Source organism: Dehalococcoidia bacterium (assembly GCA_028711995.1).
Taxonomy (GTDB): domain Bacteria; phylum Chloroflexota; class Dehalococcoidia; order SZUA-161; family SpSt-899; genus JAQTRE01.
This window is the reverse complement of sequence record JAQTRE010000013.1, coordinates 1-43,399: the sequence shown is the minus strand read 5'-3', so window position 1 is coordinate 43,399 and position 43,399 is coordinate 1. Positions and strand designations below refer to the sequence as shown.

Sequence of the window (43,399 nt, the reverse complement as noted above, 5' to 3'; positions counted from 1 at the left end):
GCTGTTCTCATGGAGGATTCTCCCCCTCAATCTGAATCTGAGTTGATTCTACCAGATACGTGGGGGTGAAGGCATTACAAAATCAGTCAAAGTCGAGGCTGAAATCAAAACTAAACAGCCTCAATTATAATAAGAGGGAGTATATCCCCGGATTTCATTCACCGGGTCTTCTACAGGGTCGATTCAAAAGCAAGGACCCCTGAGATGGGCATAACCATCGTCTCGGGTGCTGTCATTAAATTGCTGAAGCTGGAAAAGGTCTGCGAAAAATACGTTGACGATTGGGACAAACTACGTAGGCTTACGTATTTTGTATCCGCTTGATTGCGGGTATGATGATTATAGTCCTCCCAGGAAACCAAGGCAGTCTGAGCCAAGGCTGGATGCAGAGGCGGTGCTAACCGAGGCAGAACCCAAGTCTGGAATTTGAGGTAGTGGCAACCGAGGTGGGAATCAGAGTGCGGATGCCGCGGTAGCGCAAGTCAGAGCAGGAGTCCTAGGTAGAGCCAAAGCTACCTGGGGGGATTCGTTTTTCCTCCATCCCTACCGTTATCTTCTCTCACACCTGAGCATCATTATCCTTGGTCTCTGTCTTCTCGGCAACTTCGTCTTGAGGCAACACATTGTCTTGGTAGAATAGTTATGAGCAAAAGATAGAGGTGAAGCGTCATGGCAACAAAAGCATATGTTTTGGTGAAATGCGACGGAAGCATACTTCCTCAAGCGGTCAAAGCCATTCGCCAAACGCCAGCGGTGTTGGTTGCAGATGCGGTCATGGGCTCATACGATATAATTGTTATCTTGCAGGCTGCCGATACCGAAGACATAGCCAATATAGTCCTCTCTGACATTGATACTGTCCCTGGCGTGATGGACACTACCACCTATTTGGCTGTGTCGCTTGACTAGGGCATATGCCCAGCCTTGGCCCGGTCAAAAATCCCTACACATTCTGCCAGCAAAAACCCTCAAGGGCAGGGATTGTCTTGGGGACTAGAGAAGTTGGTCAAGTATCCCGGGACAACGGTGCCTTGTACAGCTTTAAGATAGCACAGAACGTCACTGACCTGGTGTAGCTCTGCACCATCTCCAGAGACTCTCATCTGCCAAGGTCTCTGATGGTCATGCTATCCACGCCTGACTTTCTCAGCAAGCTGGCGAAGGTTCGCCTAAAGACGTGTGGATTGCACTTGATACGTGTTACAGGCTGCACACGTTTGAGCATACTGGAGATGCCCCAACGATTCAAACCCCAGATATTCCCATCAACCATTAGCGAACACTGCCACCGACTACTTGGTGATTGACAAGAAGCGGCTTGGCATGTAAAATTCTAGCATTGAGTGCTGTTTGTGCAGGCTTTCCGCACAAACAGTCGTTTTAATGTGTAAAGCGGCTGGAGAGTTCTCCTTCGAGCCGGTTGGGCAGATGGCGAATTCCGGCAGTGCTCCGTTGAACGCCGGGACTTAAAGAGGCATCAACCATGAAAGGAGGCCCGCGCAAGAGAAATATCCCTTTCCATCTTTTCAGAGAGGTTTGGCTGGAAATCCAGCATGAGATGAATCTCAATATTTAGCAAAACATCAAAAGGAGGGATCTATGGGTTTCAAAGTTGCTCAATGTATAGACATGCCGGGAGTTAATTTTAAGGGAGAGCTGCTGGCGCCGCTGGGTCATACCCTGGTCAAAGGCACGTGGATGACGGAAGACCAGATCATCGAAAACGCGAAGGATTGCGATGCGGTAATGGGCGGGACTACAATTCAGCCGTTCAGCCGTCGTGTGCTTACAGCGTTGCCCAAGTGTCGTATCGTCGCCAGCGCTGGCGTCGGTTATGAAAAGGTTGATGTGGACGCGGCCACAGAGCTTGGCATAGTGGTCTGCAATGTTCCCGATTACGGTGTCGATGAAGTCTCCGGAATGGCAGTGACCATGATAATGGCTCTGGGTCGCAAGCTGATTCAGATGAACCAGGCGGCAAAGGAAAAGCAACTCAATACGCTTCGGGACCAAAAGGGCTTGATGGAGGTCCTTTATCCCGTGTTTCGGACGAACGCTGAGACCGTGGGCGTCATCGGTTGCGGTCGAATCGGTATGACTGCCGCTCTCAAGTGCCGTGGATTGGGCATGCGGGTTATCGGCTATGATCCCTACGTCTTCCCATCGGTCCTGAAGAGCCGCTATATCGAGCCAGTGAGCTTGGATACCCTCTTGAAAGAGTCGGACTATGTCACTGTGCATTGTCCTCACAACAGCGAGACCGAGGGCATGCTGGGCTACAATGAGTTCAAGAAGATGAAGAAGACCGCCTATTTCATCAATACTGCTCGCGGTCGTGTTGTGGATGAGCCCGCCCTTGTTAAGGCGCTCCAGGAAAAACTCATTGCCGGAGCTGGCCTTGATGTAACATGGGATGAGCCTATCAAGCCGGATTGCCCATTCATTAAGATGCCTAACGTTTATCTCACCGGCCACAGCGCGTGGTATTCCACTACTGCTCAGGAAGAGATGTACGGCAAGCCGGTTACCCAGGTCATTCAGGCCTTCGAAGGCAAGTTCCCTCTCTACGCGGTAAATCCCAAGGTAGAAGACAAGTGGATGGCCAAGTGGGGCAAGAAGAAGTAGTAGTCTCCATCTGACTACAAACCTAGAGGAACAAGGGGGCTGCCCAGGCCAAATGGGGCAGCCCTCTTCGTGAAACCGATAATTGCCTATGCTATACTGAAATCAGGATGGGTTACGCCGCTAAAGTGACCCGTCTCAGGAACAAACGCCTGAAGGAGATCGAAGCAGGTGAACATCATAGATGAGCTTATCAAAATCGTGGGCAAAGGAAGAGCATCGAATGACAAAACGATCCTCTATACCTACTCCAAAGACGTCTCCATCGTCGAGGGTATGCCGGATTATGTTGTCCGGCCGAAGACGACGGAAGAGGTTTCCGCAATCGTCAAACTGGCGGCCAAGAACAATATTCCCATTGTACCGAGGGGAGTCGGCAGCGGGATGGAAGGCGGAGTGGTTCCGGTCAAGGGCGGGATCGTCCTTGACATGCGCAACATGGATAATATCCTGGAGTTCGATACGGATAATCTCTATGTTGTGGTAGAGCCTGGCATCCTTCACGTCACGTTGGATTCCAAATTAGCGGAGCGCGGCTTTTTCTGGCCTCCGGCCCCGGCTTCCACCGACTTTGCTACTATCGGCGGAATGATCGGTACCAACGCCAGTGGCATGACCTGCCTCAAGTACGGCAACACCAGAAATTCAGTCCTCGGCCTGGAAGTGGTTCTGCCAGATGGTTCGGTTATTAAGACCGGTTCAAAAACGGTGAAGAGCGTCTCCGGCTATGACCTGACGGCTTTGATTGTGGGTGCAGAGGGCACCTTGGGAGTGGTGACCAAAGCTATCCTGAAGATACTTCCCAAACCCAAGTACAAGGCCACGGTTGTCGCTTATTTTGATGATCTGGACAAAGTCGGCGCGGCTGTGGTTGGCACCTTTGCCGCCGGCATCGTTCCAGCAGCCTGCGATGTGCTGGATAGATCGGGTATTCAAGCCGTCAATCAATACAAGCCTGAAATCGGTCTTCCCGATGTCGAAGCCATGCTCTTCTTCAATGTTGAAGGAAGTGCGGCCGCTGTAAAGGAAGAGACTGAGGTGGTAATCAATGTCTGCGAGAAGGCGGGCGCCGTCGAAGTGAAAACTGCGGCTAGCAAGGAAGAGGCGGATGCGCTCTGGGCAGGCAGGAAGTCAGTTGCCTCCGCCATATCCAGGCTCGATCCTAAGAAGGCTGGCCCGAACCTCGCCGATGACTATGGCGTTCCCCTGACAAAAATACCTGAGATGCTCAGAGAGCTGAGAAGGATCAGCGCGGAGACCAACATTCAGATTGCCACTTATGGCCATATCGGGGACGGTAATCTGCATTCCGGCATGGCTGTTAATATGTTGGACGAAGAGGAACTGGCGCGGGGGAAGAAGGCCGGCGACATGGTCCACGAGGCTGCGCTGAGGCTGGGAGGAACGGCAACGCCGGAACACGGAATCGGAGCATTCAAGATCAGATGGCTCATAGAAGAGCATCCCACTTCGTACCCGTGGATGCAGGCCATCAAGAAGGTCTTCGATCCACAGAATATTATGAACCCAGGAAAACTGTTCGAGGTCACATGAATAACGAGCAATTACTAATCGATATAACCAAGTGTTCCCGGTGCGGAAAGTGTGGAGCGATCTGTCCCATGTACAAAGAGACCGAGGGCTGGGATACCGACGTAGCCAGGGGGAGGGTGTTGCTGACGTGGGGTTTAGCCAGAGGGGACCTGGATGTCAATCAGGAACTTGTCGAGGCCATCTATCGATGCCCCACCTGCATGATGTGCGAGCAGCAATGTACCTCTGGCGTCAAGGTAACGGAGATCATCAGGAAAGCAAGGGAACTCCTCGTCGAAAAGGGTGCCGATATCCCGTTTTCCCACAAAGCAGCCTTCGATCTCATCTCCCGGATAACGCTGAGAGACGATTTGAAGCGGGATTGGACGGACCTGATCGAGGGCGATTTCGTGGACAAAGGCGAAATCGTCTATTTCGTCGGATCTCTCCCTTATATAGAGCCGGTGATGAATTTCGATATCGGGGCCAGGCGGATCATGTCCGGCGCGGTGAAGATACTCAACCATGCCGGGATTAAACCCGCCATAATACCGCAGCTGGCAGACAGCGGCCACGATGCGTTCTGGTCCGGCCAGACCGACCTTTTCAACGCTTTGCGAGAGAAGAACACCAAGCTCCTCAAAGGGGCTAAGGTGATCGTTACCACCTGCGCCGAGGATTACAGGACTCTATCGAAAGAATATTCCCTGCCTGCCAAGGTTTATCACATATCTCAGTATGTGAGAGACCTGATGAAGCAGGGCAAGCTGAGCTTTGAAAAAGGCACCGAAAAAGTAACTTACCATGATCCGTGCCGACTGGGCAGACACATGGGCGAGTTCGAGGCCCCGCGGGAAGTGCTCAAGCAGATTGCCGATTTCAAGGATATGCCGAGGCATGGCAAAGACGGCCCCTGTTGCGGCGTCGGCGCGTGGATGAACTGCAATGAGTTCTCGAAAGAGATTCGGCAGGATAGATTGATGGAAGCATCGCAGACGGCGGAGATCATGATCACCGCTTGCAGCAAGTGTGTTTCTCATTTCCGATGCTTCCTGGAAGAGCCCAATGAGAAAGAGAACCCGCCGACGGTCAAGGTGATGGATTTCACCGATTTCGTGGCGAGCAAGCTGAAGTAACTCCGGTAGGTATTAAATATGACAACATTAACTCCGTTTGAGGAAGCAGTACAAGTTATAGTGGAGGCCGGTGGCGAGCCGCTCCGGCTTTGTTATCAGTGCGGGCTCTGCACAGGAACTTGTCCCTGGAACATGGTCAGGAGTTTTCCCGTCCGCAAGATCATGGGCCAGTCGCAACTGGGCCTCATCGATTTCGAGTCCGAGGATAACTGGATGTGCACCAGTTGTCATGCTTGCGTCGACCGGTGTCCTCGCGGTGTGGAGATCATCGATGTGATGAGGGCTCTCCGCAGGGCGATGGTGGGAATGGGATTCGGACATGTTCCCAAATCGCTTGAAGTCACGCTGAAGAACATCGCCGCGATAGGCAACCCTTACGGTGAGTCGAAGGAAAAGCGGATGGCATGGACTAAAGGGCGGGATGTGAAGACCTTCTCCAAAGAGATGGATTTCCTCTTTTTTGCCTGTTGTTTCACTGCTTATGATGCCAAGATTCAGAGGGCGGCCCAGGCCGGAGCCGATGTCCTGAATGCGCTCAAGGCAAGCTATGGCGTGCTTGGCGCAGAGTTGAGCTGTTGCGGCGAAAGCGTGCGTAAGGCAGGAGATGAGTCTCTGATGCAGTCGCTCGCCAGGGACAATACCCAGGTCTTCACCGAGAAGGGCGTTAAAAAGATCGTCGTCAATTCTCCCCATTGCTATTACACCTTCAAGAACGAATACCCGGAGGTGGGCGGTAACTTCGAAGCGATACACATGACTCAGTATCTCGCCCAGATGATCGAGCAGGGCAAGCTCAAGTTTACTAAGAGCCTGAACAAGCGGGTCACCTATCACGATCCGTGCTATCTGGGTCGGCACAGTGGAATCTATGATGAGCCCAGAAAGGTTCTGAAGAGCATACCCGGGTTGGAACTGGTTGAGATGAAGGATAATCGCGAGCTGGCGCTGTGCTGTGGCGGCGGCGGTGGCAGGATATGGATGGAGACCAAGAAGGGAGAAAGGTTCTCCGATATTCGGCTCAATCAAGCTATCGAAACGGGCGCTGAGATTCTGGCGGTCGCCTGCCCGTATTGCATGAGCAATTTCGAGGATAGCCTTCTGTCTTCGGAGAAAGGCAGCGGCATAGAGATCAAGGACATTGCAGAATTAGCAAGAGAGGCCATTTAGGTCCAAGGGGTAAGTATGGCAGAGAAAACGGGTGTATATATTTGCCACTGCGGCGAGAATATCGCCGGCACAGTGGAGGTTGAAGAAGTAGCTAAATATGCTGCCGGGTTGGACTCGGTAGCCTCGGCGCAACACTACATGTATATGTGTTCCGAGCCTGGACAGGAGCTCATCCAGAAAGATATCAGGGAAAACGGAATCGATCGAGTGGTGGTGGCTTCCTGCTCGCCGCGGATGCACGAGCTGACTTTCCGCAATGCGTGCGCCAAGGCCGGGCTTAACCCTTATCTGTACGAGCAGGTAAACGTTCGGGAGCACTGCAGCTGGGTTCATACGGATAAGGAAGCGGCCACCCAAAAGGCCAAGGATTTGATCCGGGCCGGGGTAAGCAGGGTTCGTCTCCATGAACCTCTGGTGGTCAGAGAGGCCCCAGTGAACCCCAATACCCTTGTGGTAGGTGGCGGCATTGCGGGTATGACGGCAGCGCTCAAGATCGCGGCCTCCGGGAACAAAGTTTATCTGGTGGAGAAAGAGGCTTCCATCGGCGGCCACATGGCGCAGTTGGATGTCACCTTCCCGACCCTCGATTGCTCTGAGTGTACCATGACTCCAAGGATGACCGATGTGGGTTCCAGCCCGAACATCGAGCTCTTCAGCTGCAGCCAGGTGGAAGAAGTATCGGGCTACGTTGGGAATTTCAAGGCCAAGATCAAGAAAAAGGCTCGTTACGTCGATCTGAAGAAATGTACCTCCTGCGGGGATTGCACCAAGGGTTGCCCCGTGGATATTCCGAACGCTTTTAATGAGGGGATGAACACACGCAAGGCTATTTACAGGCCTTTTGCGCAGGCCATTCCCAACAAATTCCTTATCGATAAGAGAGAGACTCCGCCCTGCAAGCTTACTTGCCCGATTAACATGGATGTCCAGGGCTATCTGGCGCTGATCGCCGTGGGGAAATTCCAGGAAGCCTACCAGGTAATGAGGAGAACCAATCCTCTCCCGGCTATTTGCGGTCGCGTTTGCTATCATCCTTGCGAGACTGCGTGCAAGCGCGGATATGTGGATGATCCGCTGGCTATCGCTTCACTGAAGCGGTTCCTCTGCGATCAGGTGGATATCGATAAGATCGAAGTCCCCCAGATTCCCAAGAACGGCAAGAAGGTGGCCATCATCGGCAGCGGGCCGGGAGGACTGGCAGCCGCCAACGATCTGGCATTACTAGGATATGAACCAACGATATTTGAAGCCCTGCCTGAAGCGGGCGGAATGCTGCGCGTGGGAATTCCGGAGTATCGTCTGCCCAAGGATATCCTGGCCAAGGATATCGCTTACATTCAGAAGCTGGGAGTTGACATAAAAACAGGCGTTAAAGTCGGTGAGCAGGTCAAGATCGAAGATCTGAAACGCGATTACAAGGCGATACTGGTTGCCACCGGAGCCCACGGCAGCGTCAAGATGGGGGTTCCGGGCGAAGACTCCAAGGCCGTTATTACGGGCGTAGATTTCCTGCGGGAGATAAACCTGGGCAAGAAGGTCAAGGTGGGAGCCAAGGTGGCCGTGATCGGCGGAGGCAATACTGCTATCGACGCCGCTCGCGTGGCGCGCAGACTCGGGGCTTCAGTGACTCTGATCTACCGGCGCACCCGGGTGGAGATGCCCGCTAATGCAGGAGAGGTCAAGGGCGCAGAGGACGAGGGGATCGAGTTGATGTTCCTGGCCAATCCCGTCAAGATAGATGCTCAGCAGGGCAAGGCAGCCAAGATCGAATGCATTCGCATGAAGCTGGGCGAGCCCGATGCAAGCGGCAGGCCGCGGCCTGTTCCCATTAAGGGATCGGAGTTTACTATTGATGTGGACACGGTGATCACTGCGCTTGGGCAGACGTCCCATGTCAACTTTGCTGAGGCTCTGGGATTGAAGACAGCCAAGGGGAATGTTGTAGCCAATGATAATCTGGCGACTAACATTGAGGGCGTTTTCGCCGCCGGAGATGTAGTCACCGGACCGGCGATGGTTGTAGATGCAATAGCCGGCGGACAGAAAGCAGCCAAATCTATCGATGCCTACTTAAAGGGAGAAACCCCGGCTGTCGAAGAGAAAAAGGCCCCGCAGAAACTGGATGAGAAAGAGATCGCGGAACTCAAAAAAGAATTCCCCGTGCATGAGCGCGTTGAGATGCCGGAGCAGGCTTCGGCGGAGCGCATCAAGAGCTTCGGGGAAGTGGAACTGGGTTACTCCATTGAACAAGCCCAGGAAGAGGCCAAGCGGTGTCTTGCCTGCGGCGGCTGTTGCGATTGCCGCGAGTGTGCCAAGCTCTGCCAGGCCGGGGCGATCGACTATGACATGCCGGATGAGACCATCGAGGTGGAGGTTGGTTCTATCATCCTCTCTACCGGATTCGATGCCTTTGATCCTGCTCCAATTAAACAGTACGGCTACGGTCAGTATGAGAACGTTCTCACCGCGCTGGAGTTCGAAAGAATGTGCAGCGCAGGCGGGCCGACCGGTGGTGAGATACGGATGAAAGACGGCAGCACGCCGGAGAGTGTGGCTATCGTACACTGCGTCGGCAGCCGCGACAAGAACTATCACGAGTATTGCTCCCGTGTCTGCTGCATGTATGGCCTCAAAGATGCTCATCTGGTGAGACACAAGACGGACGCACAAGTATACGAGTTTTACATTGATATGCGCTGCTTTGGCGAGGGCTATGAAGAGTTCTACAAGCGCCTTTCCGAAGAGGGCGTCAAGTTTGTCCGCGGCAAAGTGGCCAAGGTCACGGACGAGGCTATCACAGATGAAGAGAAAGGGAAGCTGGTCGTTGTCGGCGATAACACGCTTCTGGGAGGCGTGATGAGAACGCCGGTGGATATGGTCATCCTTTGCCAGGCGCTCGAGCCGCGTTCGGATTCGGAGGACATCGTGAGGATGTTCAACATTTCCCGCCGGCCGGATGGCTTCTTCCAGGAAAAGCATCTCAAGCTCGATCCGATAGCCACCCCGACAGCCGGTGTCTTTGTGATAGGCTGCGCCGGAGGGCCAAAGGATATCACCGATACTGTCGGCCAAGCACTCGGCGGAGCCGGAGAGGCGCTGGCGATGATCAGTCGGGGATCGGTGACACTTGAGGCGGTGGTTTCGCATGCCGACGAGTCCATCTGTATCGGCTGCGGACGATGTGAAGATGTGTGCGAATATCACGCCCCGGAGATCGTTCTGAAAGACGGCAGAAAGATGCCGGTGTGCGTTGTCAACGAAGCGCTCTGTAAGGGATGCGGCAGTTGTGCTGTTGTCTGCCCTACAGGAGCTATGACTACCAGGCATTTCACCAGGGATGAGATCGGAGCCATGGTTGATGCCTTAGTGGAGGTATAGACTGGTGAAAGAAGGTTTTGAACCACGGATAATTGTGTTTGCTTGCAACTGGTGCTCTTACAGCGCTTCCGATGTGGCCGGAACCAGCCGCATGCGCTATCCGGCTAACGTGCGCGTGATTCGGGTGATGTGCAGCGGAATGGTGGATTTCACCTATGTGCTCAAGGCTTTGGAAGATGGCGCCGACGGCGTTTTGGTCGCCGGATGCCACATTGGGGATTGCCACTATACTTCCGGGAACGTCAGAGCGGAAAAGATGATAGCAAGGCTGAAAACCCTGCTGCACCGGCTGGGACTGGAAGACGACCGCTTGAGGCTGGAGTGGATCGGCGCCGGAGAGGGCCAGAAGTTCGCCAAGACCATGGAAGAGATGGTCAACCGCATCAAAGAGCTGGGGCCTTCTCCTCTGAGGGAGGGGAAGATCGAGCACGCCAAGAAAGCCCCGGTTAACGCTTAATCACTGCCGCGCAGCATAAGGAGCCCTTTCGGCCTCCCCTCTAAAAAGGGGGGCCGAAAGGGCTTAATTCTTCGTCACTCCGGTGAAGACCGGAGTCCATACTCGCAGTCTCCTCCAGCCTTAGATTCCGGCCTGCGCCGGAATGGCAAACCCGGTCTCACAGTAGTCAGTATCCTTTTCGCGCTTGGTGTATGGCAGCAGCGCCCAGCATGAAGCGCTTGAAACTGACTTCAGAGAAGCCAGCCTCCCGGATATTCTCCGCAAGCTCTTCGGCGCTATAGAATCGGCGCATGCTGTCTGAGAGATAGACGTAGGGGGCATCGGAGCCGGAGATGAGACGTCCCACCGGCCTCACGACCAGCTTCAGATAAAGATGAAAAAACCATCGGATGATGTTTGATTTCGGCTGGCTTGTCTCCAGCATAACCAGCCTTCCTCCCGGCTTCAGAACCCGGTTGAACTCGGCAAAACAGCTGAGCAGATTCTCTCTGCTGGTATTCAGATTCCGGGTGGCAAAGGCGATGGTCAGCACATCAAAAGAATTATCCTGAAAAGGCAAATGGCTGACATCTGCGAGGGTGAAATCGATCCGCTTTGACTCGGGCTTTTCTAATGCCTTGCTCATCATCGGGAGAGAGAAATCGGCCACCACTATCCGGGTGTTTTCCGGAGCAAGGTCAGAAAGGCGGGCCACCATCTCTCCGGTGCCGCCACAGGCATCAAGCCATGCCGATCCACCCCCTGAGGCGGCAGCCTTCGCTACCCTTCTGCGCCAGCGGATGTCCTGCCCGAAGGTCAGGAGGTGGTTGATGATCTCATAGTTGGCGGGGACGTCAATAAACAGGTCTTGAATGCTTTCGCTCATTGATATTCAATCGCGGGTTATGCAGAATTTAGAATGATTTCCTTCAGCGTCCGCTTTGGCACATGATGCACGTCCTGACTGTCACGCCAATAAGTTGTGTCTCCATCCGGCTTGGCGGATTCAATTACCACAGTTTCGGCAGGCTTGCCGAGAGCCAGCACCAGCAGGATTTCATGTTGCTCTGGAATGTTCAGCTCGGATCGGAGCTTTTGCCGATTCACTGAGGCCAGCATGCATCCCCCCAACCCCCGCTCTCTGGCCCCCAGCATGATGCTCTGGCTGGCGATGCCATGATCGCAACCAAAGTTGGTAGCCACCTTTGTATCGCCGAGCACGACGATATACGCCGATGGCCTTTCACCCTCAGCCGGACCTGCCCACTTCAGTGCCGCCGCCCAGGTGAGGGTATCGAAGATCAAGGCGTTGGTTTGAGGATCGCAGGAGAGAAAATACTTCAACGGCTGCAAATTTCGGGCTGAGGCTGAATGGCGAGCCAGATCAACCAGCTCCTCCAGCGTCTTGCGGCTTACAGTATAACTCTGGTCAAACCGGCGAAAGCTGCGGTTCCCCTTAATGAGATCATCGATCATGGCGGCCTCCTGAGGATAACCTCTCTTGATTCATTCTGCGATTGCCTGCCCGATTTGTCAATCGGAAGAGAGTGGTCATTGACAAGCAGCTTCGCTCCCATTATCCTCAACCATACCAGCAGATAACAAATCTTGGTTATGACAATCCACCTATGACCCCAGTCACAGATGAAAACAGACCCGGCGGTTAGATTCAAAGTGGGAATGCCATAAATAGCCTGTCAACAAAGAGATGCAGGATTCCTCCTGCCAGGGGTTTGGGGGTGTCCCCCAAAATACTCTAATTCCCCCAACGAGTGGGGGACAGGGGGTTGAGTCAGACGATTTCAGCCTAATCATAAGGGGTAATCTGAAGATGAAAGTTCTTGGAATAGCAGGAAGCCCCAGGCGGGGCGGAAACACCGACCTCTTGCTGGAACAGGTGCTGGCCGGAGCCAAGAGTGCCGACGCGGAAGTTGAAACCTTATCGATCTGCGAACTGAAGATTGCTCCTTGCCTTCATTGCGATGGCTGTCTGAAAGAGGGAAAGTGCATCATCGATGATGACATGCAGAAGGTGTATCCCAAACTGCGTGAGTGCGATCGGCTGGTGATTGCCTCCCCTATGTTTTTCATGGGGCTCACCGCGCAGACCAAAGCGATGATCGACCGTTGCCAGGCATTGTGGGCATTAAAGCAAGTCTTGAAGCAACCGGTGGCCCTCAACTCCGGGGGAGAACGGTGGGGTCTCTTTGTCTCCGCGGGAGGAACTGGATTTTCCACCCTCTTTCAATCAGCAATGCCCACGCTCAAGGCCTGGTTTGCTGTGCTCGATATCAAATCGGCCGGAGAACTGACCTTTGCTCGCGTAGATGAAAAGGGCGCTATCAGGAACCATCCCACTGCACTGAAAGATGCCTTTGAAGCCGGAAGGAAGCTGGTAACAGGGTAGTCAGGTCCTAGTGTTAACCCTGTTTACGCTACCACAGCGTCTTTCCATCCGTTTGGTGACAAACCATGAATCAAGATGAACGCATCGCAGACAAGCCGAACGAAAAGAGGATCGAAATCCCGATCCGGGGGATGACCTGTGCCACCTGCGCCCTCAACATCGAGAAGGGGCTCTCCAGGCTGGAAGGCGTCAAGAAGGCGGCCGTCAACTTTGCCAACGAAAAAGCGGCCGTCAGCTACGATCCAGAGAAGACCGATCCCCACCGGATGATCGATGCCATCAAAGACCTGGGATACGAGGCTCGGCTGGAAAAGGTGACCATCCCGGTGCAGGGAATGACCTGTGCTGCCTGCGTGCGCAGGGTGGAGAACGCCCTTCGCAGTCTCGACGGCGTGGTTTCGGCCAATGTCAATTTCGCCACAGAGAGAGCTACAGCGGAATTCATCCCCTCCCGGGTCACCGTGGGTGACCTCAAGCGGGCGATCACCGATGCCGGATACACTCCCCTGGATTTACCTTCAGAGGAACAAGCCCGCGATACCGAGAAGGAAGCCCGCGACGCCGAATATGGCGCATTGAAGCTTCGGTTTATTGTCAGTGCTGTCCTTGCCACCCTTATAATGATCGGGAGTATGCATGAGCACATTCCTCTGCTTGCGGACATCTCGATGCGCACCATGTTCTACTCTCTGTTTGTTCTGACGCTTCCGGTGCAGTTCTGGTGCGGCCTGCGCTTCTATCGCGGATTCTGGTCGGCTCTGAAACACAAAACATCCGATATGAACACCCTGATCGCGGTAGGCACATCGGCCGCCTTTTCCTATAGCTTCATCGTGACCTTCTTCCCCGGCCTTGTCGTGACGCCGGGTGAAAACCCAATGGTCTACTATGACACTGCCGCGATGATCATCACTCTGATCCTGTTCGGCAGACTGCTGGAGGCCAAGGCAAAAAGCCAGACCTCGGATTCGATCAAGAAGCTGATGGGGCTCAAACCGAAGACGGCGCGAGTGATTCGCGATGGCCAGGAGATCGACATACCAGTGGAAGAAGTTCGTAAAGGCGATCTGATACTGGTGCGTCCGGGGGAAAAGATACCGGTCGATGGCGTCATCCGGGAAGGCAGTTCGGCGGTCGATGAATCGATGATCACCGGCGAGAGCCTTCCGGTGGAAAAGAATGCGGGAGATGAGGTCATCGGCGCTACGATCAACAAGATGGGTAGCTTCAAATTCGAGGCCACCAAGGTAGGCCGGGAAACCACGCTGGCCCAGATCATCCGGCTGATCGAGGAGGCCCAGGGGTCGAAGGCTCCCATCCAGCGGCTGGCCGATAAAGTGGCCAGCGTCTTCGTTCCGACAGTCATTTCCATCGCCATTCTGACGTTTCTGATATGGTTCCTGATCGGCGGAGAGACATTCGTCTTTGCTCTGCTGACATTTGTGGCCGTGCTCATCATCGCCTGTCCGTGCGCGTTGGGACTGGCAACGCCGACGGCCATTATGGTTGGGACGGGAAAAGGAGCCGAGCTGGGCATTTTGATCAAGGGCGGAGAAAGTCTGGAAACCGCTCACCGGATCGATACCATCGTCTTTGACAAGACCGGAACTTTGACCAAAGGCGAGCCGATGGTGACGGATATCCTTTCGGTCAATGGGCTGAGCGACAAAGAGATTCTGGTCCTGGCAGCCTCGGTGGAGCGCAATTCGGAGCACCCGCTGGGCGCAGCGATGGTGACCCGGGCCCGATCGGAAGGATTGGAATTGAAAGAGCCACAGGACTTCGAAGCCATCGCTGGAAAAGGAGTTCGGGCTCGCGTGGAAGGAAAATCCGTTCTGCTGGGCAATCCGCAAATGATGCAAGAGGAAGGAATCGATATCGGCAATGCTACCCAACAGGTGGAGTCGCTATCCATGGATGGCAAAACGCCTATGCTGCTGGCCTCTGATGGGAGTCTGGCCGGGATTATTGCCGTGGCCGATACGCTCAAAGATCACTCGGTGGAGGCAGTTCGGAAGCTTCACGATTTGGGGCTCGAAGTGATCATGCTCAGCGGGGATAACCTGCGCACGGCTCAGGCGATTGCCGCCAGAGCGGGAATCGAGAGCGTTCTGGCGGAAGTTATGCCGGGTGAAAAGGCTGCGGAAATCAAAAGACTCCAGGAAGAAGGCAAGGTGGTGGCGATGGTCGGGGATGGGATCAACGATGCCCCTGCCCTGGCTCAGGCGGATATCGGCATCGCTATCGGCACCGGCACCGATGTGGCCATAGAAGCCTCCGATATCACCCTGATCACCGGCGACCTGCGAGGCGTGGTCACTGCCATCGATCTGAGCCAGCGGACCATGCGAACCATCAAACAGAACCTCTTCTGGGCGTTCTTCTATAACTCGGTGGGCATCCCGATTGCCGCCGGTATTCTCTATCCTTTCTGGGGCATTCTTCTCAGCCCGATCTTTGCCTCGGCAGCCATGGCCGCCAGTTCGGTTTCAGTGGTGACCAATTCGCTTCGGCTGAGACGCTTCTCCTAAACCGGACAGGTCAACGATTTGCTATTTACAATATGTTGTCCGCGCAGGGGCGGCAGCCCAAAAGCGCGCTTGTAGCTCTTCAGATTCATCAACGCCTCATGCCCGATCACTCCCGGGATCTGGCCCAATTGGTTCTCCATGAAGTCATACACCTCAGTCCGATCTTTGAACACCGCTGCGATGCCCAGTTCATACATTCCCGTGAGCATGATGACCTGCGTCACATTCGGATAGCCGCAGAGGGTTTGGGCAACTTCATGAATCTGAGAAGGATCGACTTTCAGTTTTACCGTTATCCATATCTTGTAGCCCAGAGCAGAAAGGTCCGGCACACTGACAATTCGAATAATCCCTTTTTCCAGGAGCGCTTGCAGTCTCTTGCTCACTGTTAACCGGTTTGTTCTCAGCTTCTGGGCCAGTTCGGAAATGGTTTCCCGGGGATGCAATTCCAATTCCCCGATCAAGGCTTTCTCAAACTCGTCCAGATGGTTTTTGCCGGGATGGCGCTGGATGATATGGCCATTGGCCACCAGACAGGACCAATCGTTTTTGAAGATTTCGAGGATGATCATAGAATCGATATTGGTGATCTCTTTAATGGCACCCAGGTCTGTGGAGACAAATCCGCCCAGATCTTCAAGGCCTTCGATGGACATCGATACCAGCAAATCATAATGGCCCAGGGTGGCGGAAACCATTTTGGAGTAATCCAGGGAGGCGATCCGGGTGGCTACCGCATCCACTTTTCCCGGGCGGATATTTATCCCCAGCAATACCAGGGTCAGGTATCCCAGGGTTTTGTGATCAGCGATGGTGACGAATGAAATGATCCCTTCATCGAGGAGGTATCGTAATCGCCGCTGTACTGTGGTATGGCTGGTGCCCAGCTTGGCCGCGAGTTCCTTGGCACTTCTTCTGGCATCGACTTCCAGTTCACTAATGATCATCCGATCCAGTTCATCCAGGGGCTTTTTTGCGGTTTTCTCACTCATTTCTTATTCCTGTGAAATTATTTGCGCTCTTCAGTATCACTCCAATCCCGATGGAGCTTGGACCTGCAAAGTCATCAACCATCAGTCTGTAAAGCGTATTCGGTGACGCTCTACTCACACACAGGGAACTGCCTCCTCCATATCGAGGCAGTTCCCTGTGCGAAAAAAGGGGTGCGGATTCAAACACTCAGCCGTGCAGGATTCATCCCATATCTCAATATTGTTCAGATCCTCAAGCCTGGGCTGTTTCTTTGACGTTCTCTGTTCCTTCACGCCATAGATCGAAGGTGACCACAATGGCCGGCAGCACCACCAGCGTGCTGATGATGCACATAGCCATATCGATGACGGTGAGCGTGCCGAAATCGGCAATGATGGGGAAGTCAAAGGCAAATATCATCGAGCCGAATCCAATGATCACCATCAACCCGGAGATAACGATGGCGCGTCCGATCTTGGTCTGGGCAATGCTCATAGATTTAATGGGGCTCGTGCCCTTGTCCCGCTCTTCATAATAGCGCATCAGCAGCAGAATGGTGAATTCGGTGCCGATACCCAGGATCAGAGCGGTCATGGTCGCCATGACAGGATTGACCTTTATATCCATCAACCACGTCAGGCCGTTCGACCATCCAAGGATCAATCCGATAGGAAGGGCAGCAGTGATAACCCTTTTCCAGTTAAGCCGGAACATGACCAGCAGGGCGATCAGACAGAGGCCGATTCCCCAAAACGTCATCTTTTCGCGGCTGTCGGCCAGGTCATCGGCGACTGTGGTGGACATGGAGATCGTGCCTGTCCAGGCAATATACTGGGTCGCGCCGGGAGGTGGTGTGTTTGGGCCGAAAATATCCGTCAACTCATCCCTCCCGACATAGTAGGACTCCTGATCGTAGGTTTGCAGACCGGTCGCAATGTTGGCCTTTGTGAAGTCCGGAGAGATGAAGTTTTTCTTCAGCGGCTCAGGGATCATATTCACGATGGCCTTGGCCTGTTCAGCAGTAGCCGGTAACTTTCCGCCGCTGAAATTCATGATCAGGTCAGCGATTGAGGTTTGCCCGTTGACAGTGCCTTTCCCTTCCGCTCTCCCGTACGTGGACAATGCGTATTGCTTGCGCTCAACCATCCACTGAAGCACCTTGGGATCGGTTGCGTCCGGAACTTCAATAAATGACATCGAAGCGGACGCCCCATTAGCCAGATCGACCATGTGTTTGAAATCTTTGGTAACTTGCACGTTACCGCCCACGAAATCCGTGGCTACGGCCGTAGTCTTGATCTTCCCTTCTACGGCCCATCCCAGTCCTGTCAGTATGACGCCGATGATAATAATGGGGATGGCATATTTGACCACCCTGGGCGCAAGATGTCCCAGCCATCTTTCCAGAACAGGGGGGACAACGTCTTTATCTGCTTTGGCCGGCTTATTCCGATCTCGACGATACAAGCTGGCCATGAGAATAGTAGGCGCAACAATCAGAAGAATGAGCGCACCGATGATCAGCATCCAGCCGAAATCCTGAACCATCGGAGTCTTGGAGAGGAGAGCCGTGGCGAAGCCCACACAACCGACGACCACAGCCATGATAATGGGCGGCCCGATATGGGTGAAGGCTGCCAATCCCGCTTCGTCGGCGGTCTTCCCGTTTCTCTGTTCCTCATCGTAGCGGTTATGGAATTGGACCACATAGTCCACTCCCAAACCCAGTAAGATGGGGAAAGCGCCCACGGAAGCCAGGGCGATATTGAGATCGACGATGCCCATGATTCCGAACGTATAGACGAGGCCGATGCCTACCACGCCGAGAGCCAGAAACCGCCATGCGAAGAAGCCGCGCATCTTGAAGAAGAAGAGCAGTATCAGGAACATCAATACAAAGGCGATTATCATGATGACGGTCAAGGCGCCGGCAATCTCAGTATTGGCATAGTCGATGACAGAGGACACCCCGGTAACGGTGATCTTCACGTCCGGTGAGAAACCCGCTTCGGCGGCAGCCTTTTTCATGCCCGCATCGAGATCAGCCTTATCCTCAAGCTTGAGGTCTCCTTTGAGGTTTACGATCAGACGCATGGCATCCGGATTGAAGAAGAAGCTGCTGAACGTGGTCCGCATCTTGCCGGTGGCAGGATCGTAAATCAGATCATCCGGGGCAGCATTCGGCGTGCCCATCATTTGCTTCATGAACTCGACCATGAATGCAGGGCTGGACACGTTGAACGCGTTAGGGAGCGCTCTTATCTCGCCCTCCATTTTCTTGAGGGCAGCGAAGTTCTGCTCATTAACCAAGACGTCATGGGGAGCCTCCATGATCACCAGCTCATTTTCGCTGGCAAAGTACTTGTCGAATTCCACCATCTCCTTGTACCCCTGAGAGTCTTTCCTCATTATGGTGGTATAGTCGGAACCAAACGACACTTTTGTGGCCAATATCCCCGCCGGAATCAATAATACTAGAGCCACTATAATCCATATAATCGGCTTGCTCCGGATCAGTCCAAACCAGGCTCCGCTTATTTTCTCTAACACTTTCTCCTCCTTTCGCAGTGTTCAGTTGCCGGTATTTGCCAAGAGAGACACTTGTTAGTGACGCCGGCTTAGGATTAGAACGATTACGTCATAGTTCCTCCTTTCTTTTGGCACTATATGTACGCCATAGATTATCGTATACGATACATGTGAGACTAAAAACACACGCTCTTTCTTGCATTAAGAACAGCAACTCGAGTTTCGGCATGCTAGCCGAACTCCTTACCATGGCAATCTGACTGAGAGGTCGGGAGCCGACTCAAACGCACGGGCTTCATGTGCAATTGGAGTCGGCTTCGCAAATCTTTTCGTCTATTGGGTCATTGTATCTTGGTCTCGTCTCTTGTTGGTGTCAAATATTTTCATCCCCTTCAGAGGGACCAACTTAGATGACGTGTTGCTCTCTTAGTTGGGCTATCTTCTCCCAGCTATAGCCCAGGACCCCTTCAAGGACTTCCTCGGTGTGCTGCCCGAACTCGGGGATCGGGCTTTGCACCCGTGCCGGTGTCTTGCTTAGTTTGACCGGGAACCCGATCATTTTGATCTTGCCCCTACCGGGGTCGTCATATTCGATAATGTAGTCATTCTCCAGCACCTGCCGGTCGCGAACCAGATCTTTCATGTCGTTTATGGGACCATAGACGAAATCCTTCCCATCGAGGATTTTCAGCCACTCATGGCGCGGTTTTGTGGCAAAAAGCTTGTCCAGAATGGCGATGATTGTCTCGGCGTTAGCGGTTCTGGCTGGTATGGTGTTTGACCGGGGATCGTCAATCAAGTTCTCCAGTCCTACGGCCTGGCAGAACTCAGGCCAGTGCCTGTCCGATTGCTGCATCGCCAGCACAAGCCACTTGTCATCGCCGCATCTATAGTGATTGTAGATCGGGTTGCCCATCCCGGCTCGAGGCATTCGAGGCAAAGGCTGTCCCATATTCAAGGTTGCCGATACGTTGAACGTTTGCAGGGCTACCATGCTTCCCAAAAGGGAGATATCCACCTTCTGACCGATCCCGAACCTCTCCCGGGCAAGCAATGCGGTAACTATCCCGCTCACGGTCATAAGGGCCCCCATCTGATCGGCCGGAGTTCCCATGGCATAAACCGGCGGCATCTGCGGCTCACCCACCGTGGTCATGAATGCCGATCTGGATTGCCCCACGTAGTCAACTGCCGGACGCCCTGCATCCGGCCCTTTGGGTCCGAATGCAGAGGCATGGGCATAGATCAGCTTAGGATTGCGCTTGGCCAAAGTGGCATAATCAATTCCCTGGCGTTCGGCAACGCCAACCCGCATGTTATGGAGGAAGACATCCGATTTCTCTATCAGCTGGTAGAAAATCTCTCTTCCTTGCTCGGTCTGAATATCCAGGGTGATGCTCTGTTTGCTGCGATTGAAAGCGTCGAAAAAGATATTGCGGGTTTCGGTTTTCACCACCGCCTTGCAGATACTTCCCACTCCCCTGGCCGGGTCGCCGCCGATCCGGTCCTCGATCTTGATAACCTGGGCACCCAGATCTCCCAGCATGCTGGCCGCAGATGGGCCCATCTGCCACATCGCCCACTCTATGACTCGTATTCCTTCCAATGGCATCTTGGTCATCCTACCGTGAATCTCCTTTAAATATTAACTCGGGGACCTCTTCATTAGAGGTCCCCGAGTTGTCCCTACTGGCTGATTGGCTGTTTAGCTGGTTCGGCAACCTTCTTGCGTTTGTCATTCCAGTTGTCAAAGGTGATCACCATACCGGGCAGCACAATCAATGTGCTGACCACCACCAGAATCATGTCGATCACCGTGACGAATCCGAAATTGCTCATCCCTGGGAAGGCTTTGGCAAAATACAATGCCCCGAAGCCAACGGCCACCATCAGGCCTGAAACCACAATGGCGCGCCCGATCCGGCTCATGGCCGTGATCATGCAATCCATGGGCACTCCACCCCTGTCTCTCTCCTCGTAATAGCGCATTAGCAGCAGGACGGTGAACTCTACGCCGATTCCCATCACCTGGGCCGGCATTAACGCCAGCATGGTGTCCACGCCCAGGTCCTTGGTGACCATGATGACCGCAGACCAGCCAAGGATAATTACAATGGGCACGGCAGCCGTGATCACTCTGGCGATTTTGAACTTGAAGCAGATCAGCAACATGGCGAAGATAAATCCCAGCCCGATATAGGTCAACCGGGTGCGGCTATCATCCAAATCCTTGGCCAGCTCTATGAGAAGCAGCCCGTCACCGCTCACTGTTACCTTGGATCCCTCGGGGTTGTTGACGAAATACGCTCTCACGTCCTGGTAGAAAGTCTTAATAACTTCAGTTTCCGGAGACTGGCTCATCAACACAATATGAGACTGGGTGAAATCCTTGTTGACGAAGTTGATCCACATTCTCTCTGGTATCATCCCCAGCATGGATTGTGCCGTTTTGGCATCTTTGGGGAGTGACCCGAAGATTGACATATAGAGATCCGATATACTCTGGGCAGAACCCGAATAATGGCCCGGATTCTGGATGCCGGTATCCGCCATGAATCGTTTCTCGGTGTCCAGCTGCCATTGCAGAATAGCCGGGTCAAGGACATTGGGGGCATCCACGATCACATCCCCGGGAATGACCCCTCCGGATAAGTCTGTAGCTTTCTGAAGGGCATTCATTACTGCAGAGCCTTCTCTTATACTGTGCTTATATCCGACTTCGCCCTTCAGAGTGTGTTCTTGACTCCAGCCATAGGCTGAAAGTCCTATGGCGACCACCAGGATAACGGCGATATACTTAACTGATTTGTGAGCCACGAATGCCGCCATCTTATCAATCGACGAGTCTCTTATTTCATCGGGCTTGTTGGTGGCGTCGTTCTTTCGATCGCGCAGGTAGAGGATAGGGAGCAAGAGCATCGTACAGGTGACCAGACATGCCGCAACGCCCATGATCAGCATCTTACCGAAGCCCTGCACCATCGGGGTTCTGGCAAAGAACACTGAGGCGAAAGCGGCACAAGCCACCAGCATGGCGATGACCAGGGGAGGGCCGATATGTTCCAGAGAGTTTTTCACGCTCTGCGCGGCCGTTAACCCTTTCCGGTTTTCCTCATCATAGCGATTGTAGAACTGGATGGCGTAGTCCATGCCCAGCCCCAGCAATATGGGGTATACCGCCATAGAGACACCGGTGATATGCAAGTCTATAAATCCCATGATGCCCATGGTATAGATGACAGCGAGCCCAATGACGCTCAGCGTTAACCATCGCCAGAGGAAGGAACCGCGAGATCTGAACATCACTGCCAGAATGATGACCATGGCAATTGCGGCACCAACCATAATCTTGCTAACCGTTTTGGGGATGTTCGTTACCATGTAGTCAACTACCAAGAGTTGACCGGTGACTGTTGTTTGCACATTCTCAAAACCGCCTTCCGCGACGACTTTCTTCGTCTCTTCTATAAAGTCGTGCTTTTGTGAATCGCTAAGATTGCCTTTGAGGTTCAGTACCATCCTGGCGGCCGTAGGATTGAAGAAGACGCCCGCGGCCACCTGGTTGGGTTGCCCGGTTTGAGGATCGATCAGCCATTGTTCGGTAGGCCTCCCATCATCGACACCGCCGGCTCGCATCTTTGCCAGCTGAACCATGTACTCCGGTGTGATAACGAACTTCACGTTTTCCATCGGCGTGAAGTGCTCATCAAAGTACTTCATTGCCGCCAGATTCTTGTCGCTGACGATCTGAGCAGTGCTGTCGCCTTCAATGATGACAAGGATCGTACTGCTGCTGAAATTCTCATTCAGCTTATCGATGTCCTTGTAGACTTGTCCATTCGGATCGAGATAATCTGTGTAATCATTGGTCACTTTCACCTGGGTGGCTCCGATGATGGCCACCACCAGCAAAATGCCTGCAATGAGCAATATCCACTTGGCCTTGCCTTGAGTAAAATTCCATACCCCCAATAGAATCTTCGCTATCAACGTGTTCTCCTTCCTTTTCCAGCGCTTTGGTTACTAACGGTTGCTATAGAGAGACATTTTTAGTGGTGGTGGCTCATAGTTAGGACCATTCGGTGCAGATTCTCCTTTCTTCCAGCTAAGGAACAGTCGATCTCATTTGTCGGTTTCATGTTCGGCATTTACCGTCAGAGAACTGTCAAAGAATTTGTTTTAAATTGTGCTCCTTCAATGGGTTTCACGGAGAGCAATTCGCGCTTATCGAATGCACTAGATTATCGTCTATTATGACTATCACAGAATATCGTCCACGATGACCAAAGATTAAAGCTCAACACACTAACCCCACATTGAGCACACTACTTAGAACCGATGAAAGGCTATTTCCGTTGCATCAACTCGCCTGCCTCAGCGCGATTCTCTAATTACCCCCGGCCCTTTCAGCCTGGAATTATTATCCCGACTGTAACCCGGCATCTCTTAAAGGCTTTGGGGCATATTTCTTCTGTAGGCTCACCCAAAACGAGCCGGAGCGAGAGTTCTTTCTTCTCCTGCTCCGGCTCTTCGTGACGCCATATTTCGTTTTCAACAATTTCTCTGCCGGAGTCCAAGGATATACCCCCTAAACTCCGCTACAGGTCAAAACACTTCTCTTTCCCGAGACAGCCTGCTTGCCAAACCAGGTTAGAAACACTGTGTCGAACGATGAATGATCTCGTCCTGAAGCCCCTTGCTCAGGTCCACAAAGTGAGCGCTATACCCCGCTACCCTGACGATCAAGTTGCCGTAGTTCTCCGGATGTTTCTGGGCATCCAGCAGAACCTCGGGTTTGACCACGTTGAACTGGATATGCCAGCATCCCAGATCAGCCCATGTTTTGATATAGGACATAAACAGCGCCTTGTTGTTTCCCTCAAGGAACATCGGCAGGAATTTCTGGTTCAGCAGCATGGAGTATTTCGGATTCACCCTGGCTGCCGATTTCAGTACTGCCGTTGGCCCGCTGGTATCTCTCCCGTGCATCGGGGAGATGCTGCCATCGGCAAATGACTCATCGGCTCTTCTCCCATCGGGAGTTGCCAGCTGCCTCAAGCTCCACGGGAAGTACGCCGTGGCCGTGCTCCCTTCGATGGTATACATGCAGCCGGATTCTGTGTGGAAGCTCTCAACCACCGCTTGCTGGCGATTGCAGACTTCCCGCGCGATCAGGTCAACATATTCGTCGTCATTCCCGAACTTCGGAGCCTTCCTCAGTTTCTTGAACAGCTCCTCTTTGCCCTTGAAACTGTTTTTCCAGGCGTCGAGCAGCTCAGCCATGCTCACGGTCTTTTCATCAAACACCAGCTTCTTGATGGCCGCCATCGAGTCGATGACGTTCATCTGACCGGCGATGTGGATGGTGGACAGGTCATGGTAGAATTCGTCCATGCAATCCTGGCCTCGCTCGATGCAATCGTCCGTCAGAGCCGACATGAGCGGCCGCTGATGATACCGCCTGTAGAGACTGCAGGTCAGCTCGTCTACCTTCACCACGTGCGCGATTTGATGTCTCCACTGGGTTTCGTAAGCGTCCATCATGTCGTCGAGCGATTTGAACGTGGTGGGATCAGGAGTAACCAGGCCCAGCTGTATCCCGGTCTGCATGCTCTTGCCCTGGTTCATAGCGATTTCGAAGACCTTGGGCAGGAGGATCGCCGCCGCCGCGCCGTGAGTTTTCTGCATCGCTTTGCCGGGAATGATCGGCTGGAGACATCCGCCGGATGCCCAGTTCCGCGCATCTCTCAGCGGAATCCCTCGGTTCACCAGATAGGGGATGCACACGGCGTCGTTGATGAACGCCGGATGACCGATGCCTGTTCGAAGCATATCTACTGCCCGGCTGATCAGCTCCGGATTTATGTTGGTGTGATATCTCAGCACGATGCTGGGCTGGATACACTGGATCGATTGACAGGCATCGAGGATCAGGAACGACATATCATTGGTGGCATCGTCACCGTCCTCGGTGATGCCGCCGATATTGATGATCTGATACAGGCTGCCGCCTTCCTCGTTACGATGAACCGCCGAGGTCTCAATCTCTCCCAGTTCCTCCATCTTCATCCAGGTACATTCAAGAAGCTCCTGGGCCTGTTCCTGGGTGATCCTCCCCGCCTCGAGATCCCTCTGATAGAAGGGGTTCATCAATACATCCAGCCGGCTCCCCTCGCCGGAGCCATGATACTCAATGTACCGCGTGACCATGTGATTTAAAAACCATGCCTGCACAGCCTCGCGGAGAGTCCGCGCGGGATTGCCGGGTATCCAATCGCATACCTCAGCGATCTCCAGAAGCTCTTGGCGACGCTCGTCACTCTGCTCTGCAGATGCCTTCTCTCTGGCCAGTGCTGCATATCTGCCGGCGAACTTGATCGATGCCTTGCTGGCGATGATCATGGCCTGGACATTGTTGCGTTTATCGATGTATTCATCGCCGGAGATATTCCCGCTATTGAATTCGTCTTCAAGCTGGAGCAGCCTGTCTTCGGCCTTCTTGATGATTCCGTTGAAACCCAGATCGAAGAGCGTTTGATAATTGGGAGACCCCAATCCCTTCTGAGATCCCCACTGAGCCGCCCAGGTCATCTCTGTCCTGCCCGTCGGCCCCAGAACTTTCTTTACCTCAGCCGGCAGAATGGCGAGCATTCTGTCATCAACCGTCTTTCCCTCCCAGTAGTTGCGAATCTCTTCCCAATCTGCCTTGCCGCGTTCATCCACCATGTGCTTCAGATCGCCCTTAATGACGGCGTCCATATCCCTCCACTGAAGTTCCGGGTGAATGGGCAGCCCATAAGGATCGCTGGCAAAATTCCCTACAATCAGTTCGTCATCGCTGATATAGATTGTCATGTTGCTCAGGATATGATCCAGAGCCATGGCTCTCCGGATGACCTCAGGTTGCCCCTCAGTGGACTTATAGGATTCGGTCAGCAGTCTGGCCGTCTCCAGGCAAATCCTGACCCCCGGCAGATACGTGTACACATTCTTCGGGCCCCTCGGGCCCTCTACCACGGAGACTATCATGCTTTTGCGAACCCTTTTGCTCTTCAGCTTTTGAGCCCTCTCGCCGCTGGCGAATCGGGATGACTTTTGCTCTTGGCGTGATTTCATTTGCACCATGATACTCCCTCCCTTCTGAAAGATTTGTGAACGCTTGAGGATTCGTTTTACCCTTGAATTTCAGATCGCCAGTCTATACAATGCCTACTATACCTGCATGCTGCATAATCTGCATAATGCAAATACTGCATGTTGCAGTTAGTATATCCCAGTCTCCTGCCCATGTCAAGAGCGCGCATGGCTTTATGATTCCGGTTACCGATCATCCCGGAGAGGAAGTGTACCGTCGGTCTTGACAAAAGCGTGTTGATAATATAAGAAAGAACTGTATCGACGGTATGAAGTAATCACAAATGAAACCTAATTTCAGGGGCAATTAATAAAATGGCTGATGAACATGAGAGTACCTTGAGCGAGAAACTGGCCAATCTGCCGGATGACTTTATCAAGCTGTATGACGAAATGGGATCCCCCACCCCCGAGGACGTGGCAGAGATTCGGCAGCGATTTCACATGCTGGTAGGCAATGATGGACCGGGGAAAATCGCAGGCGAAATGGTTTTTTTCAAGATGTACCGCTTGCTGCGCCAGGAAGAAATGCTCACCATGGGCGAGTTGAGCGAGAAGCTCAAGATAGAAACCTACACGGCTACCCGGCTGGTCTCCTGGTGGGTGGAGAAGGGGTTTGCCGAACGTTCCGGCGATCCAAACGACCGGCGCATCGTCAGAATAGCACTGACCGAAAACGGACGTCAGTTTCACGAAATAATGGAGAGCGTAATCATGCGCAGGGTTCTGCGTATCATGGGACGGCTAACGACTGATGAACAGATTACCTTCTTGAGCCTGGTCCAGAAGATTGCCGATCGGGGTGGAAACCTCAAATAAGTTCAACAGACAGAATTTGATTTGACCGGTCAGACCTGATGGCCACCGGCAGGTTGGATAATTGGAGCCTTTCCAGTATCCTTCAATCTGCCAGGTGCAGCGCATTCCCACTTTATACTTTATATCATGCTTCTCAATCCAAAGAGACCAGCTGAGTCTCTGTTTCAGTTGGACTTCGATCCTTCTCGGCTCCACCACAAGGAGAAGATTTCAGGGACGGGCTGTGAGTTTCTGGCATACACTTCTGCGTCACGAAATCTCGACCGATAAGCTCTCATGCAAGGCTTATCATGAGCGGGATCGGATTTCTGGTTCTGTAAGCAGCGCCACGCAAGATTTTATGCTACCTCTCCGGCATATGATAGAATACGAACAAAGTGCTTCCCTTTAATTAGTCATGGATCAATCCAGCCAAGCCATCAATTTTGCCATCCTGTTGACCGCCGCCCTGGTTGGCGGAATGGTCGCTCACCGGCTGAAACAGCCGATCATCCTTGGCTATCTCGGAGTCGGGGTGGGCATCGGCCCTTATGCCCTTGGCCTGGTGAACGATGTATCGCTCGTTGAGGCTGTGGCGACGGTTGGCGTGGCGCTCTTGATGTTCACGCTGGGACTGGAAATCTCGCCCCTGCAGTTGAAAGAGGCAGGGAAGGTGGGTTATCTGGGTGGCCCGGCTCAGATCATGATCACCAGTGGTCTGGGGTTTGTGGCGGCTGTGCTGGTGTTCGATTGGTCGGCATCAGAAGCGGTTGTTTTTGGATTAGTCATCTCCTTGAGCAGCACCATGGTCTGTCTCAAGATATTAATGGACCGGGGCGAGATGGATTCCGTACACGGCCGGATCATGGTGGCCATCCTTATCCTTCAAGACATCGCTGCTGTATTTATGGTGTTGGTAATACCGGCTCTCAACGGCGAGACGGAAAGCCTCTCTTCGGATTTGCTTCTGGCAACCGGCAAAGCGATACTCTTTATTGGGGTAGTGATCATCCTGGGATTATGGATACTTCCCTGGCTGCTCGGCAGTGTTGGCGGAGTTCGCTCTCGCGAGTTGTTTCTGCTGACCATTATCGTGCTGTGCCTGGGAACGGCTCTGGGCACCTATATCCTGGGGCTATCAGTATCCTTTGGCGCTTTTGTCATCGGGCTGGCGCTCCATGAATCGAAGTTCGGGCATCGGGCTCTGGCTGAAATTATCCCTCTGCGGGATATTTTTGCCGCCCTGTTTTTTGTCTCCCTCGGCATGCTGCTCGATCCCGGATTCGTGGTCGACAACTGGTGGCTGACCATCCAGGCCGTGATGCTGATCATCTTCATTAAGTTCGTGGCGGTCTTCGGCATTGTGTGGCAATTCGGCTTCAATAAAAGGATTGCTCTTTTGGCCGGCGCCGGTCTTTTCCAGATCGGGGAGTTCGGCTTTATCCTGGCACAAATCGGCGTCAATATGGATATCATCTCCGCCGACTCTTATTCTCTGATCCTGGCTAGCGCCCTGATCACCATGATGCTCACTCCCTTTGGTATCAGTTCGGTTTCATGGCTGTATTCCAGGTTCTACCCGATTGCGACGACCGGAGAGCCGCCGGCCGGGAAGCCTGCCGGGTTTTCAAACGAGGGCCAGGTGATTATCGCCGGATATGGCAGGGTGGGCAGGCATCTGGCAAGAGGCCTCAGGGATGCAGCCATCCCCTTCACCGTGGTCGAGATCAACCCCGGGATCATCTCTGATCTGCGTAGCAATCAAGTGTCCTGTATCTATGGGGATGCCAGCAATATCCATGTTCTGGATCGGCTGAACCTGGCGAAGGCCAGGGCGTTGGTGGTAACGTATCCTGATCCCGTGGCGGTGGTGACCACAGTCAGAACCGCGCTGGCCCTCAGCCCCAATATTCAAGTTCTAGCGCGGGTCCATCGCACCGGCGAAGCTAATGTGCTTCAAAGGATCGGGGTTTCAGAGATGGTAAGCCCTGAATATGAGGCCAGCTTCCGATTATTGAAAAGACTGTTGAACATCTCCGGCCTGAAAGCGGATGAGCGAAAGCAGATTCTATCCAGGATGAGAGAAAAGGAATCCATTGCCAAGTTCAGCAGTACTGACGAAGAGGACTAACGGGGTAGCAAAATCATGTTTCCGGAGAATGAGACAGGCTTGATTAAAATCTTTAAAGCTTATCTTGCAGTTATCCCGATTCTCTCGTATACTAGAGCCAAGCAGCATGACAGAGGTTACCAAATCTCCCCGAAACCCCTTAGAGCTCCCCGGAAAAGGTCTCTTCAGGGCAAGATTCCTCAAGATATTGGATGACCGAAGTTCAGCTCAGCATTCTTAGGATAGGAGGTCATCCAATGAGTTTCACCGATAGGGAGTTGCAGTGTGCTGACTGCGGGGCCAAGTTCACTTTCACTGCGAGTGAACAGGAGTTCTTCGCCAACAAAGGGTTCACCAATGATCCCAAGCGGTGCCCGGACTGCCGCGCTACAAGGAAGCAGGAGCGCGGAGGTGGATCTGGTGGTTTTGGTGGTGCCCGCAGGCAGATGTATCCGGCGGTGTGTGCCGCATGCGGTACTGAAACTGAAGTGCCCTTCGAGCCTCGCCAGGACCGGCCGGTGTATTGCAGCCAGTGCTACAGCAGCCAGGGTGGCGGATCCAAAAGCAGACGATAGATTTTATCATCACACCAGGTCAAAGGGGCCGGGACTAGCTCCCGGCCCCTTTTTTGCGGCGGATTTTACAGCGCCAGGGTAAAATAAGAGTATAATACGATTCAAAGGGAGGCATATGTATGGGACTGTTTGATAAAGCGTTTGGCAAGGACAGTGGTACGGTATCCTTGAGCAAGTCAGAGGCCTTTGCTGCCATAGGTGTGGCGGCGGTGGCAGCAGACGGCGAGATCAGTCAGGAAGAAGTGCAGCGAACTGTTATCGATCTGGCCACATTGAAGTCGTTCCGAAAACACGACATGAAGGACATGGCCAACACGCTGAACAAGGTTGCCGGCCTGATCAAGAAGCGAGGAAGCGCCCCGGTGATCCAGGCGGCAAAAGCTGCTCTCTCCAAAGAAGAATTGCAGGCTGCTTTCTTTGTGGCTGCCGACCTGGTTCTGGCCGACGGCGTTGTTGAGCCGGAGGAGAAAAAGTTCCTGGAGGATCTTCAGAACGCCTTGCAGATCGATGAAGCTATAGCTCTCAAAGTTGTAGAAGCCGTAGTGATCAAGAATCAGGCCTAAGATACAAATAGGGTGCTGGCCGAAGCGAGATAGCGCTTCGGCCAGCATAGGCTCTCATATTAAGGAAGCCCTGATCGACTGCGAGTGAAAGCCCCTATCCCCTGCTCTTTTTGCTGACCGTTGTCGACAGTTTCCGTTTCTCAGAATTGTACCTGAAGACTATTCATATCATGGGAACAATATCATGAGGCACATATCTCAGGTCTGTGTTTCTTTCCCCGATAATCCTAGCCGGCACGCCTCCGACTACTTTGAAGGCTGGAATATCTTGTGTGACCACCGCTCCTGCACAAACTACGGCTCCCCTCCCAATTTTACTGCCGGCTAACACCGTGGCGCGAGAAGAAATCCAGGCGTAATCTTCGATCATCACAGGCTTCCCGTTCCCTCTGAAATAGGGGTCGTTTACATCGTGCTGGCCAGTCCATATCCAAGCTGCCGAACTCAATGTCACATTATTGCCAATTTCCAGACGTCTTCTGCCATCAAGGAGAGACCCGTGACCAATAACAGTATCATGTCCAATACTTATTCGCTTGGGGCATCTTACTTCCACACCGCCGAAGATAACTGTTCTCTGGCCTGTTTTCATGCCCATTAAACGGTAAGCCATGATACGTACGGTCTGTGATGGAAATACTCCCACAAACTTGAGAATATACCATTCCAAAGCCTGGCCGAGCTTGTAGACTTTTTTTGCCAGGCTGTAAATGAACAGATATTTAACCAAGCGATCTTGTAAGGCGTTAATGTATCCGCCATGATTTTGAGGTTGATAGTAATCATCGTTCATTTTACTAACTCCGTATTGGCTGATGGGATCGGGGCTCTGCGAACATGTGCCGGCATCAGATCATGGGAGTGAAGTCTTCCAAACGATAACGCAGATCGCGGTTTCTCTCCCCGATGACTTGAGCGGGAACACCAGCTACTATCTTGAAAGGCGGAACATCTTTGGTTACTACGGCACCTGCAGCCACAACTGCGCCTCTAGCGATGCTGGTGTCGGGCAAAACGGTGGTTCGACAGGAAAGCCACGCGTAATCTTCTATAACAATCCTGCCTGTGCTCATGCTGAAGTACGGGTCATTTACGTCATGCTGGGCAGTCCACAACCACACTCCGGTACTGAAGTTTACATTGTTGCCGATCTCGATACCGCCTCGTCCGTCAAGGATTGCTCCGTGTCCTATGGCAACATTGTTTCCAATAACGATATTCCCGGGCATTCTCACTTCTGCCTTCCCGAAAATAACGGTTCCTTTGCCGATCTTCATTCCCATCATCCGATAGATGCCCTTCCTTATTGTCTGGCAGGGGATGTAACCGGCGAACGTGAGGATAAACCATTCAATTGCGGAGAGGTATCGATGGCATGTACAGCTGAAACGATATAGCCGCTCATGATTGGAGAGCCTCGTTTTTACTGTTTCCATCTTGCGATCATAGATCATGTCAACCCCCTTCTTGCGTGGCTGTTGATTCGGTATTACTCTTCCGACATGCATTCTTCGATAGTCTGTTCCTTCGTTGCACCAAATACCACAAAAGCAAACCAGTCACGGCAATCCCGGAGACGCCATAGGCCGGCAGATAGACACTATAGAATCGCTGATACACAATGTTTCCACCATCTTCATCGGATATGAAGGCGGGCATAAACCCCAGATTCTGGAGCGAATCACTTCCGTTGTACTGCCAATGGCGGGGATTCACGTTCTGGGGAACGACAAACACGGTGTAAGGCTGAGCGGTCCCGTCAACTACGAATTTGGCATCCGTCTTTTTGCTCACGGCCCTTTTCTCGGCCCCTTGCTGACTGCTCACAGGGGCTTCACCTCCAAAAAGATAGAGGTGCTCCATAATATCCTGGGATTGGCTCAGCCGAAACACATCTTCCCATCCGTTAACGCACACCAAGTCGCTGACGGAATAGCTCCTGGCCGTGAAGTGCCGGTTTTTGAACAGGATCAATCGTTCGTTTTCAAGAGCTGTTTCGAGGTCCTTTTGACCCCGCAGAAAGCCATATGCCTCGAAGTCGGCCTCTTTCATCAGGAGCACATACTTGGCGTTAAGGGGCGCGACAAGCTCTCCAAAGTTATTGATGACGTCCTTCTTCCCCAGCAGAAACTCGATATAGGCGCTCACAGGGTTGGTGCTCTGGGTATAAACCCCCGGTATTTCGATGTTATCCCCCTGAACTACCGGCTTGTCAAAGAAACTGCGGGCGGGATTGTTCAATCGCTTATCTTCGTTTGGCAGCCAGTCAAAGTCCATGTACCGATGCCAGGGCAAGACCAGCACACTGAAATCCTCTTCATCGTCATTGAGATACGCATTCACCTCGCTCCATTGTGGCGGATAGTCGGTTGTGCCCAGGTTACCGGAAAACCCGAACATCGGGAAGGTATAGATCAGCGGTACACACACCATGCCGACACCCACCAGCGGAGTTATCTCCTTTTGAAATTGATGCTTTCGCATTCTTATTTCCTTTGCCAGAGCGCTTACCCCCAGTCCGGCAAGATAAGCATAGGCCAGACAGAGTATGCCGATGAATTTGTGGGAATCCCTGAATGCGCGCAAAGGCATGACGTGGTCCCAGAGCCAGGTGAACAGGCCATTACCGAAACTGCTCGATGCGCCAAGGCCTAAAATAAAACTCACTACACCGGCCACACTAATCGCCACCGCTATCCATTTTTTCTGTTGGTCAGCGGGGCCCTTGCTAAAACCGTAGATGGCCAGAAACAGGATGCCCCCGTAAATAAGCCACCAGACCGGAATACTATCCCGGGCATAGGTATACCCCTCTCTCCAGAAGCCATGCAGCGAGGCAACATCGAAGGCGGTGCCGAGACCGGATTCCGTTTTTGGGGCGAAGAACGCCATATCCGCCGTATCAACATGGTTGAGCAACGTGTCATCGGCGCTCCATGCCGGGATAATCCAGTATGCATTGATCGCCGTGAACGCCATGCCTGCCATCAATACCAGTTTGCAGACCCGCAAGGCTTGCTCTCGATCCCGGCGCAACTGATAGAGTTTGACCACCGTCAATACCAGATAAACCAGCAGAAGCAGAAACAATCCGTGGATCTGCAACAGCCCAACCAGCGTCGTGAGGATGACCAGCTTGGGGATCGAGCGGCCTTCCCTGGTCTCCAGAAATTCGATGAAGGCCATGACGGCAAACGGGGTAAGCGCATATGCCCACAGCACACCCCATTGCCCGGCCATGAACCGGGTGTAGGTGAACGGATTTACGGCATAGAAGATGCCGGCAAAATAGCTGCCGATGCCGTTGCCGGGGATCATCCGGTGCCCGCCCCAGCCGCTTAAGAAGAGAATCAGACAGAGGATGATCTTCTGGAAAACCCATCCCGGAAGAAGATGGGTGAATCCCTGCTGAAGCCACAGAAATGGGGCGGCTGCGGTGACCCACCCCTCGCTCATTCCATAAATATAATCGCTGAAGTCTTCATCCGGAGCGAAGACCATATCGAGGGTGAGGACATATCCCGGCCGAAGTAACGGGGATAATACGGCTACCGCCAGCAGGGCGTAGACCATTGGCGGCAGCAGGGTGGATGACTTGCAGATTTTCATGATATCTCTTATAGCCGGGGCGGTCGCGAGTTCAGGGTCAAACGTAATGGGTTACCGTAAGGGAAACGATGCCTCTGCCGGATTTTGAGCGGTGACGCTGATTCCTCGGCGAAACGCCGGAATGACGGCAGTGATAGTGGAATAGACAGCATAAACCGCAGCCAGCAGCGCTATTCGTGCTTTCTCCGGCAGGGAATCCCGGGCCACTAGCCGATTCTGCAGCATGTTTTGAAAACAACCCAATTTCTCCCAATACCTCTCGTATCTCGTTCCCGCAATGCGATAACCCACCGCATTGAGTTCCCGGACAAGTTCCTCCTTGGTATACTCGCGGAAATGGATTCTTCCCTCGATGTCGTTTTCCACCCAGAACTCCTGGACGTGTCGCCCCGCCAACAGCCGTAATCGATTCTCCAGGGCGGCAAAGTTGGGCGTAGTCACGATCAACTGTCCCCCCGGCTTGAGCACTCTGCGGCACTCGCGCAGTAAAGGGGCGGGATGACAGGGCACATGCTCCAGCACTTCCCCGAGGATCACCACGTCAAAACTCCCGTCCATCCAAGGCATGGGCTGCTTGGAGAGATCGACCAGGTTGAAATCAATCTGATGGCGCCAGCAAAGCGGCCCAAGCATGTCCGTCATGTCCAGCGTTGTGATGGCGCTGTCTTCAAACAATCGGCGCAGCATAATGGTGAACGGGCTGGGGCCGATATCCAGAATACTGCGGTTATTGGCCTGTCGAGCTATCAGGTTGGCCAATGATTCGAAACGGTATTTCTGATTGTCAAGATAGAGTAACTCAAAATGGCCTTCCGGTAAACCGCTGCGTATCTGGGGCCATTCATCGTAGACTTGCTCGTAGACCGACCAGAATTTCTGCTTGAATTTGTTCATTTCTTTCCCCCTTGATCGATTCTATTCGTCGAGGCAAATGGCGTCTGCCCGATCGACGTTATTTTCCGCCTTCTTGGATCATCGCGGCCGCAAGTTGCTGCTGACGGCGTTTGTGAAATGCGACCTGATCGTCCCGCTGATAGATGCTCCGGATCGTAGTAATGACGAGCCATAGCAGACTGACGAATATCGCGATCACACAGAACAGCCGCACATCCAGGTAGGCCGCGTCGTTTAGCCATCCGGGTTTGGCCATGTAGTTGAAAGTCCGTTCGATGAGGTCTTCTGATGAGAACAGATTCCAGTTGATTGCCAGGGGCAGCCAGAGGAAGGCGGCCCCCCACAGGGAAAGGATCCAGGCAAAAAGAGACATGCTCAGCGTGTGAAATGCCGTCATCGACAGATCGAACACTGTCACCACGACTACCAGAAACGCAATACAGGGGACAAAGTAGTGTGCCCCGTTGTATGGTGTGAGGATCGGATACAGTGCCATACTTACAAAGGCAACTAGATAGATTCCTTTTGTCGAGAAGTGCATTTTGCGAAGCGCCAACAAAGCGACCAAAAGCGTGGACATTCCTCCCAGCGCCATACTGGCCATCAACACCAGCGGGAAGTGGCCATGACCCCAGGCGAAGATCGATTGCATTGCGTCCCAAGGAATGAGTTGGATAAACCAGGGGTTAATGCCCCCAAGCTGGTTCCATGTTAACCGGGTAGAGATATCGCTTCCGATGCCGAGTAGCATTCCCCCCGGAAGAAAAACCGCTACTGGGAAAAGGCATCCGGCAGCAAATTGACCTAGCGGCATTAGTTTCTTTCCCAGACTTTTAACTCCTCTCTGCACAGGACTGCAATCATTTGCAACCGCGGTTCTACCGTTCGCAAAGCCGAAGGCCAGGATGAAAATGCCGAGCCCTATCCCCAGAAAGAGACCGTGTGGTTTAAATAAGAACCCCAATGTGAATGCCATCCCGGCGCTCCAGAAGGATCGGCGGGTGACCAGATACACCGCCAGCAGGCTGAAGAATCCAGCAAACACATCGTACATCCCCAGCGCACAGCTTACCGTGATCACCAGCGGATTGAAAACCCATAGCTTGAACGCCAGTTTCGCTTTTGTTTCATTGGCCAGTTCCTTTACGATGCCATAGATGACCAATCCGGTGAGCATATCCATAAGAATACAGGGTAGCTTAAGCGCCAGTGCGGCCTGCCAGCTCAGGATGTTGGTGAGGGGAAGGCCGACCTGCCCCAGGTCATAGGCCCCACCGGGTAGGGGGGTGATCATGTTCAGGGGGTCTTGGAAAAAGCCAGCCCCGCCCAGCGACAGCGAGATGATGGTGATCCAGGTGGCAGGGTAGATGTTGTCAAATGGAGCCCCGGCACCAGGACTGACCAGCGTGCGTAGCCCTAGAAGAGAGAAGGCTTCGGTGTCCGGCCAGGCAGTCGCCAGGGCGATGGCCATGCGGATTGCCAAGCCGATGATGATGATGTTTCGCAACGGGTGATGCCATACCTGACCCCAGTACCGCCGACGCCCGCCTGTACCAACGGCTTCAGGCGCAGTCTTACCCACACTGGAGTTCGGGAAGTTCATCATCAAAGGCCAGCCTTCGATTGCAAAGTATAGCTATCGTAGAAAATGTGATTCATATCTGTTGAGTAGAACAGAAGATTGACGCCGTCTGCCCCTGCAGCGGGAATCTCCAGGCGGTCTCTCACCGTCTCTCCGCCGGACAGCAGATAGTCGCGGGATACTGGTACTGCCGGGGCATCCAGAATGCCGGAGTGGAGAATCTGCATGATGTCTTTTGAGACCGACTCTTGCCCGTAGGGCGGTTCCACACCACCGCCGAAAATCACCAGGTGCCCCTTGCCTAACTGGAATGAAGCTGCTGATGTTCGGGACTCCGTTCCGCCGCTGGTCTTTCCCAGTATCTTGCCCCCAGAGGCCTCCACCGTCTCCACCGGCACGCCGGTCTCAGTCGAGTCAAAAGTGATGTTGAGAGCATGGGCTATTTCACTGCTGACCGTAGCGACTGAACCTCTTGCGGGTGCAGGGATCGGCGAGAACACATCGGCCAGGCGAATTCCCCTGCATGCCAGGGCGAACTCCTTCTTGCCAGGCTGGGCTTCCGCGAAATCCACCACGAATGCGATCTTGGAAACGTCTTTGAAATCAGGCAGGATTTCTGAAGAATAGGAGGGCGTTGACCAATCCACCAGCACGTTCTGCCAGCCCGATTCATGCGCTAGCCCATTGGCAATGTAATAGTGTGCAAAATTCCCCTGAGAATCCCTCAGGTCAATATACACCCTCGATATGGGAGAGGGGTTTGCTATCATCATCTCCATCTGCAGATAACCCGCCACGCTCCAGTCCGATGGTCTCACCGGTTGACAGACGAGCCATGCAGCCTTTCCGGGACTGGAAATATCATCATAACGCCACTCGAAGTTCGATTCCTCTTCATTGCCGTAAGAAGATACCTTCGCCAGTCCGCTGGCGTTGGCGTCTCCTGGGGTCCATGAAGCAAGATCACTCGGTCTTACCGTTGCACCCGGATACGTTTGAGCCAGGATATTCCGATAGAATGCCGTCCCGCCGATCACAAAGGCCGTTCCCCCGCGGCCAATCCAGGACAGCAACGCCTCCTTATCCAGTTCAGGCGGCAGCAGTTCGACCGAGCCCACCAGGGCAGGGAAAACCAGCACGTCATCGGCAACCTCTGATAACGCGATGCGCTGGCCCAACTCGGTATTCCCGCATACTTCCACAGAACCTTCTATTCCGCGGAAACGCAGTTCGGCCCTGAGTATCTCCGCCATCCCTGCTACCACCACAGATCGGGGCTTCATCGATCTGTAGGCCTCAAAATCCTTTTCCGAGTCGTAGAACAGACCGATGTTCAACCTCTGCGGCGCGGCAGCCCCGGGAATGGCCGTCACCCGAAAGGGAAGATCGTACTTTCCCGCGGTCACCTGGTAGCTGATTTCCGTCAGGGAGCTGAGAGTATCCTCCACATCGATTTCCGCCAGGCGTATGGTCTCGATCTCCCCCACGCTCGACTCTGGCTGCGATGTAGCCAGTATCAGATACTGGCCGCAAACAAGCAACGCTATGAATACGAGCAATCCGATGGTGATTGATTTGGCTTGCATGTCGTTCTCTTCTGCTACTTTTTTTACTTGCCCTTTTCTCGCTAAGGGTGTGAACTGACAATCTGAGGCAATTGCGAGACGTTCCACCACACAGCTCTTGCATCCGCCCAAACCTCGCGTGCCGTGCGCCTTCGTGAAAACATGGGAAACCGGGTCCGGGCAAGCAACCGGTCCATCGAAGGCAGAAGCATAAGGATATCCAGTCCGCAGATCATTGCGTAACCCAGCACCGCAAACGGCTTGAAGCGCCAGGGATAATGCTTGAGCACCGAATACAGCATGCTTCTCCTCAAGAAATACGCCTGCCGTTCCGGATACTTGCCGATTGTCGCGCTGACCTTATGCCAGGTGATGGCCTTGGGGGCGATCAAGGTGCGATAGCCTTTGCGGCGAGCCCGCAGGCAATACTCCATATCCTCCCCGAAGAAAAAGAAGCTTTCATTCAGCGGCCCCAGTTCGTCATACGTATGCCGCCATGCCGCGATCATATTCAGATAGCTGACTTCCCGGATCTGGTCCTTCGGGCAGCTATCCAGCGGAAGTCCCTGATAATACTTGGTGGCCACCCCAAAGGGATGATAGAATTTCATTCCCAGATCGTCCACCAGACGATCCGTGCCATAGACCAGCCTCGCTCCGCCGAGCATCACTTTTTCATCGGGGTATTGCTGTAAGGCAGCCACCAGATGATCCAGCCAGTCCGGTTCGGCTGTTTCATCCGTATTGAATTCAATGATGATGATATCGCCCTCGGCCGCCCCAATCCCATGGTTGATCGCTTCGCCAATACCCACTTTATTTTCCAGCGGAATGACTCGAACCCAGGGATAGCGTTCGGCCATCAGGCTCCTGGAATTGTCCGTGCTCGCAGCATCGACGATGATGACCTCGTAATCGGGATAGGTTAGCGCCCCCAGGGAATCCAGGCATTCCGGCAACAGATGTTCTGCGTTGAAGCTGGAAATGATAATCGAGACCTTCGGGTGCGATTTGATAATCACTCTTGTTCCTCCTCGTCACTTTTTCAGGCTGATCAAATGGATATTTCTATGACGCCATCTTCCGTTTTCTGACCCTCAGGCAGAACGGAAGGATTACCGCCACGGAAAGCAGGCTGGTGGCCAGCATGACATTGATGAACTGGATGAGATTGCTGTGGAAGAATCCCATCAGGATAAGCTGTACGATCACCACCCCCATCACAGAGTATGCCGCTCTTAATTGATTGAGTGAGAGCAGAAAGAACAACCCCAGACAGCTGAAGGAAAGCAATGCCATTGCCAACCCGTACGGGAATACCAACGCCGACACAAGGCTGTTGGACTGGGCGCCGAAGACCATATGCACGATCATCTCCGGGAAAAGGGCAAAACCTGCCACAATACCAACTGAAATGACCGCAACAATTCCCGCTGTTCTCACGAAAAGGCGAAAATGGTCTCCTCCGTTCTCGAACAGGGCGGAGGTTTTGGGGACCATGGCTCCGATCACCGCTACCGGAGCGAAAAAGGCAATTCGCCCCAACACGGCGATCTTAGAGTACTCCCCGGCCTGGGCCGACCCGAGGTAATGATTGACGACGATGACGTCGATATTGGTGAGCACGGTGATCCCCAGAAGGGCGAGCACTGAAGCCATGGTGAGCCTGACAAATCCTTCCACACGCAGGGGGGTATCGACGGATGGATAACTCCTACGCCGGAACAATCGATCGAGGCCAAGAAACGAAAGGAAAAACGCCGTCATCCAGGCAATGGGGACGGCGATCAGGCTGCCGAACAGCCCCCATCCCAACAGCACCAGCGCAATCGCCAGCGCTACCCGGATTATGCCCAGAAACGCCTGATTCAGGCCAAAACTGGCGAACCGCTGCATTCCCTGCATGACGCCCCAGTTGATCGAAATGGCAAAGGCGAAGGGCAGGCTGGCAAACAGGATCAGGGGGTAGAACATCGCGTTCAGATTAAGGAAGCCCACCACCACCGGACTCAGGGCCAGGAAGAGGACACCGGCGAGTACGCCCAACCATGCGGTTCGCTTGAGCATCCATCGCCAGAGGGTATAGATGCTGTTGCCTTGCCCTTTGGCAACGTATTCGGAGGTGAACTTGGCCGAGGCCAAGACCATGCCGTGGCTGAACACCATAAAAATCATGAACAGCGATGTCAAACTGAACAGAATGCCGTAGTCTTCAGGGGTCAGCAGAATACCCATGGAAACTTGATAGACATAATTCGTAGCCGTGTATACGTTGCCGAACACCAACATGATCAGGCCGTGCTTGGCAATCGCTGAGTAGTTCTCATCGCTCCCCAGAGCCCTGCTCATCACGCTTTTGCCGTCACCGGAACCAGAGCTGGAGAGCGGCGATATGCCGCTCTCCAGCTTCCGAGACCCGTTTGGTGAAGCCTCTGCCGGGGCCAACACAGAAGCAGCGTTAAGCGCACCCGCCCTTACATTGTGTGGCAATTTACCGCTCCGTACATGCTCATTTTTGATCCGATCAGCAAAACTCCACGGGGGATCAGGCTACTGAGGCCAATTCGGCACAGGTCCGAGGATCACCAGAACTCACCTTGTCTAGTTCCACCATCTGCTGCACCCAGAAATAGGTCTGTCGCAATCCTTGAACCAGCGGCTGCGTCGGTTTCCAGCCCAACTTCTCCTCGAAGAGCCGGTTATCCGAATTCCGCCCTCGTACGCCCAGAGGCCCGGGAATATGCTTGATGGAAAGACGCTTTCCGGCAATATGCATAGTCATCTGCGCCAGTTGATTGATGCTCACCATCTCTTCGGAGCCGATATTCACTGGGCCCGTAAACTCAGATTTCATTAACCGACGCACCGCCTCCAGGCATTCGTCGATATAGAGGAAGGAGCGTGTCTGCAACCCGTCTCCCCACATCTCGATCTCCCCGTCATCGGGTGCCAGGGCAACCTTTCGGCAGAAAGCCGCAGGTGCCTTTTCTCGCCCGTTGTTCCAAGACCCTTCGGGACCAAAGATGTTGTGGAATCGCGCAATGCGTACATCCATCCCATAGTTGCGGTGAAACGCCAGATACAACCGCTCGCCGAACAGCTTTTCCCATCCATATTCGCTATCCGGCTCGGCCGGATAGGCCGAGTCTTCAGAACACTTCGGATTGTCCGGATCCATCTGGTTGTATGCCGGATACATGCATGCCGATGATGAATAGAAGATTTTCCCGACCCTTGCCTTATAGCACGCCTCCACCATGTGCAGATTGATTAAGGCGGAATTATGCATGATATCAGCGTCGTTTTCCCCTGAGAATACAAAACCTGCACCCCCCATGTCGGCAGCAAGCTGGTACACATCGTCAAACGGCTGATCGACTACTTGTCGACAAATGCGTGGGTCTCTCAGATCCCCTATCACAAAATCATCCGCCTTCGTTTGCCCGAATTCGGGATATTTCAGGTCCACTCCCCGCACCCAGTAACCCTCACCTTTCAGCCGCTTGGCCAAATGACTTCCAATGAACCCTCCTGCACCGCAGACTAATGCTTTTTTCATGTCTCCTCCTGCTTATTTTCTTTCGGAATCGAACCTATATACTAGGCGCCGTCTACCAGCACTTTCGTTGAAGTTGCAATCTCCCAAATACAGGGGTTTTTCTTGGCAATGCAGAAATCATAGAAACCCAGCAGTCGCGACCAAGCTTCCATGAGAACCGCGGCGGCCACAAACGAAACGCTTTTCGGATTGGGTCGAATCAGTCGCGCGACGTGATTGGCCAATCGGATTGAGCTCATGGTGGACACTTCATATCCTGCTGTGCGTTTGAGATAGATATGACCGGCGTGAATCCGCCGCCGCTGCTTGATATAGTCGCTAACCGTCTGGGGCCCTTTGTTGTAGACCACGGCTTCAGGAACATAGCGGGGACTGTAGCCGTTCTGTATCACCACGGCTTCGATGCTGGCCTCGTCAACGGCGCTTTCCTCGGGAATTTCATCCACAATATTCCGGAAGGCTATGAGTTCTCCCAGCTTGGGGTGATCGAGCGATATCTCGTGGGCCAGTCCCCAGATGAAATGACTGACAAAGCCCATAAACGTGGTTCTCTGGTTGAGGGGAACGGGATGTCCGCCTACAATTCCGATGGACGGGTCCAGGAAGGATGAGCACAGAGTTTCGATGGTATTCTCGGGAAGATAAGTATCGGCGCTCACCAGAACGCAGACTTCTTCTGTGGCTCTTTCCAGAAACAGGTTTACAGCCGAGGACTTGCCCTTTCGTTCTGCCTGCTTTACCAATTGGATTCTCGGATCGGTTCTGATGAAGTTCTCCACGATATCGTCTGTCTGGTCGGTACAGGCAGAGGAGACGACCACAATCTGTTTGATTCCGATTACATCTGTCTTTTGAGACTGGAGCGAGACGAGATGGTTGAAGATGTTTTTCTCTTCGTTGTAAGCGCAAATGCCGATGCTGACAGGTATCTTGTAACTCACCCGCGGAGCGCTGGTAATAATGCGCTCGGCGTCTGTAACAATGCTCGCCCTGATCAAAGAATCCGTTGTGATCGTCATGATCCACCTCTCCTCTACTTTATTTGAGAGTACTGTTTCTTCGCGGTCTGCTTATCCTCCTTCTTTAAGAGGATAAGCAGACCGGACCGGCAGCGGAAACTTGATTTAGTTCCTACTCTGGGGAGTCCTCTTTTCTGACGGAATAGATCACCCAGATCAATGCGAATGCGGTGGCAAAAAGAACGAACAGGATGATGTACCAGTTGAAGCCGTCATCTTGCGATGTTGTCTCCGGAATGGTGCTTGCAGTCTCTCCTGTCTGTTGCTGTTGCCCCGGCGTCGGGCCTGGTGCTGGTGCAGGCGCGGGCACTTCGGGTGATTGTTGTGGTTCCGGTGTTGGAACTGGTGCAGGGGCGGGCTGTTCCGGCTGCGATTTGATCAACACGGCGAACTGAGTAAAGTGGCTCGTCGTTCCGCTGATGGTATTATTGATCGTGTCTATCACGATATTGCTCAGTTGAACCCATTGGCCGGTTTGAACATCGTAGTAGGCCAGAACCAGATCGCTTGCCGCCACACCTTCCGGCAGGAGGGCCGGGGAGTATTTCATGGTCAGGGTGATAGGCGGATCAAAAGTTGCACCGCTGGGACCAAGTTCGTTGACCGCAATTATGTTGGTTCCCGGAGGCACCGGTGCCTGAGAAGTGATGGGCTCAATGAATATCTGAGTCAGCGGTTGGCCTTGTGCATCCAAGGCTCGTGTACCGACAGGCAGATTGACAGTGACGGCACCGTAAGTGTCGGCCATGGTTACCGGCTCAGTCAGAATGCCATCCGAAGTGATCTTACCTGAGAGGTCCGCCACTATTGTGGCCGAAGTCTCTCCAGGTGTAACAGGAGCAGGTTCCTCTGTGGGCGAAGGAGTTTCCTCTGTGCTGTTTTCATCGGTGTTGTTTTCATCACTGTCACCGCCACCACCGCCGCCGCCACCACCGCCACCGCCACCAGCTGCAGTTACACTGAATGAAGAGGCGGCTGAGGAAAAGACATGACTTCCGCTATCAACATCCACCGTGGCGTAGTAGGTGCCAGCAGTCCATGAAGTCGATGTGCTAACAGTACATTGGTAGGTGAGGATGACACTGCCGCTCACTGCTCCATAGCCGTAGCCGCTATCGAATGAATAACCATATTCTTCCCGGGAGTCATAACCATAGTTGGCGTTCCTGCAAAAAGGTAGCGCCTTGGTATTGAAGCTGATATTGGGATGCGATAGACTCAAGTTGAGGCTATTCGACTTGAGGTGAAGGGATGTTCAGAGAGAACCACAGGCATAAGCA

The 43,399-nt window shown here is 53.3% G+C and carries 32 protein-coding genes; 13 read left to right on the top strand and 19 right to left on the bottom strand.

Features of this window, described 5'->3' with window-relative positions; genetic code table 11:
- Positions 1-669 precede the first annotated feature (669 nt).
- From PHV74_03800 to PHV74_03770, 7 genes are all read left to right on the top strand, one after another.
- Positions 670-909 (top strand): Lrp/AsnC ligand binding domain-containing protein, encoded by a 240-nt coding sequence (locus PHV74_03800; protein ID MDD5093490.1) that lies wholly within the window; start codon positions 670-672, stop codon positions 907-909.
- Between the two features lie 690 nt (positions 910-1,599).
- Positions 1,600-2,625, top strand: a complete 1,026-nt coding sequence (locus tag PHV74_03795; protein ID MDD5093489.1) for a C-terminal binding protein — start codon at positions 1,600-1,602, stop codon at positions 2,623-2,625.
- Positions 2,626-2,793: 168 nt separating this feature from the next.
- Positions 2,794-4,176, top strand: a complete 1,383-nt coding sequence (locus PHV74_03790; GenBank protein ID MDD5093488.1) for an FAD-linked oxidase C-terminal domain-containing protein — start codon at positions 2,794-2,796, stop codon at positions 4,174-4,176.
- On the top strand, positions 4,173-5,291 hold the full coding sequence (locus tag PHV74_03785; GenBank protein ID MDD5093487.1) for a (Fe-S)-binding protein: 1,119 nt from the start codon (positions 4,173-4,175) through the stop codon (positions 5,289-5,291). Before PHV74_03790 ends, PHV74_03785 begins: the two co-directional genes overlap by 4 nt.
- 18 nt (positions 5,292-5,309) lie before the next feature.
- Positions 5,310-6,458, top strand: a complete 1,149-nt coding sequence (locus PHV74_03780; protein MDD5093486.1) for a (Fe-S)-binding protein — start codon at positions 5,310-5,312, stop codon at positions 6,456-6,458.
- A gap of 15 nt (positions 6,459-6,473) precedes the next feature.
- Positions 6,474-9,836, top strand: coding sequence for an NAD(P)-binding protein (locus PHV74_03775; protein ID MDD5093485.1), 3,363 nt, complete (start codon positions 6,474-6,476; stop codon positions 9,834-9,836).
- Between the two features lies 1 nt (position 9,837).
- Entirely contained in the window at positions 9,838-10,293 is a 456-nt protein-coding gene (locus PHV74_03770; protein ID MDD5093484.1) for a hydrogenase iron-sulfur subunit, read from the top strand.
- A 166-nt stretch (positions 10,294-10,459) separates the two neighbouring features.
- Here PHV74_03770 and PHV74_03765 read toward each other — a convergent pair whose 3' ends face one another.
- Entirely contained in the window at positions 10,460-11,158 is a 699-nt protein-coding gene (locus PHV74_03765) for a ubiquinone/menaquinone biosynthesis methyltransferase (GenBank protein MDD5093483.1), read from the bottom strand.
- A gap of 17 nt (positions 11,159-11,175) precedes the next feature.
- Positions 11,176-11,748, bottom strand: coding sequence for a nitroreductase family protein (locus PHV74_03760; protein MDD5093482.1), 573 nt, complete (start codon positions 11,746-11,748; stop codon positions 11,176-11,178).
- 355 nt (positions 11,749-12,103) lie between these two features.
- Between PHV74_03760 and PHV74_03755 the strand changes: the two genes are divergently transcribed.
- Positions 12,104-12,679 (top strand): flavodoxin family protein, encoded by a 576-nt coding sequence (locus PHV74_03755; GenBank protein ID MDD5093481.1) that lies wholly within the window; start codon positions 12,104-12,106, stop codon positions 12,677-12,679.
- Positions 12,680-12,744: 65 nt separating this feature from the next.
- Positions 12,745-15,210 carry a heavy metal translocating P-type ATPase gene (locus tag PHV74_03750; GenBank protein MDD5093480.1) on the top strand — a complete coding sequence of 822 codons (2,466 nt, stop codon included), beginning with the start codon at positions 12,745-12,747 and terminating at the stop codon, positions 15,208-15,210.
- On the opposite strand, the gene PHV74_03745 is transcribed toward PHV74_03750, so the two are convergent.
- From PHV74_03745 to PHV74_03720, 6 genes are all read right to left on the bottom strand, one after another.
- Entirely contained in the window at positions 15,207-16,202 is a 996-nt protein-coding gene (locus PHV74_03745) for an Lrp/AsnC family transcriptional regulator (GenBank protein ID MDD5093479.1), read from the bottom strand. The two genes, PHV74_03750 and PHV74_03745, sit on opposite strands and share 4 nt — an antisense overlap.
- Positions 16,203-16,434: 232 nt before the next feature.
- Positions 16,435-18,732, bottom strand: a complete 2,298-nt coding sequence (locus tag PHV74_03740) for a hydrophobe/amphiphile efflux-3 (HAE3) family transporter (protein ID MDD5093478.1) — start codon at positions 18,730-18,732, stop codon at positions 16,435-16,437.
- A gap of 385 nt (positions 18,733-19,117) precedes the next feature.
- Positions 19,118-20,332: a CoA transferase gene (locus tag PHV74_03735; GenBank protein MDD5093477.1), complete on the bottom strand. Its 1,215-nt coding sequence runs from the start codon at positions 20,330-20,332 to the stop codon at positions 19,118-19,120.
- A 65-nt stretch (positions 20,333-20,397) separates the two neighbouring features.
- Positions 20,398-22,701: an MMPL family transporter gene (locus tag PHV74_03730; GenBank protein MDD5093476.1), complete on the bottom strand. Its 2,304-nt coding sequence runs from the start codon at positions 22,699-22,701 to the stop codon at positions 20,398-20,400.
- 416 nt (positions 22,702-23,117) lie between these two features.
- Positions 23,118-23,288, bottom strand: coding sequence for a hypothetical protein (locus PHV74_03725; GenBank protein MDD5093475.1), 171 nt, complete (start codon positions 23,286-23,288; stop codon positions 23,118-23,120).
- A gap of 73 nt (positions 23,289-23,361) precedes the next feature.
- Positions 23,362-25,836, bottom strand: a complete 2,475-nt coding sequence (locus tag PHV74_03720; protein ID MDD5093474.1) for a pyruvate formate lyase family protein — start codon at positions 25,834-25,836, stop codon at positions 23,362-23,364.
- A 324-nt stretch (positions 25,837-26,160) separates the two neighbouring features.
- Here PHV74_03720 and PHV74_03715 point away from each other — a divergent pair, with 324 nt between their 5' ends.
- From PHV74_03715 to PHV74_03700, 4 genes are all read left to right on the top strand, one after another.
- A complete protein-coding gene (locus tag PHV74_03715) occupies positions 26,161-26,664 on the top strand; it encodes a MarR family transcriptional regulator (GenBank protein MDD5093473.1) in 504 nt (167 codons plus the stop codon).
- A gap of 397 nt (positions 26,665-27,061) precedes the next feature.
- The gene (locus tag PHV74_03710; protein MDD5093472.1) at positions 27,062-28,774 is read left to right on the top strand and encodes a cation:proton antiporter; all 1,713 of its coding nucleotides are present in this window, start codon (positions 27,062-27,064) and stop codon (positions 28,772-28,774) included.
- A 236-nt stretch (positions 28,775-29,010) separates the two neighbouring features.
- Positions 29,011-29,328: a zinc-ribbon domain containing protein gene (locus tag PHV74_03705; GenBank protein MDD5093471.1), complete on the top strand. Its 318-nt coding sequence runs from the start codon at positions 29,011-29,013 to the stop codon at positions 29,326-29,328.
- Between the two features lie 119 nt (positions 29,329-29,447).
- Entirely contained in the window at positions 29,448-29,891 is a 444-nt protein-coding gene (locus PHV74_03700; protein MDD5093470.1) for a tellurite resistance TerB family protein, read from the top strand.
- Between the two features lie 163 nt (positions 29,892-30,054).
- Here PHV74_03700 and PHV74_03695 read toward each other — a convergent pair whose 3' ends face one another.
- The 11 genes from PHV74_03695 to PHV74_03645 all read right to left on the bottom strand — a co-directional run bounded on the left by PHV74_03695 (position 30,055) and on the right by PHV74_03645 (position 43,341).
- A complete protein-coding gene (locus tag PHV74_03695; protein ID MDD5093469.1) occupies positions 30,055-30,684 on the bottom strand; it encodes an acyltransferase in 630 nt (209 codons plus the stop codon).
- Positions 30,685-30,739: 55 nt separating this feature from the next.
- Positions 30,740-31,345 carry an acyltransferase gene (locus PHV74_03690; protein ID MDD5093468.1) on the bottom strand — a complete coding sequence of 202 codons (606 nt, stop codon included), beginning with the start codon at positions 31,343-31,345 and terminating at the stop codon, positions 30,740-30,742.
- A 1-nt stretch (position 31,346) separates the two neighbouring features.
- A complete protein-coding gene (locus tag PHV74_03685) occupies positions 31,347-33,500 on the bottom strand; it encodes an alpha-(1->3)-arabinofuranosyltransferase family protein (protein ID MDD5093467.1) in 2,154 nt (717 codons plus the stop codon).
- Between the two features lie 51 nt (positions 33,501-33,551).
- Positions 33,552-34,394, bottom strand: coding sequence for a methyltransferase domain-containing protein (locus PHV74_03680; protein MDD5093466.1), 843 nt, complete (start codon positions 34,392-34,394; stop codon positions 33,552-33,554).
- A gap of 58 nt (positions 34,395-34,452) precedes the next feature.
- Positions 34,453-36,000, bottom strand: a complete 1,548-nt coding sequence (locus tag PHV74_03675; protein ID MDD5093465.1) for a glycosyltransferase family 39 protein — start codon at positions 35,998-36,000, stop codon at positions 34,453-34,455.
- The gene (locus tag PHV74_03670) at positions 36,000-37,562 is read right to left on the bottom strand and encodes a hypothetical protein (GenBank protein MDD5093464.1); all 1,563 of its coding nucleotides are present in this window, start codon (positions 37,560-37,562) and stop codon (positions 36,000-36,002) included. Before PHV74_03670 ends, PHV74_03675 begins: the two co-directional genes overlap by 1 nt.
- A gap of 41 nt (positions 37,563-37,603) precedes the next feature.
- Entirely contained in the window at positions 37,604-38,563 is a 960-nt protein-coding gene (locus PHV74_03665) for a glycosyltransferase family 2 protein (GenBank protein MDD5093463.1), read from the bottom strand.
- 46 nt (positions 38,564-38,609) lie between these two features.
- Positions 38,610-40,031, bottom strand: a complete 1,422-nt coding sequence (locus PHV74_03660) for an oligosaccharide flippase family protein (GenBank protein MDD5093462.1) — start codon at positions 40,029-40,031, stop codon at positions 38,610-38,612.
- 55 nt (positions 40,032-40,086) lie between these two features.
- Positions 40,087-41,100: an NAD-dependent epimerase/dehydratase family protein gene (locus tag PHV74_03655; protein ID MDD5093461.1), complete on the bottom strand. Its 1,014-nt coding sequence runs from the start codon at positions 41,098-41,100 to the stop codon at positions 40,087-40,089.
- Between the two features lie 41 nt (positions 41,101-41,141).
- Positions 41,142-42,119 carry a glycosyltransferase gene (locus tag PHV74_03650; GenBank protein MDD5093460.1) on the bottom strand — a complete coding sequence of 326 codons (978 nt, stop codon included), beginning with the start codon at positions 42,117-42,119 and terminating at the stop codon, positions 41,142-41,144.
- A 112-nt stretch (positions 42,120-42,231) separates the two neighbouring features.
- Entirely contained in the window at positions 42,232-43,341 is a 1,110-nt protein-coding gene (locus PHV74_03645) for a hypothetical protein (GenBank protein ID MDD5093459.1), read from the bottom strand.
- Positions 43,342-43,399: the final 58 nt, after the last annotated feature.

Coding starts and splice junctions, on each gene's coding strand:
- PHV74_03800 (MDD5093490.1), top strand. CDS start 670: ATGGCAACAAAAGCATATGTTTTGGTGAAATGCGACGGAAGCATACTT.
- PHV74_03795 (MDD5093489.1), top strand. CDS start 1,600: ATGGGTTTCAAAGTTGCTCAATGTATAGACATGCCGGGAGTTAATTTT.
- PHV74_03785 (MDD5093487.1), top strand. CDS start 4,173: ATGAATAACGAGCAATTACTAATCGATATAACCAAGTGTTCCCGGTGC.
- PHV74_03780 (MDD5093486.1), top strand. CDS start 5,310: ATGACAACATTAACTCCGTTTGAGGAAGCAGTACAAGTTATAGTGGAG.
- PHV74_03775 (MDD5093485.1), top strand. CDS start 6,474: ATGGCAGAGAAAACGGGTGTATATATTTGCCACTGCGGCGAGAATATC.
- PHV74_03765 (MDD5093483.1), bottom strand. CDS start 11,158: ATGAGCGAAAGCATTCAAGACCTGTTTATTGACGTCCCCGCCAACTAT.
- PHV74_03760 (MDD5093482.1), bottom strand. CDS start 11,748: ATGATCGATGATCTCATTAAGGGGAACCGCAGCTTTCGCCGGTTTGAC.
- PHV74_03755 (MDD5093481.1), top strand. CDS start 12,104: ATGAAAGTTCTTGGAATAGCAGGAAGCCCCAGGCGGGGCGGAAACACC.
- PHV74_03750 (MDD5093480.1), top strand. CDS start 12,745: ATGAATCAAGATGAACGCATCGCAGACAAGCCGAACGAAAAGAGGATC.
- PHV74_03745 (MDD5093479.1), bottom strand. CDS start 16,202: ATGAGTGAGAAAACCGCAAAAAAGCCCCTGGATGAACTGGATCGGATG.
- PHV74_03735 (MDD5093477.1), bottom strand. CDS start 20,332: ATGACCAAGATGCCATTGGAAGGAATACGAGTCATAGAGTGGGCGATG.
- PHV74_03720 (MDD5093474.1), bottom strand. CDS start 25,836: ATGGTGCAAATGAAATCACGCCAAGAGCAAAAGTCATCCCGATTCGCC.
- PHV74_03715 (MDD5093473.1), top strand. CDS start 26,161: ATGGCTGATGAACATGAGAGTACCTTGAGCGAGAAACTGGCCAATCTG.
- PHV74_03710 (MDD5093472.1), top strand. CDS start 27,062: ATGGATCAATCCAGCCAAGCCATCAATTTTGCCATCCTGTTGACCGCC.
- PHV74_03705 (MDD5093471.1), top strand. CDS start 29,011: ATGAGTTTCACCGATAGGGAGTTGCAGTGTGCTGACTGCGGGGCCAAG.
- PHV74_03700 (MDD5093470.1), top strand. CDS start 29,448: ATGGGACTGTTTGATAAAGCGTTTGGCAAGGACAGTGGTACGGTATCC.
- PHV74_03695 (MDD5093469.1), bottom strand. CDS start 30,684: ATGAACGATGATTACTATCAACCTCAAAATCATGGCGGATACATTAAC.
- PHV74_03690 (MDD5093468.1), bottom strand. CDS start 31,345: ATGATCTATGATCGCAAGATGGAAACAGTAAAAACGAGGCTCTCCAAT.
- PHV74_03685 (MDD5093467.1), bottom strand. CDS start 33,500: ATGAAAATCTGCAAGTCATCCACCCTGCTGCCGCCAATGGTCTACGCC.
- PHV74_03680 (MDD5093466.1), bottom strand. CDS start 34,394: ATGAACAAATTCAAGCAGAAATTCTGGTCGGTCTACGAGCAAGTCTAC.
- PHV74_03675 (MDD5093465.1), bottom strand. CDS start 36,000: ATGATGAACTTCCCGAACTCCAGTGTGGGTAAGACTGCGCCTGAAGCC.
- PHV74_03670 (MDD5093464.1), bottom strand. CDS start 37,562: ATGCAAGCCAAATCAATCACCATCGGATTGCTCGTATTCATAGCGTTG.
- PHV74_03655 (MDD5093461.1), bottom strand. CDS start 41,100: ATGAAAAAAGCATTAGTCTGCGGTGCAGGAGGGTTCATTGGAAGTCAT.
- PHV74_03650 (MDD5093460.1), bottom strand. CDS start 42,119: ATGACGATCACAACGGATTCTTTGATCAGGGCGAGCATTGTTACAGAC.